This window comes from Streptomyces sp. NPDC002785 (genome assembly GCF_040295565.1).
Taxonomy (GTDB): domain Bacteria; phylum Actinomycetota; class Actinomycetes; order Streptomycetales; family Streptomycetaceae; genus Streptomyces.
Genome location: NZ_JBEOVN010000026.1, coordinates 1 through 54,976, shown reverse-complemented (window position 1 = coordinate 54,976; position 54,976 = coordinate 1). Strand labels below are relative to the sequence as shown.

The following is a 54,976-nucleotide window of genomic DNA, read 5'->3' as shown; positions in this document are numbered from 1 at the left end:
GAGAGCTCGGGGAAGGAGCGTCGTTGACTGACGACAACGCCGCAAGCGGAGTCGCAGGGCGTCGGGAGCCCGCTCCCTATCGTGGGGGAGGTCGTAAGGGCTGGGCACCTTCTCCAGGCCGCCGTCGTGATCCGCGAACAGGAGGCGCAGGTGGTGACGGAAGCCGTCCACGGCGGGAAAGACGGCCCGCAGGGCTTCCGGAGCGCCGCGGAAGGTGGGGCCTCCACGATCACGGTGTCGCGCCTCCGCAATGGCCGGTTTCTTCGGCGCCCCGCCCAGGGAACGGCTCCCCACCGAGCCCGCCATCACCGACCAGGCACGCGCCTTCAAGTCCATCGCGCTCGGCTGACCGAGCCGGCGGGAGCACACTGCGCGGCGAGGAACACCCCTCCACGCGCTCCCCGTGTACCTCAGTGCGCCGCGTACGACGGTCCGGGCCCGGGCATCGACTAAGGAGGACCGGCGTCATACGTCCAGGGGGAGGTGCGCTGTGCACGGACCGGCGATGTCCGGCTGGCTGCTCATGGCGTTGTGCGCAATGACGGGCGCGTACTGCCTGCTGCGCACGCGCAGCGAGACCGGGGAGGGGCGCAGGACGGCACGTGCGGAGGCGTTGATGGGCTTCGGCATGGCCGCCATGGCGGTGCCGGCTGCCGTCGTGACACCACCTGTGTGGGGGTGGGCGGTGTACGCGGTGCTGTTCGGCGCTGCCTCGTTGCGCGCGCTGTGGTTCTCCCGGCACAGCAGGCACCATCTGCACCATCTGGTCGGGTCGTCGGCGATGGTCTACATGGCGCTGGCGATGTCGCCGGGCGCTGGAGGGGCGCACGGCGAGCACGGCGGACACACTGGCCACGCTGTCGTGGCGACGGCCGGAGGCATCCCCCTGCTGACCGGACTGCTGCTGGCTTACTACGCGGTGTATGTGCTGCGTTCGGGGGCCCGGTTGATACCGGTTGCGGCCACGGCGGGCGGTGGTGGGGGGCCGGTCGGGGGCGGCTGGGGCGCATGGCCCGAACTGGCTCTCGCCTGTCGGCTGACGATGGGGATCGCCATGTTCGCGATGCTGCTCACTTTGTGAGACAGGGGGCGGGCAAAACCGTGGCGTGCGTCACTTGCCGTGCGCAGCCATACCCGTGGCTACCGCGCCACTCATAGGCTGACGTCATGTTGGTCTCCCTCGTGCTGCTGCTGCTCGGTGCACTGACCGCCATCGTGACTCCGCGTCTGATGGCGCGGGCTCAGTGGCCGGAGCGCGAGCCGGTCGTTGCGCTGTGGGTCTGGCAGTGTGTGGTGGCCGGGGTGCTGCTCTCCTTCGCGCTCTCCATGACGTTCAGCGCGGCCGCGGCCTGGCAGGCGGTGCGCGGGCATGTGTTCGCGCCGGCGCCGCGCGCCGTGGTGGAGGCGTATGCACTGGGCGGGCACGGGCGGTGGTCCGCGGCCATGGCCGTGCTGCTGGCGCTCGGCGGGGTGTGGACGGCAGCGATGCTGACCCGGGAGATCCACCGCGCCCAGGTGCGTCGCAGGCGACGCCGCGCCGAATTGCTGGTGCGTTCCCCGCTGATGCCCGGGGAGGAGCCCGGCAGCGGCCGGCTCGTCGTACTGGAGGGAGAGCGTCCGGATGCCTGGTGGCTGCCCGGTGCCGCACCTCAACTGGTCATCACCACCACGGCACTTGCCCGCCTGAAGGGTCGCCAGCTCGATGCGGTGCTGGCTCATGAGCAGGGACACGCGAAGGCCCGGCACGACTGGCTGCTGCACTGTTCCGGCGCACTCGCGATCGGGTTTCCGCAGGTGCCGGTGTTCGCGGCCTTCCGCGACGAGATGCACCGGCTGGTCGAACTGGCCGCGGACGATATGGCCTCGAGGCGCTTCGGACGGCTCACGATCGCTCTCGCCCTGGTGGAACTCAACGAGGACCGTGGCGTGTTCGGCCCGTGCCCGACGCCGGACGCTCAGCTGCCGCAGCGGGTGAACCGGCTGCTGACCCCGGTGGAACGGCTCACCGCGGGCCGTCGGCTCCGGCTGACCGCGGCGGCCGCTCTGGTACCGGTGGTTCCGCTTCTGGTGGCATTCATACCGGGACTCAGCGCACTGGGATAGCCGGGTGCGCGGATCGTCCGCGAAGATCACCCCATGCCCTCCCCGCCGCTCGCCCCACCGGCCCGCACCCGCTCCGCCGTCACGCCTTTCGGCACGGCCGTGGTCTGTGCGTCTGCCGCCCTGGTCCTGCTGATCCTGGTCGCCGTGCGCTGGTCGCCGCTCATGACGCTGGACCGTACGGTCGCAAAGGCCCTGCACCGGAGGGCGGTCACCGAACCCGGTCTCGTCCACGCGAACCGGATCCTGACCGACTGGGTGTGGGATCCGTGGACCATGCGCGCCCTGATCGCGATGGCCGTGGTGGCGCTGTGGTGGCGCGGGGCGCGGGCGCTCGCGGTGTGGGTGGCGGTGACGAGCGTGCTGTCGACCCTCCTGCAGCAGGGGCTGAAGTCCGCGGTCGGCCGGGAGCGTCCGCGGTGGCCGGACCCGGTGGATTCCGCCCACTACGCGGCGTTCCCCTCCGGTCACGCGATGACTGCGATGGTGAGCTGTGCTCTGCTGCTCTGGCTGCTGCGACGGCACGGTACGGGCCCCCGGATGTGGCGGACGGCGCTGGCGGTGGCCTGGGTGTCGGTGATCGGGGTCGGCGTCACCCGGCTCTACCTGGGGGTCCACTGGTTGAGCGACGTCCTGGGCGGCTGGCTGCTGGGAGCGGCCCTGGTCGGGTTCTCCATCGCCGGGTTCGCCCGGTACGAAGGGCGTGGCGGACCTGCCTTGCAGCAGCGCTCCTGAACCGGGAAGGATCGCGTCCATGCAGATCAAGGGTGTGCTCTTCGATTTCTCCGGGACCCTCTTTCGTATCGAATCGGTCCGGTCCTGGCTGCGCGCGGTCCTCGCCGAGCGGGAGGTGACAGTGAGCGCGGCCGACTTCGAGCGATACGCGCGGGGGCTCGAGGCCGCCGGGGCGTTGCCGGGCGGCCCGCCTCCCCAGCACGTTCCTGCCCGGCTCGCATCCGTGTGGGCCACCCGCGACGAGAGCGCGGAACTCCACCGGAAGGCGTACACGGGACTGGCCCGGCGGGTGGCTCTGCCGGATCCGGGGCTGTACGACGCGCTGTACGAGCGGCACAGATCACCTGCCGCTTGGCAGCCCTACCCGGACGCGGCGGAGGTGCTCGGCGCGCTGCGCGACAGCGGCATCCGAATCGGCGTGGTCAGCAACATCGGCTGGGACCTGCGGCCCGTCTTCCGGGCACACGGCCTGGACGTCCTGATCGACGCCTACGTCCTGTCGTACGAGCACGGCATCCAGAAGCCGGACGCACGGCTCTTCCACACGGCCTGCACATCCATAGGGCAGGATCCGACGGTTGTGGTGATGGTCGGCGACGACCGGCGCGCCGATGGCGGGGCGGCGGCGCTGGGCTGCGATGTGCGCCTTGTGCAGCATCTGCCGGTGGAGGAGCGGCCCGATGGGCTGCGGATGCTGGGACTGCTGCCGGGCATTGCCTGAGAGACATGTGAGAGATGTCCCCGACACCCAATGGGTCGGATTGTCACATCGGGGCCTTAGCCTGTACGTATGTCCCGTTCTCCGTGCTCCTCCGATTCCGTGCGTACCGCCGCTGTGGTGAACAAAGAGATTCGTGACCTGTGGCAGCGCTCCGGCGGCTGCCTGTCCCCGGAGGACGAGGAGCAGTACCAGCGGCTGCTGGTGGAATGGGCCGCGGCGACCGGCAAAAGCGCCAGGACAGCCGCCTGACGCAACCGCCGGTTGCGGCGTCCCGCCGGGCGGGAGGGTCCGCCCGGCGGGACGCACTCGGTGCGCGGTGGAGCGGGATGGTGTCGGCCTTCGGTTGCGGCGCCCGGAAACCGGGCGAGCCCGCGCGGACCTTGCCCGCCGCGGAGGCCTCGAAGGCGGCCGGGGCCGACACCCCCGACTCGGCCGACTTCCGATATGTGCAGATGATGATCCAACACCACGCCCAGGCACTGGAGTTGACCGGTCTCGCCTCCGCCCGCTCCGACTCCCCCGCGGTCAAGCGGCTCGCCAAGCGCATCACCGCAGGCCAGAAGCCGGAGATCGGCGCCATGGAGGGATGGCTCAAACACAATGGCGGAGAGAAGCGCAAGAGCGGCCACGATCACTCGGCGATACCCAAAATGGCGACCCCTGCGCAACTGGAACAATTCCGGACGGCGGACGGCGCGGCCTTCGACAAGCTCTTCCTGAAGTTGATGATCACCCACCATCGGGGAGCGGTCACGATGGCGACGGAGCTGCTCTCGCGGGGGAACTCCGTGCAGGTCGAGGAGGTGGCCGGGGACGTCGTCGCCCAACGGACGGTGGAGATCGACAGAATGCGCGCGCTGCCGTCCTGACCGCACCCCGGGCGCGCCTCTCCCCCTCCCCGGCCGCCGGTGCCATGCTTGAGGCATCCTGCGGGAAGAGGTGCGCCGTGCTCCGTGTCGCCGTCGTCGGCTCCGGTCCCAGCGGGGTCTACACCGCCCAGGCCCTGGTCGAGCAGGACCGGGTGCCCGATGTCCGGGTCCATGTGCTGGACCGACTCCCCTGCCCGTACGGCCTGGTGCGCTACGGCGTCGCCCCCGACCACGAGAAGATCAAGTCGCTGCAGAACAGTCTGCGGACCGTCCTGGAGCACGAGCGGATCACCTTCCTCGGCAATGTCGAGGTGGGTGGCGACGGGATCCCGCCCGAACGGATCGGCGAGCTCTACCAGGCGGTCGTGTACTGCGTCGGGGCGGCGACCGACCGCGGCCTCGCCGTCCCCGGCGAGGACCTGCCCGGCAGCTGCTCCGCGACCGAGTTCGTCTCCTGGTACAGCGCACACCCCGACGCGGCCGCCAACAGCTTTGCGCTGCAGGCCCGTTCGGTCGTGGTGATCGGGGTCGGCAATGTGGCGGTGGACGTGGCGCGGATTCTCGCCCGGAGCGCGCAGGAGCTGCGCCCCACCGACGTGCCGCACGGGGCGCTCGGCGCGCTGGCCGGAAGCCGGGTGCGCGAGGTCCACATGGCGGGCAGGCGCGGACCCTCCCAGGCCCGGTTCACCACCAAGGAGCTGCGGGAGCTGGGCGCGCTGCCTCGGGCGCGGGTGGTGGTGGACGAGGCGGAGCTGGCCCTCGACCCGGAGTACGTCGATCCGTCCCCCCGGTCGACGCCGGCCCTGTCCTCACCACCGAACGCGCCGCCCTTGACGGCGGCGGCGCGGCGCAATGTCGAGGTCCTGCGCGGATGGGCCGCGGCCGGCATCGCAGGTGCGGGCGCGCAGGGGGACCCACTGCGCACGATCCACCTGCGGTTCTTCCTGCGCCCCGTCGAGCTGCTGGAGCGCGACGGCCGGGTGGCCGGGGTGCGGTTCGCCCGTACCGTGCCGGACGGCAGCGGGGGCGTGCGCGACGCCGGTACGTACGAGGACATCGAGGCCCAGCTCGTGCTGCGGGCCGTCGGCTACCGCGGGCTGCCGCTGCCCGGCCTGCCGTTCGACCCGGCGCGCGGGACGGTGCCGCATCTGGCGGGGCGGGTGCTGCGGGACGGGGTGCCGTCGCCCGGGGAATACGTCGCCGGTTGGATCAAGCGGGGGCCGACCGGAGTGATCGGGTCGAACCGGTCGTGCGCGAAGGAGACGGTGGCATCGTTGCTCGATGACGCCAGGCTGCTCGCCGGGCGCCCGTCGGCACCCGATCCGGTGGTCGCGCTGCGGGCGTGGGGGCTGCGCCCGGTGGAGTGGGACGGCTGGCTGTCCATCGAGCGGGCGGAGACGGCGCTGGGCCGGTCGCTGGGCCGGGGGCCGGTGAAGATCCCGGACTGGGCGGGGCTGCTGAGCGCCGCGGAGGGTGGCGACCGGGGCTGATCGTGAGGCCAGGACCGACCGGCACATGAGAGGCGGCGTCGCGGGGCACCGGTCGCGCACATTCGCGGCGTGGTCGTCAGTCGACAACGCTCCGCGTTGCCTCCCTCCTCCGCCTTGCGACGCACCGCATCTGACGCCGCGCGACGATCCACCAGGGATTACGGGGCAACCCTCAGCGGTCCTCGCCGATGCGCTGCACCTGCCGGTTCGCGGCGTCGAGGACGCTGTCCAGAAGACCGGGGAACAGCGCCTCCAGATCGTCACGGCGCAGCCCGTTCATCTTGGCCGTGCCGCGGTAGATCTGCTGGACGATCCCGCTTTCGCGCAGCACCCGGAAGTGGTGCGTGGTCGTCGACTTGGACACCGGCAGGTCGAAGCGGGAGCAGGTGAGCTCGGCATCGGCGGCGGCCAGCTCGCGGACCACGCGCAGCCTCATCGGGTCGGAGAGTGCGTGGAGCACACCCTCGATGCGGATCTCGTCCCGCGCGGGGTGGTCGAGCGAGCGGCCGCCGACCGCAGCGGCGCTTGCGGCAGGGGCGCCGGCTGGGGTCACGATGGCTCCACTTCCTGGCTTGGTCCGGTCTCTCACCATACGAGACCCATCGTAGTTTGAGATTCATCGTACGACGGATCCGGCCGCGCATCACCCGGGGCAGGCGGCGCGCGATGCCGCTTCACGGGCGTCTGTGAGCTCTTCCATGTGGAGCTCCGCCCAGGCGCGTACCGTGTCCAGCACCTCAAGGTGCTGCGCGAAGCGGGGCTGGTCCGCATCGCCGAGACGCGCCAGATCCGCGGCGGCACCGAGCAGTACTACCGGCGCACGGCCCGCCGCATCGTCGTCGCCGAACCGCAAGGCGCAGGCACCCCGGCGATGTTCGCCGCGGTCGCCCAGGAGCTGAACCACTCCCCCACCGAGACGCATCTGACGCTGCGTCATCTCAAGCTGAGCCCCGCGAAGGCACAACAACTCGGCGAGACCCTCGCCCGGCTGGTCGACGATGCCGAGGAGGACGCCGACGATCAGCCTGTGCTCGGCGTGCTGGTGACGCTTTATCAGCAGGTCGGCCCGACCGCCGGGACCGCATAGCCGCGGGGGCGGCCGCGTCAGCCGCTGAGCAGGTCCGGATTCTCGGCGAGTGAGGCGAGATGTCCGGCCGGATCGGCGATCAGCTTGCGGGACGTCAGGTCGAGCATCCCCGCCACACCCGTGACCTGCGCCGCGACCGTGTCGTCCTCCTTGAGGATCTTCTGCGCGACCTTGAACGTCTTCCCTTCGCCGTATACGAACCGGCAGGTCACCCGTACCCGGTCGCCACCGCGGAGTTCCCGCAGGAACTTCACCGTCGTCTCGAGGGCCACCGGCCCGACGCCGCTGGCCAGCAGCTTCTCCTGCGGCAGGCCGGCAGCGCGCAGCAGCTCCCAGCGTGCGTGCTCGGCGTACTCCAAATAGACGGCCTGGTTCAGATGTCCCTGCGTGTCGAGCTCGTAGCCCCGGACGGTCACGGCGCATTCCGCCATTCCCCCGCACCCGCACAACTGCCCACGTCGCAGCTCTTTACGCACCTGTCGCGCCCAGGCAACTTCCCACCGCAAGAGAGTGCGGCAAAATTCTGACCGCGGCCGATCGCTCTGCTGCGCGACCTCTTCCGCGCCCGGCAGCGCTGACGGCGCTCGACTCGGCACCGGCGCCGCGGGCAGACGCACCGGGCCCCACCGTACGCACGGCGAGGCCCAGGTGCAGTGCCCGGTGCAGCCCCCGGCTGCGGCCGTCCAGTTGTCAGACCGCGCGGAGGTACTGCTCCGGCGTGCGGAGTTCGCCGCCCAGTTCGCGGGCTGCGTGCTGGGCCCACGACGGGCTCCGCAGCAGCTCGCGCCCGAGGAGAACCGCGTCCGCCCGGCCTTCTGCGATGATCTTCTCGGCCTGCTGCGGCTCGGTGATCAGGCCCACGGCCGCCACGGGGAGCGAGGTCTCCGCCCTGACCCGCTCGGCGAAGGGAACCTGGTACCCCGGACCGGCCTCGATGCGGGCGCGCGGGGCGTTCCCGCCACTGGAGACATCCAGCAGGTCGACACCGTGGGCCTGGAGCTCCTTGGCCAGTCGTACGGTCTCGTCGACGGTCCAGCCCTCGCGCTCGTCCTCGTCGTTCTCCGTGAGCCAGTCCGTCGCGGAGATCCGGAAGAGGACGGGCAGTTCCTCCGGCCAGACCTCCCGCACCGCGTCGACGACCTGCAGGGCGAATCGGATGCGGTTCTCGAAGCTGCCGCCGTACTCGTCGTCACGCCGGTTCGTGTGCGGGGAGAGGAACTGTCCGACGAGGTATCCGTGGGCTCCGTGCACCTCGGCGACCTCGAAGCCCGCGTCTAGCGCGCGGCGGGCAGCCTCGCGGAACCGGCCGACGACGCCCTGGATCTCGTCCACCGTCAGTTCGTGCGGCACAGGGTGACCGTCGTCGAACGGCAGCGGGCTGGGGGCGACGGGCGTCCAACCGTACGCGTCCGGCCCGACGGGACCGCCACCCAGCCAGGGGGCAGCCGTCGACGCCTTGCGACCGGCGTGGGCGAGCTGGATGCCAGGAACCGATCCCTGCCCCTTGACGAAGTCCGTGATCCGGCGGAAGGCGGCCACCTGGGTGTCGTTCCAGATGCCGAGGTCTGCCGGGCTGATCCGGCCCTCGGGGCTGACAGCCGTCGCCTCGGTGAGGATGAGTCCGGTTCCACCGACGGCGCGCGCCGCGAGGTGGGCGAAGTGCCAGTCGGTCGCGACGCCCGCGTTCGGCCCCGCAGGTTCGGCGCTGTACTGGCACATGGGCGCCATCCACACCCGGTTGGGAATGACGAGCGACCGCAGGGTGTAGGGCTCGAAAAGGGCACTCACGTCGGACTCCGTTTCGACGGGTACGGAAAAATCGTTAGTACGATACATCTCGTACTACGACACCTGTCAAATTACGACGTGCCTCGTACAAGGGCGCGGCATGAGTGAGGCCCATTCCCGGTCCGTTTCCGGCCAGGAATGCGCCTCACGCGCCGCTGAGCGGCCGTATGCGGCTATCCCCGACGCCTCAGCGTGATCGCGGCGTCCGCGTCGTAACCCTGGGTCCAGCTGCGTCCGGCACCCGACTTCCAGGTGACATGGGCGGTGGCGCCGTCGATCCTGACGCCCTCCACCGTCATGGCCCGGTCGCCGTCCCGCACATCCCCTCGACGCAGTGCGCGCGCCTTGACGGTGACGGGCTCCGCCGACTGCGCGCTCTCGGCCTCGTCCGCCGCGAGGATGAGCGCCGCCGCCAGTTCCCGGGCTCGGGCGGGGGCGCAGATGACAGTGAGCTCTCCCGACGGTGCCACGCCCCGGACCTGGACCCTCGCCCCGATGGGGGTCACCTCCAGGGTCGCTGGGTGTCCGTCGCGGTCCTCGATGCCATTTGTCATCGCTCTGCTCTCCCCTTGCCCGGTGCGCCCTCCGGCTCAGTCCGGCCGGAGGCTCTCCGGCGGGCCCAGACAGCTGGGCTTGAGGCCGCCGGTGTCGACCACCAGGTTCTGCAGCACCACCGCCGGGTCGACCATCCAGAATTTCAGCACATGGACTCCGGACCGGCCGATCCGGTGCACCGTACTGGTGACGTTGACGCTGTCCGAGGCGTTGCGGGCCCACTGGACGTTCATCGTGCCGTCGTCGGAACCCGTCACCGCCGTGACGTTCACCTTCTGTGGTGCGTCGTCGTCATCCCGGAGGACCTGGGCGTCGTCGGGCTCGACGATCCGCCCCTCACCCGCTGGATCGGACCACCGCTCACCAGAGTGCGCCAACCGCTCATCGAGACGGCCGAGACCGCCGCCCGTCTGGTCCTGAACCTCGGCCGGGGCGACCGGCCCGCGACCACCCGCGTCGGCCTCGCCACCAAACCGGTGGTGCGCAGCAGCCCCGCCGCCGCCTTCCTGCCCGCACCCCGTTCACCTTGTCCGACCTGCACTATTGCGTTGCGGGCCGGACCGGACCCGCGTACCGTCCCCCGTCATGACGACACCCACCCTGCGCACCGGGCGGTTGCTCCTGGAGCCGTACACACCTGCGGACGAGGACGGCTTCGTGGCGCTCTTCCAGGACACACGGGTTTCCCGGTGGATGGGTGACGGACCCTCTACCGAGGCCGAGGACCGCGCCCTGTTCGGACGGGTCTTCAGCAAGGTGTACGCACAGGAGCTCTTCGACGTATGGGCCGTGCGACAGGGCGGCCGTCTGGTCGGTCATGCGGAGATAAAGCCTTCCCCGGCACCGGAGGTGGACGGCCACGAGATCGTCTACGCCCTGGCTCCGGACGCATGGGGGCAGGGGTTCGGCACCGAGATCGCGCAGACACTGACCTCGTACGCGTTCGACACCCTCGGGCTCACCGAGGTGCATGCGACGGTGGCCGCCGAGAACGCAGCGTCGTTGGCGCTGCTGGGCCGGATCGGCTTCCGGCACGTCCGGGACACGGTGGAGGACGACGGCAGCACGACCCGGGTCCTGACGCGCTCCGTCGGCGGTGGCATCGCCGGGGTCGGTCAGCCGCGGTAGACGTCCAGGCGGCCGCACATGCCGAACTTTCCGTACGCGGAAGGCTGTTCGGCGTGCACACAGGCGTCGGCGGGGTAGCCGCTCTCGCCACGCGCCAGAGCGTCGAGCTGTCCGCCGGTCGTCGAACGTGGCGGCGGCCCCCTTCCGCTTCCTGGCCCCCGCTGTGCTCCATGAGGACTACGATGCGCAGCCCGTCCTCGTTGACCAGGCGGTGATCGTGCCCGGCGTGAACCGGACCAGGGCACCCGGGGCCAGTGGCGTCTGCCGGAAACCCGACGCGGCGAGGATGCACCGCGCCCGCGAAGGTCGGCACAGCCGCTCCTCGGTCTCTCCGCATTGACGCTGAGCAAGCGCTCTCCATGCCTGCTACGCCGCACCTTCGCCGACCGTGGAAGCAACAGGGTCCTGGGGTCCGGAGCTGCCCTGCGGGTCACTGTCAGTGGTGGGGTGCAGACTGGCCCTTATCCGATACAACGGCGTTTCGGGAGGTTCGGCCATGGCCGACGTATTGCTCACTGTAGGCACCCGCAAGGGACTCTTCATCGGCCGCCGCCGCGGTGGCGCGTGGGAGTTCGACGGCCCGCATTTCAATGCCCAGGCGATCTATTCGATCGCCATCGACACCCGCAGGCAGATCCCTCGACTACTGGTCGGCGGGGACAGTGCGCACTGGGGCCCGTCGGTCTTCCGCTCCGACGACCTGGGCGGCACCTGGGTCGAACCGGAGCAACCGGCCGTGAAGTTCCCGCAGTTCACCGAGGCATCGCTGGAGCGGGTCTGGCAGCTGCACCCGGCGGGCCCCGAGGCACCCGATGTCGTGTACGCGGGGACCGAGCCGGCAGCGCTGTTCCGTTCTGACGACGGCGGGGTGTCCTTCGAGCTGGTCCGCCCGCTGTGGGAGCATCCGACGCGTTCGAAGTGGGTGCCGGGCGGGGGCGGTGAGGGTCTGCACACCATCCTCACGGACCCCAGGGATGCCAGGGCCGTGACGGTCGCGGTCTCCGCGGCCGGGGTGTTCCGTACCAAGGACGGCGGTGCGAGCTGGGCTCCGTCGAACAAGGGAGTGTCGGCGGTCTTCCTCCCCGACCCGAATCCGGAGTTCGGTCAGTGCGTCCACAAGGTGGCCCGGGACGCGGTCGATCCCGACCGGCTCTACCTCCAGAACCACTGGGGAGTGTTCCGGAGCGACGACTCCGGGGACAACTGGACGGACATCGGCCGGAGCCTGCCCTCCGATTTCGGTTTCGCCGCAGCCGCGCACCCGCACCGCGCGGACACGGTGTACATCTTCCCGATCAACGCCGATGCCGACCGCGTGCCGGCCGAGCACCGCTGCCGGGTCTTCCGCACCGGCGACGCGGGAAGCACCTGGGAGCCGCTGTCGGCGGGCCTGCCCCAGGAGACGCATTACGGCACGGTGCTGCGCGATGCGCTCTGTACGGACGACGCCGATCCTGCGGGCGTCTACTTCGGCAATCGCAATGGTGAGGTGTACGCGAGCGCGGACGACGGGGACAGCTGGCAGCAGCTCGCCTCGCACCTGCCGGATGTCCTCTGCGTCCGGGCGGCGGCCATCGGTCCGTGACCGCCGGCGGACACGTGACGTGACACGCAGGTGATCCGAGGACGTGACACCGGCCCCGAGAGGGAGCCGGTGTCACTCCGGGGCCGGCGGAACGCCGGGGCGATTGCCCTGTCTACGGCAGCTGCCAGTCCACCGGCTGGGCCCCCTGGCGGAGCAGAAGTTCATTGGTACGGCTGAACGGGCGCGACCCGAAGAAGCCGCGGTCCGCCGACATGGGCGAGGGGTGCGCAGACTCGATCGCCGGGAAGTCGTCGAGGAACGGCCGCAGATTCCGGGCGTCGCGCCCCCACAGCACGGACACCAGGGGCTTGCCACGCGCGGCCAGGGCCCGGATGGCCTGCTCGGTCACTTCCTCCCAGCCCTTGCCACGGTGCGCACCGGGTTTACGGGGCGCCGTGGTGAGCGCCCTGTTCAGCAGCAGCACACCCTGGCGCGTCCACGGCGTCAGATCGCCGTTGGACGGTCGCGGGAGCCCCAGGTCCGTGTGCAGCTCCCGGAAGATGTTCTCCAGACTGCCGGGCAGCTGACGCACCTCGGGGGCCACGGAGAAGCTCAGTCCCATGGCCATCCCTGGTGTCGGATAGGGGTCCTGACCGACGATCAGGACGCGTACCTCGTCAAAGGGTTGCTGGAATGCGCGCAGAACGTTCGCGCCGGCCGGCAGATAGGTGCGGCCGGCTGCGACCTCCGCACGCAGGAAATCTCCCATCGCGGCGACGCTTCCGGCCACAGGGGCCAGCGCCTCGGCCCACCCGGGCTCAACTACTTCATTCAACGGTCGTGGTGCCACGAAACATCACTCTACCGGCGTATCGAACCCGTTCCCCGCCCGGGTGTTGGCTTCCGCGGCCGGTGGTCCCGTGCACCCCGATTCCCGCGTCCGGGACTCAGGATAGGCTGCCGCCGTCATTCCTCGATTCTTTCCTGGAGTCGGTCCATGAGCTCACGCAAGCGTTCGCCGGAGAGCAGTGGTGCTCGCCCGCGTCCCGGCGGGGCGACGCGCACGCGGGGGCCGTTGGTGCTCGGTGTGGACTCGGGCGGTTCCGGGCTGCGGGTGGCGCTGGGCACCGTCGGCATGTCCGCCCCGGTGGGCACAACGGTCTGCGCCGAGCCGGTACGCACGGGACCTGCGGGGATCGATGCGGGCCATCTGCTGGAGCAACTGCTGCCCGCCGCCCGCCGGCTGCTGGAGCAGCACGGCGGCGGTGACGGCTCCCAGATCGCCGCCGCGGCGATCGGCGCCGCCGGTATGGCGACGCTCGGCGGACAGCTGCGCGCCGAACTGCCTTCGGCCCTGGAGAGCGCGCTCGGGGTGTGCCGGCTGGCTCTCGCCGCCGACGCGGTGACTGCTTACGCGGGGGCGGTCGGTCAGCGCCCGGGGGCGGTCGTCGCGGGTGGCACGGGCCTGATCGCGCTGGGTACGGATCTGACGAGCTGGCGACGGGCCGACGGCTGGGGTCATCTGCTGGGTGACAGCGGCGGCGGCGCCTGGATCGGGCGGGCCGGGCTCGATGCGGGCATGCGCGCCCACGACGGGCGGCGCGGTGGGTCCGCCGCGTTGCTGGCCCGGCTGGAGGCGGTGTTCGGCCCGGCGCCGCAACTGCCGGGACTGCTGTATCCGCGTGCCGACCGGCCTGCCGTGCTGGCCTCGTTCGCGCCCGAGGTCGCCGCGTGCGCCGGGCATGATCCGGTCGCCGCGGGCATTCTGCGCGAGGCCGCCGGACATATCGCGGAGGCTGCCGCAGCGGTGTACCCGAAGGCCGGGGCCGACGACGAACCGTGCGAAGTGGCCCTGACAGGCGGCTTGTTCCGGATGGGCGATCCGCTGCTCGTACCGCTACGAGAGGAACTGTCCCGGCAGCTCCCGCAGGCACGGCCGGTCCCCGGTTCGGGTGATCCGCTGACCGGTGCGCTGGCCATCGCTCAGGCGTTGGCCGCCGGGGACCTGCGACTGCCCCACCATTCGACGCTGCTCTGCGTACCCGGTTACGGGCCTGGGCAGGAGCACGGGTAGGTGCCGACAGAGCAGGACAGTCAGCCAGTAAGCCTCCCATCGGATAAAAGCGGACATATGACGCCTGACTGGGCCCTCCCCGAACAGAGGGGCATCCAAAACCAGTAGCATGCGGCGCCATGAGCACCCCCACTGGGCCCGCTTCCGGCCTGCCTGTACGAATGCCGCGACCTCGCCAGTCCGGACGGCACCGCCGCCCGGAGCCCGTGGTCGCACCCGAGGGCGCTGCCGCGCTCGTTCTCGCCGTTCCCGGTACCCCCTCTTCGGCCACGCGCAGCCTGGCCGAAGAGGTGATCAGCATCGCCCGTTCCGAGCTGCCCGGCCTCAATGCCCGGATCGGCTACCTCGACGGCGACGATGCCGAGTACCCGAAGCTCTCGTCCGTACTCAATCACAGCGCCGCCGAGCGCATCGCGCGCTTCGAGCAGGCGCAGGCCGCGGGCCGCGAGGTCGCCGAGCCCGAGGGTCCGTCCGCCGTCGTGGTGCCGCTGCTCGCGGGGCCGGACAGCGCCCTGATCCGGCGGATACGGCAGGCCGTGATGGACAGCGGCACGCAGGTCGAGCTGACCGATGCGCTCGGCCCGCACCCGCTGCTCGCCGAGGCGCTGCACGTACGCCTCTCCGAGGCCGGTCTGGCCCGCGCCGACCGTGCCCGGCTCTTCACGGTGGCCACGGCCGCCGACGGCATCGTGCTGGCCACGGTGGGTGGCGAGGAGGCCGTGCAGGCCGCCGGGATCACCGGCATGCTGCTGGCCGCCCGGCTCGCCGTACCGGTGATGGCCGCCGCACTCGATGTGGAGGGTTCCGTCGCGTCGATCGCCGAGCAGCTCACGGGCTCGGGCTCGGTGCAGCTCGCGCTGGCTCCGTACCTCGTCGGGCCCGAGGTGGCCGAGGGGCTGCTGGATGCCGCCGCGAAGGAGGCGGGCTGCGCGACGGCCGAGCCGCTCGGCGCGTATCCGGCGATCGGCAAGCTCGTGCTGTCGATGTACATGACGGCGCTCGGTATCACGCCGACGACGCCGCAGGGTGCTCAGGCGCGCTGATCCGGTGCCGGGTGCGCCCGGCAGCCGCTTGTCGTCGATCGCCGGGCGGGCTTGATCCTTCCGGCCCGCCCGGCGATTCGGCTGTGCGTGTCCTGGTGTCAGGCGAAGATCACGCAGGACGCGGCAGGGGCCTCCAGCGAGCCCGCGCGGCGCGGGATACCGGTCGCCCGGTCGACGGCGAACCAGCTGACGTCCCCGGACCGCTCATTGGCCGCGTACAGCCATCGGCCGGTGGGATCGAGCGCGAGATCGCGCGGCCAGTGCCCGCCGCAGCCCACGGTCGTGACCAGGGTCGCCTTCTCGCCCGTTCCGTCGAGCGCGAGAACGGAGATGCTGTCGTGCCCCCGGTTGGCCGTCCAGAGGAACCGTCCGTCGTGCGAGACGACCACCTCGGACGGGTAGGTCGCCGTGTCCCCGCCACGCGCCGATTCCTCGGGCAGCACGGACGTCTCAGCGACCGGCTCCAGGACTCCCGCGGCAGCGTCCCACCTGCATGTGGTGACGGTCGGTTCGAGTTCGTTCAGGATGTAGGCGTGGCTGCCCGCAGGATGGAAGGCCAGGTGGCGCGGGCCCGTGCCCGGCCGCAGGGCCGTCTCGCCGTGCAACCGCAACGCTCCGGTGGCCGTGTCGAGCGCGCAGATCCGTACGGAGTCGGTCCCAAGGTCCACGCTGAGCACCCAGTTCCCCGACGGGTCCGGCAGCACCTGGTGGGCGTGCGGGCCCCGCTGACGGTCGGCGTCCGGACCGCTGCCCTCGTGCCTGAGCACGGCGGTGACGGCGCCGAGAGAACCGTCCTTCCGCACGGACAGAGCGGTGACGCTGCCGGAGCCGTAGTTGGCGGTGAGCAGATGACCGCCCGCGAGCGCGAGATGAGTCGGACCGTTGCCTTCCACCGGCCGGATCTCACCGATCGGCTGCGGCACATCGCCGGTGATGTCGAGTGCGGCGGCCGCACCGTGCTCGGTCTCGCTGACCGTGTAGAGCACCCTGCCGCCCGGACCCGGGTGGCCCAGGACAAGATACGAAGGATCGGGCACGGTGTCCGTCGAGCCGAGGACGGTCAGGGCCCCGGTCTCCTGATCCACGGCGGCGGCGGTGATTCCCCGCCCGCCCGCCGAGGTGAACGACCCGATGAATGCCCGTCCTGCGCCGTTGTCGCTGCCCGCCGCGCTGCTCGTCACCGCACTACCCCTCTCCGCCGACTGACCACGACCGTTCGTACCTCGTGATCTTCCCGGGCGACGGTAGCAGTCGACCCACCGAGGTCTAGACCAAGACCGCTGCCGGCCGGCTCTGCGCGGGCGATTCACACACCGATCAACGGGGCGCGCGGATCGCTGTGCAGCGGTGCGGCGAGTTCGGCGAGTGCCCGCTCCAGACCGTGCAGGTGGGCGAGCGCGGGTTCTGCGGCGGCCGGGTGCGGCGGGATGCTCGGCATGCCCGCCCTGTACGGCAGATCCGGGGCCGTCAGCGCCTCCACGGAGGCTTCGACACGCCAGCAGGCGGCAGCGAGGCGGGCGTCGTGGGACGCTTCCGGGTCCGCGGCGACAAGGGCCAGTCCCCGCACCTCCCGTGCACATGTGTCCAGCAGAGCGAGTACCTGTCCTGCGCGGGCCTTGCGGGCGCGCAGTGGGCTCAGCGGGTGCACCAGCGGGGCCAGGGACAGCCGCACCCGCCCGAGGAGTGCCTCCAGCTCGGCGATTCGGGGCGCCGGGTCGGCGGTCGTCGAACCGGAGAGCCGCGCTGCGGCTTCGGCCGTGCAGGCGTGCACACAGCGCAAGGCCCGCTGGATCCATGCGTCGGTCGTGGCGTGTGTGGTGACCGGCAGCACGAGGAGCACCGCGAGCATCGCACCGAGCGCTCCAGCACCGGTCTCGGTGAGCCGCAGCATGAGCAGGGCCGGGTCGAGCACATCGAGGAGTCCGTAGAGAGTCCCGGCCATCACCGTCACCGAGAACACCATCCAGGTGTACGAGACCGCAGCGGTGTAGAAGATCCCGAAGACGCTGATCGCGACGACGAACGCGCTGGGCACGGCAGCACCGTGCAGCGGGACGACGACGGCCAGGCCGATGGGGATGCCGATCAGTGTTCCCAGGACCCTGCGGAAGCCACGCACCAGCGTCTCGCCACGCGAGGCGGTGTTCACGAAGACCCACCATGTCGCGCCCACGGCCCAGTACCAGCGTTGCTCGGAGAGGAGCAGCCCCGCGGTGAGTGCGAGGGCTCCGCCGACGGTCACCTGAATCGCCTGGCGCGTCGTCGCGCGGGCCAGCCCCTTGCCGGTCACCGGGGTGGCTACGACGGCGGCGGGCAGCCGACGCTCGTAGCACCACAGCCCGAAGCGGACGGCCGACGATGCCAGCAGGGAGAGGGCGACCGCGGTGTACAGCTCGGGCAACTGCCCGGGCAGCGTGTGGAGGAACTGCGTGGTGAAGAAGGCCATGAACGCGAACACGCCCAGTGAGTGGCCGCGCGGCCCCCATCGCCGGGCGTACACGCCCAGGCCCATGACCGCGAGAAAGGCCACGTCCCGTGCCAACGGATAGTCGTGCAGCCCCGCGGCGAGGGCGAGCACAGGGAAACCGACGGCAGGCAGCAGGGCGGTGGTGATCGCCTGATCGCGCACCGTGGCGTCCAGCACCGTGAACAGGGCCAGCAGCGCGGCAAGGCCGCCGGTGATGGCCGCGAAGAGCGAATGACCGGCCAGGCCGCACACCACGACGGCCAGACCGATGCCGAGGACGGCCCGGACACCGCTGCGCAGCCGCAGTCGGCCCGGGTCCGGGGAAACGAACATCCTCTTCAGCACGGCATGCTCCCGCTTCTGCACACCGGCCCTGCGCACCGGCATGAAAAAGGCGCCGCGGGGATCCGCAGCGCCATCGACGGGGTACATCACAGCACCTCTGCGACCTGTGGCTCAAACGAGCGACGAATCACTGGGCCATTGGCTCAATCATTGGCCGCTGATATGCGCCACGGGTAGGCCAACGGACCTGAACGGGGGTCGAACGCTGCCCGCGGAGCCCCGGCACACGCGTGGCCGTGTCAGCGCGGCGCGAGGGCGTGGTGATGTCGGGGGCGGCCCGACCCGGCTCCTGGAGCGGCCGCGTTGGCTGGACCGACGGCCGGCGTTCGTGGTGCCGCCGGTGCTGTTCACGGTGGGCCTGTTCCGCTTTCCACGCGGGCGAGTACGCCTTCGGCCACGGAATGGGCGTACGACTCGGCATCCAGTCGGCGGCGGTCATCGCCCGCAAGGTGCGGCGCAGTGCCCGCAGGGCCTCCGTCGACCGCTTCACCACGTCGTCCCGCTCCACGGGTCGCACCTCAAACCCGACGCGCCGCCGCTGACCCCGCGGAACGCCCCTTGCGGACGACCACGCTCTTCTTTCGCGGCCGCCCCTGCTCGTAACCACGGAACGCCGCCCAGCACACCAGCAGCGCCATGGCGAACACGGGCAGCCAGGCGAGTCGGGCGAGTACCCAGCCGGGGGTGTCGGGGACGGTGTGCAGGCCGGTCAGGGTCCCGCCCAGCAGCAGGCCGGTCGCGGTGACCGCGATCATCGCGGTCTGGTGCCACAGGAAGATCGTCATCGCGGAGAGGCTCACCGTCGCCACCGCCGCCCAGGCGGCCGGGCGCTGCAGCACCCGGCGCAGCGGGCCGAGCAGCAGCAGTGCCGCTCCGCACTGGGTGAGGCCGAAGGTGACCACGGCCAGGGTCGGCGGGTCGAGGTTGGAGATCTCCAGGCCGGGCACACCGACCATGGCTGCGGGGTAGCCGGCCCAAAGGACGAGTCCGGTGGTGGCGGCGGCTCCGCCGAGCAGCAGTGTCCAGCCGGTCCTGCGGCTGTGCAGGTCGCCCCGGGCCCAGGCCGCGCCCAGGCAGTACGGGACCAGCCAGCCGGCCACTACGTTGACCGAGGCGAAGTCGCCGGGCGCGTCCAGGCCGAACCGGTAGAGGTCGGTGATCAGCACGACGGCGAACGGCCACAGCGGATGCAGCTTCGCCACGAGCGGGGTCACCGCCGTCAGCGCCGCGAAGACGACCAGGAACCAGAGCGGGGACCACACGAGCTTGCACAGCGCGCGCACGGTGTCCTGGTCCGCTCCGGAGGCGAACATCGTGCACGCCGCCACGGTCCATACGACCAGCACGACGACAACCGGCCGCAGCAGCCGGGTAATGCGCGCACGGAGCCAGCGGCCGTAGTTCTCGCCACGCGCGCGAGCGGAGGCATAGCTCTTCGCGCCCACCTGTCCGCCGACCAGGAAGAAGACGGCAAGGGTCTGGAACACCCAGGAGACCGGGGTGAATTGGGGCATGTACTGCAGCGGGCTCGAGCCGTGCATGGTGCCGCTGTCGACGACCTGTGCGGTCACCAGCCAGTGGCCGAGAACCACGCCGAGGATGGCGATGGCGCGCAGGGCGTCTATCGCGCGGTCACGGTCGGCAGGAGTGGCGGAGTCGATCCGCCGGACGAAGTCACGCATGGCGCTCTCCCGAGGGTTCTGCGGGCATGGCCGTTCCGGCCACGATCCGGGCGATACTCTTCAGCGGTAAGGAACCGGGCTTCAGGTAGTCGCTGTGGCCGCCGTCGCCTGCCGCGAAGATCTCGGCGCCGAACCCGGGCGAGACCGGGTCCGTGCCGAACCCGATGTCCGCAAAGGGAAGTCGGAGCTTCATGTGCGGAACGTCGGCGACCCAGTCGTCGCTGCCACGGCCCGCCCAGACGGTGGCCGGGGTGTGCAGGTCTGCGGCGTTTCCGTAGCCGGTGCCGGGGCTCCCGTACAGGACCATGTCCGCGACCCGCAGTCCGTGCGCGGCGCGGGCGCAGACGACGGAGCCGTAGGAATGACAGACGAGGGAGGTCCGGGCCGCAGGCCTCAGGCTCAGTAACTCCCCCATGAAGTGGCGTAGTTCGGGGGCCGCCTCGTCGGCCCGCTGAGAGGTCACCGAGGCCGGACCCGGCATCGTCGGCGGTTTGTATCCGAGCCAGGCGACGACGGCCGACCGGTCGCCCAACTCGCTGTGGAGTGCGAGCGCACCGTTTCGCAGACGCCAGTAGTGGTCGATGCCGATGCCCGCGCCGGGGACCAGAACGGCGATCCGTTCGGCGTGGGACAGGTCGCCGAAGACCTCGACGCTGCGGCCCCCGTCACGGCCGTCGAAGGAGAGGAAACGGCGGGCGGGATCGGCCATGACGTGCAGCGCGGCAGCCCGCTTGCGGTCGCCGTGGTCGGCCGCTGCCCGCTCGGCCGCCCCTATGTCGGCGCGGGTCGCGCCATACCGCGCGGTGAGGGCCTCGGGTGCAGCGGTACGCAACGGACCCTGGACGGTCGGAGCCGGTGCCGGTACGGCCTCGGGGTCGACGGCTCCCACTATCGGCACGGCCACCGAGGCGGCCGCCAGTGCGGTGAGCAGGCCGCGACGCAGGCGGCTGCTGTGCGGATGGGACGACATGGCGGGCTGTTCCTTCCGTACCGGATGGCTGCAGTGCTTCGGGTACAGAAGCTATGGACAAGGCCTTGTAATCCGCGTCCCACCGGGGAGTGAGCCTTTTTTGTAGCTCTGCAGGACTACGGGTATGAGACGGGAGCCGAGGCGGCGTCGGATCGGTCCTACGGGGCCGCTGCCGGGCCATTGGTACAGTCGCAGCCCGGCTCGGCCTACCAGGAAGAGACCAACGGACCATGGCGGTGGACGCCCTCGACACTCGCATCCTGCGGTTGCTCATCGAGCAGCCGCGTACCAGCGTGCGTGAGTACGCACGCATTCTCTCCGTTGCCCGGGGCACCCTGCAGGCCCGTATCGACCGGCTGGAGCGGGACGGTGTGGTCACCGGAACGGGCCCGGTCCTGTCCCCCGCCGCGCTGGGTCACCCGGTGCTGGCCTTCGTTCATCTGGAAGTCACCCAGGGGCATCTGGACGAGGTCGGTGAGGCGCTCGCCTCGGTGCCGGAGATCGTCGAGGCCTTCTCGACCACGGGCGGCGGCGATCTGCTGGCCCGGGTGGTGGCCCGCGACAACGGGCATCTGGAGGATGTGATCCAGCGGCTGATCCAACTGCCCGGTGTGGTCAGGACGCGTACCGAAGTGGCGCTGCGCGAGCGGGTGCCGCACCGGCTCCTGCCGCTGGTCGAATCGGTGGGCCGCACGGCCGCCGGCAGCCCGAAGTGATCAGCGTCTCGGCCTGCTGGATGCCATGAACTCCCGGCGCATCCCCGTCCTCACTCTCGCCTTCGGCCTCGACGCCACGCTGGTGGACAGCGAGCCGAACCTTTACGAGGCGACGCGCCGCCTTCTGGAACGACTGTGTGGTCGTGGAGGACGCGGCGCCCGGCGCGGCCGCAGCGCATGCGGCGGGCATGCGCTGCATCGCGATTCCCTATGCGGCGGCAACGGCCTCCGATCCGGCGTTCACGGCAGCCGGTCTGCTCTTCGCGGAGGCTTCTGACCCAGCCTTCGCTCCCGGCAGGCGCAGTCCGTTCGTCGATACCTGGTGAGGAATCCGCGGCGCTACCACCCGGCTCAGCCCCTTCGGACAGCTGAGCGGCTGCTCGGCGTGTCGTCGAGGTCCGGCGGCCCGATATCCTGATCATGCCGCGCGCCCCCCACCCCGCCCCGATCCCGGTCGGGTCGCCGCCGTGGCAGTCGAAGCGGCCCACAATTCGAGATTGGTGCACAGGTGCTGGTAGCTGGTCGGTACCGCTTGTTGTCCCCCATAGGCCGCGGCGGCATGGGTGAGGTGTGGCGCGCCGCCGACGAAGTGCTCGGCAGGGCGGTGGCCGTGAAGCTGCTGCTGGGCGGCCACGCGGACGAGTCGGCCACCGCCCGATTCCGTCTGGAGGCGCAGACCGCGGCCCGCCTGAGCCACCCTCATCTGGTGGCCGTGTTCGACTTCGGGGCCTGGGAGGACCGCTTCTACCTCGTGATGGAGCTCGTCGAGGGCAGAAGCCTGGGCGATCTGCTCGCGACCGAGGAGCGGCTCGGCGCCGAGCAGGTCGCCCGGATCGCGGGCCAGGCGGCCGCGGGGCTCGCCGCCGCTCATCGGCAAGGCATCGTGCACCGTGACATCAAGCCCGGAAACCTGATGCTGGACGCCGAAGGGGCTGTCAAGATCGGCGACTTCGGCATCGCCCAGTTCGTCGACGATCCTTCGGCCGCGCTGACCACCACGGGGCAGATCGTCGGCACCAGTCTCTATCTCGCCCCGGAGCGCGCCCTGGGTCGTACGGCCGGTGCGGCGTCCGACATGTACTCCCTCGGCTGTGTGATCTACCAACTCCTGCTGGGCGAGCCACCGTTCCGTTCCGACACTGCGACCGCGACGCTCTATCAGCATGTCGACACGGCCCCCGTGCCGCTCAGACAGCGGGGCGTCGCCCTGTCCCCCGCCTTCGACTCCTATCTGCTGGGGCTGCTCGCGAAGCAGCCCGAGAACCGGCCCAGCGCCGAGCAGGTCGCCGACTGGTTCCAGAACGATGCGTGGCGTGGACAGGCGGCGCCCATGCCCATGTACGCACCCACGGCCCCTCCGGCAGCGCCGAGCGTTCCTTATGCCTCGGCACCCGCCCCTGCTTTCAGGCCCTCCCCGACGCCTGCCTCCGCTCAGCAGGCCGACGGCATGACGACGTATCGCCTGCCGCAGGCCGGCGGCCACAGACGGCGTCCGGCGGACCGGTCCGCGCCTGTCCGGCGGCGCACCGGCGCCCGCGAGGCGATCAGGCGTCGGCCCAGGGTGGCCAGCGCCATTGCCGGTACGGTCGCCTTCCTCGCGGCCGTATACCTGGGGATGAGCCTGTTCTCCCCGGATTCCGGCTCGGCCGACACCCCGGGCACCGAGCCCCCCGCATCCACCGGACCCCAATCACCGGCCCCCGACCAGCCGGCGCAGAACAGCGAGGACGACGGGGACGACGAGCAGGACTGAGCCGCTCTCCGCTGCCGCCCCCGACCGCGGCACCGCCCGTCAAGCAGCCGTCAGGACCGGCGGCTGCGGCGTCAGTGGTTCATCAACGGACGGCGTCGGGCCGGCCGGCTTCCATAACGTCGCTGCCATGAGACGACGTGACATCCGAGCCGTGCCCGGCCCGCGCACCGGCCGGGCACACCCTCCGCCCGATACGACCGCCCGCGACCACGGCTGGCCGCAGGACCTGCGGTTCGCGGTCCGCTGCGCCGTGACGCTCCTCGGGCTGCTCCTTGCCGTCGATGTGACCGCCGGTCACCTCACCTGGCTGCGGGCATTGTTGTGGACGGGCCTGGCCGCCCTGCTGTTCATGGTCCTGGTGCCGCCTCGGGTCCGCGCGGGTGCCGGATGGCTTTCGTGCCGCGGTCTGGTGTGCGAACGGATCGTGCACACCGACCGATTGGTGTCGGTTCGCTGGTCGGACGGAGTCTCCCAGCGCCTGGTGCTCCGTGACGCGGACGGCGGCCGGGTCGAGGTCGACCCCCAGGTGTTCCTCGCCAATCCGGCGCTGTGGCACCGGCTGGACAACGACGCCCGCGGCTGTGTGGAGCGCGGGACGCTGCGGTGCGGGGTGACGGTGCTGCGTCAACTGGCCGACCGTATCGACCGTCGGACCGCGCGTACGGTGTTCACGATCTCCGGCCTGGAATAGCCGCCCCGCACGGGTTGTTGTGCGATCCCACCACCGCGGCTTGACCAGACTTGCCAAGTCCCTCGGCAGCCTTCGCAGTTCATTGACGAGGCCATGACGACATGTGAGTGTTCGCTCGCTCGATCAGGGACGACGGCGACACGGGCGACAGGGGCCGGCTTTCGAAGCAAGTACCTCACCGTACGCCGCTGCCCGTGATCGAGGCCCCCCGACTCAAGGAGCCTCGATGAAACGCAGCCCGATGACGGCCGGGACAACCCTGGCCGTCCTCGCCGGAATGCTGGTCGCCGCCAGCGGCCAGTCAGCATCTGCCGAACCGTCTCCGCCCGCCCGGACCGCGCTCTCGGCCGCGGTGTCGGCAGCCGACCGGGCCGCCGCCAGTGGTCTCGACACTCTGGCGAAGGGGCCCGACGAGCAATACGAGCGGCAGATGGTGACCCCCCGGGTCAGGGGTAGCGCGCCCGACATCAGTGTCGCCAATGTGCAGGCTCATCTGGCGCAGCTGAACACCATCGCTTCGCAGAACGGCGGCAACCGCCGGGCCGGCAGCGCCGGTTACACAGCCTCGGTCGCCTATGTGAAGGGCAAGCTGCAGGCGGCCGGTTACACGGTCAGCGAGCAGACCTGCACCAGCTGCACGTACCGCGGCAACAACCTGATCGCCGACTGGCCGGGCGGCCCGTCCGACCAGACCGTCATGTTCGGAGCCCACCTGGACGGCGTCGCGGCCGGCCCCGGGATCAATGACAACGGCTCGGGCTCTGCCACCCTGCTGGAGAACGCGCTCGCCCTGGCGGAGCAGAACCCGACAATGACCAAGCATGTCCGCTTCGCCTGGTGGAACGGCGAGGAGCAGGGTCTGCAGGGTTCCAAGTACTACGTCGGCCAGCTCACCGCCGCCCAGCGCAGCACCATCAAGGCGTACTACAACTTCGACATGGTCGCCTCGACCAACGCCGGCTACTTCATCAACAACGTCGACTCGGCCGCCTCGGCCCCGATGAAGGAGTACTGGGACTCGCTGAACCTCGCGCCGGAGGAGAACGTCGAGGGCCAGGGCCGTTCCGACGACTACTCCTTCCAGCAGGGCGGCATTCCCACCTCCGGTTACGCGACGGGCGCAAGCTACACCAAGTCGTCGGCGCAGGCCGCCAAGTGGGGCGGCACGGCGGGCAGGCCCTACGACTCCTGCTACCACCAGTCCTGCGACACCACGAGCAACATCAACGCGACCGCGCTCGACCGCAGCGCCGACGGGATCGCCCACACGGTGTGGAAGACCTCCGTCGGCACCACCGCGCCGGCCGATGACTTCTCCGTCGTGGTGAAGCCGGTCTCCGGCAATGTCCAGCCGGGCGGCTCGGTCAGCGCGAGTGTGTCGACGGCGACCACCAGTGGCTCCGCGCAGACCGTGAAGCTGACGGCCTCCGGGGCGCCGAGCGGGGTCACGGTCGCGTTCGCCCCGGCCTCCGTACAGTCGGGTTCGTCGTCGGCCATGACCGTCTCCGCCGGGGACCTGACCGCGCCGGGTACGTACACCATCACGGTGACCGGGACCGGTACGGCCACACACGCCGCCACGTACTCGCTCGTCGTCGGTGGCGGCGGCACCTGCCAGGCACGGCAGGTCGTCGCCAACGGCGGATTCGAGGAGGGCGTCGCGCCGTGGACCCAGACGGGCGGCGTGATCAGCAACCGGACGGCGGAGAAGCCCGCGCACAGCGGCGCGTACATGGCCTGGCTCGGCGGCTGGGGCTCCACGCACTCCGACGCCGCCTCGCAGTCGCTGACCATTCCATCGGGCTGCTCGGCTTACAAGCTGTCGTTCCATCTGCGCACCGACACCGATGAGTCTGCGGGCGACCCGACCGCATACGACACGCTCACCGTGAAGCTGGGCACCAAGACGCTTGCGACGTACTCCAACACGGACGCCGCAGGCTCCTACGTCCAGAAGACCTTCGACGTCGACGCCTTCGCAGGTCAGACGGTCACGCTCGGGTTCACCAGCAGTGAGGACGCCTATCTGCAGACCAGCTTCGTCGTGGACGACGTGACGCTGAATGTGAGTTGATTCACCGCCAGGAAGCTGCCAGGGCGGGGCGTGTACGCACACGCCCCGCCCTCGGTGTCTCAGCGGACGGCGGCGGCCAGTCGGCGGATGAAGTCGTCAATCTCCGCCCAGTTGCCGTGCCAAGCCGCCAACCGGCTGTGCAGACCGCGTAGTTCCTGGCCGAGCAGCGTGGATGCGGTCACCTCGGTGGTGTCCAGTACGGGTTCGGCGATGGCGATCGCCGCGTGCGGGTCCTGGGCGCAGGCATGGGCGTCGGCCATCCGTACCAGGAACAGCATCCGCGTCGAGCGCATCCCCGGAAGGAGCAGACCCAGCGCGATACGGGTCGCCGCGACCGCGCGCATCGCCAGTCGACGGTCCCCGGTCACCGCGGCGAGGTCCCGCAGGGCCCCGGCGGCGCCGGACTCCACCCGCAGACGCACGGAGGCGACCGACAGCCAGGGTGCCTCCGTCTCATCCTGCTCGCCGACCCGGTCCAGCTGTGACAAGGCACGGTCGATATGGCCCAGGGACTGCCGCGCGTCGCCCCGCACCGCATGCCCGCGCGCCTCGTACAGATCGCTCATGGCGCCCGCCCAGTGCCGGCCCGCGGCCGCCTGCCGGATCGCACCGCCGTAGGCCAGGGCGGAGGGTCCGTCGCCCTCCAGCCGTGCCAGGGTGCTCATGTCGCTGAGCGCGGCCACCTGCGTTCCGACACGACCGGCCAGGCCGGCCCAGCCCAGCGACCGGTCGAGCCAGGCCATCGCTGTCGCGTTCCGGCCCCACAACAGCCGCAGACTTCCGGCCGACTGTGCGTACTCGGCTGCCAGTGGGGCGAGTTGGCGTTGGTACGGCGCTGCGGGCAGGGCCATCCAGCGGAGCATCGCGTGCAGGGTGCGCTCGACCACGACGGCCGCTCCCGGCCAGGCGCGCTCCTCGTCGGCCCGCTGGCAGACGGCGAGCAGTGCCGTCAGGGCGTGCACGGTGTCGATGTCCAGCGGCGGACACGAGACGGTGGCCGGGCCCAGGAGGCAGAAGGCCGAATGCAGAGCGATGACGTCGGCGAGCGCGGGAACGGTGCAGCCGTCGCGGCCGTGGACCGGACACACCAGCCCGTAGGTGGGCAGGCTCATGGGCATGACGGTGTCCGGCGGCAGCATCGAGAGCAGGGCGCCGCCTGCGGGCTCGCCGGGCAGGGGGCCCGTCCGTACGGCGGCCGCAGCCGGAGGTACTCCCCCGCTCTCCTCGCCTGCACCACCCGGCCCTTCGGCCGCCGCCTCGCAGGCGTCGAGGAGGTCGCCGTCGGCCGTCAGCAGGTCGTCCAGCCTGCGCGCCAGCGGCAGTGGTGTCTTCCGGGTGCCGTGCTCCAGCTTGCTGATGGCGGTGTGGTCGTAGCCGACGCGGGCGCCCACCTGGGCCTGGGTGAGCCCGGCGCGCCTGCGCCACAGACGCAACCGGGTTCCGAAGGCTCTCCACGCCTCTGCGGTACGGACATCCGGCAGAGGGCCCACGCCCTCGGTCACCCGGAACTCCGCGAAGCCCCGCCGGATTTCCCACCCGTGCCACGCTCATGGGTCATAGCCGGGAGGATAGCGAGCGCGTGTGCGCGGTGTCCCGGTGCGGCAGGAAGATGGCGCCTTCCCACGCCTTCCCGGCACCTTTCTCTCATCACCCTGGCCGACTACGTAACGCTCGTGCGCAGCAGGCCAGTTGAGCGGGAGGGAGCCGCATGAAAGGGCAACCCGCCGGGCATATGACCGCTGACCGACAGGAGTTGGTGGCAATGGGCCGCATCAAGATCGTCCGACGTCCGCAGCTGCCGTCGCGGCCGCCGCCACTCGATCTGCGGACCCCGTCCGGCCGCCCGCTGCCCTACTGAGCACGCCCCCGCCGCGGCCGACGGCCCGCCCGCCCTGCCCGTGGGAACCCTTGGGGCGACCCTTCGGCGTGATGAGGGACAGGGAGCCGTCGCAGCGAACGGCAGAAGCCGGGACTGGTGCGTCGGCCGGCTCGGAAGGGGCGGCAGCCATGCACGCATCCCGGACGAAGAAGTCAGCCGCGGCACCACCGGCCACGCTGTCGCTGCTCATCGCGGCAGCGGCAGGCTGCCAGGGCGGCGACGGGCGGGACAGCCCTTAGCGTTGCCGGTGAGGCGCGACGGACTTCTCGCGCCTGTCACCACCGGGGCGCTACTTGGAGTCGTAGGCGCAGGGCCGTCGGCAGGTTCAGCCCGGCTCAGTTCCGCAGTGCCGCGGCGTACCGGCGCAGGAAGAGGGCCTCGACATGGGCCATGTGTATCAACCCGTGCTGCGACCGCCTGTTGCCACTCCGGATACCTGTTGTCCGGGTTGAGCGCTCGGTCGCCGTCGATCCGTCCGGCGTGGCGAGGAGCGCGACGGTGTCAGGTTCCCGGCGAGCGGCACCAGCAGGGCTGCACTGCTTCCATGATCGAAGCTGCTCACACAGTGGTTGACGCCGCATCAGGCGGGTGCCGGACATCCGGGCCGGGTTCCGCACCGGCCCTCCTTGATCGATGATGATGCACAGGGATGCCGTCCTCGGTACGGCACCGGCCGTCCCAGGAACAGGAAGGGGTTCCCCATGCGGGAAACGACGCCAGAGCAGTCCTCGTCGGACGATCGGTCCGCCCACGGCTCGGACGAGGAAGCCCGGGTGATCGTAGTGGGGGCGGGTCCGGCGGGCTCGGCCGCGGCCTTCCACCTCGCCAGGGCGGGCGTCGATGTCCTGCTCCTGGAGAAGTCTCACTTTCCCCGGGAGAAGGTGTGCGGGGACGGCTTGACACCACGAGCGGTGCACCAGCTCATCAGGATGGGCGTCGACATCAAGGCTCCGGGGTGGACGCGTTCACGCGGGATGCGATGGGTGGCCGGGGACCATCAGGTGCACATCGACTGGCCCGCGCTCGGGCGTTACCCGGATTTCGGGCTCTCGCGCAGCCGACACGACTTCGACGACATCCTGGCCCGGCATGCCGTCGCCGCCGGAGCCCGGTTGCGCAGCGGTGTGAAGGTGACCCAGCCGCTGACCGACCGCGTCGGCCGTATCACCGGTGTCACCGCCACGACCTCGGCGAAGGAGCCATTGGTCTTCCACGCACCGATCGTCATCGCCGCCGACGGCGCCTCCGCCCGCCTCGCTCTCGCCATGGGCCTGCAGCGGGACAGGAGCAGGCAGATCGCGACAGCCGCCCGCCGCTACTACCGGAGTCCGGAGCGTTCCCAGGAGGAGTACCTGGAGCTGTGGGCCGATCTCCGCTTCCCGGGGAGTGATCACTTCCTGCCCGGATACGGCTGGATCTTCCCCATGGGCGACGGCCGCGTCAATGTCGGTCTCGGTGCGCTGCCGCATCGACGGCACGGCAAGGCGGACCTGCGCGCCACGTTGGACGAGTGGCTGGCGCGTACCCCGCACTCGTGGGGACTGCGCGAGGAGAACGCGCAGGGCCCTGTCAGGAGCGCGGCCCTTCCGCTGGGCTTCAACCGTCACCCCCTCTACACCCGTGGGCTCCTCCTCGTCGGCGACTCCGGAGGCATGATCAGCCCCTGGAACGGCGAGGGCATCGGCCAGGCCATGGAAGCCGGCGAAGTCGCAGCCGAGACCGCCGCGCTCGCCCTGGCTCTCCCCCGGGGGCCCAGGAGGGAGCAGGTGCTGCGTGGCTACCCCGTCGAGATGAACCGCCGCTGGGGGCGCTACTACCGTCTCGGGAACACGGCCGCGGACCTCGTCTTCAGCCGTTCGGGTTTCCAGCCGGTCCTCAACCGTTACGTCATGGGGTCGCCGTTTCTGCTCAGCACCCTGGCCCGGCTGCTGACCAACCTCACGGACAAACCCTCGCACGACCTGATCGACCATCTGCTCAACGGCGTCGTGCGTCTCGTGCCGGAACCGAAGGTGCGCAGGCGCTGAACCCTGAGGCCGAGCCGCCCAGGTGCCTTCAGCGGGGGCACGAACAGCGCGCCGGGGAAGCCTGCCGGCAAGCCCCGGTGCGCCGCCTCCCGTACTACTCGTCGATCGTGGCCCTGTACGCCGCGTCCAGTGGCGGAGCCCTGAGCGAGCCGCTGCCGTACGTCCACGAGCCGGTGGCCGGCCCCCTGCCGAAGCCGTCGCCCGGCACGGCCCTGCTGCTCTCGGAGGACTTACGACCTCCCCCACGAGAGGGAGCGGATCAGCGAGCGGCGTCGTGCGGCTTCGATTGCAAGGCGGAGGAAGGAAGCGGATGGGGTCTCCCCTGGTCGAGCGAAGCCGAGAGCTCGGGGAAGGCGCGTCGTTGACTGACGACAACGCCGCGAGCGGAGTCGCAGGGCGTCGGGAGCCCGCTCCCTATCGTGGGGGAGGTCGTTACCCACCCCCGCGTAGCCGTCTGCGTACGGACGGTGCGGGGGCGGTGGCCAGGTCCTGCCGCGCGGCAGACGTCAGTTTGACGACAGGACCTAGGACCGGCGGCGAGGCTTTCCTCGTTTGCCGCCCTTGGCGCCGCCGGAACCGCTCCGCGCGCTCTTCCCGGCCGCCTTGCCGGCCGCAGGCTTGCGCCGCGCACCGCCTGTGTCGGGACGCTTGCCCTTCGGCTGTGCCGGGGCCTTGGGGCGGCCCCGAGAGCTGTTGACGGTCCGCCCGCGGACGATCCCGATGAAGTCCTCCACCAGGTCCGTCGTCTCGTCCTCCAGCCACGACAGTGCGACGCGCGACTCGGGGGCGTCCGACACCGGCCGGTACGTGAGGTCCTTGCGGTGGTGCAGTCGGGCGAGCGATTGAGGGACGACGAGAAGGCCCACTCCTGCCGCCACGAGCTCGATCGCGTCCGCCGTCGTAGCGGGGCGCTCGATCGCGGGCCGTCCCGGCCGGTGCTCCCATTCGAGGGTGTCGTCGAGCGGATGCAGCACGACGTCGTCGGCGAGGTCCTCGGCGGAGACCTCTTCGACCGCCGCCACGACGTGGTCCTTCGGGATCACGACCACTGTCGTCTCGGTGTAGAGGGGGATCGCGCTGAGGCCCGTCCGGTCGATGGGCAACCGCACGAGACCCGCGTCGGCGCCACCGCCCCGCAATACGTCGGACGCCTCGGCGGCCGACACCCCGATGAGGGTCAGTGGGACGTCGGGCAGCCGCTCGTTCCAGATCCGCACCCACTTGGTGGGCGTCACCCCCGGGACATACGCGAGCCGGAACGAAGGGGTTTCTTCCGAACTTGTCACTCCGCCAGGTTACCGGCCCTGGTCAGAGGTAGCGCACATGCTCGATACCCTTGACACCATGACGTCGCACAAGACCACCCAGACAATGAAGCCCGCAACCGCGGCAAAGAAGCTGGGTGTGTACCTCGAGGCCACCCCCGCCGAGTTCCAGGAGGGTGTCGTCTCGCGCACCGAGCTGAACGCTCTGCTGTCCGATCCGCCCGAGTGGCTGCAGGAGCTGCGACGCAACGGCCCGCACCCCCGGCCGGTGGTCGCGGCAAAGCTGGGCATCTCCATCTCGGGTCTCACCCGAGGCGGAATCACGCAGGCCCTCACCACGGAGGAGATCGAGGCGCTGAAGAAGGACAGCCCCGACTGGCTCCAGCGGGAACGCGCAACCCAGGCCGACGTCCGGAAGGAAGCGGTGCGCATCAAGGAGAAGAACGCAGCGCGCGCCGATCAATCCAGCGGTCCGCGTTCCTGACCTTCGTCCCTCGGCTGTCCCTGACAGCCCAGCGTCGGCTCGCGCTTCGTTCGGCGGTGCTGCGCCGGCGGTGGACGGCGCGGCCGAGACGACACAGGGGCTCGCCGCACGGTCACGGACCTGGTCACGGCGGTCGCCGCCGAAGACGGCGAAACGCAGTGATGGTGAGCCGCTGGTGGGGTCGCGCGCCCAGGTGTCGACAAGTGTGAAATCGCTGCGGAACACGGTCTGGGCCGCGGTGCCGTCGAATTCCTTGTGGACGCCGTCCAGTCGCCCGACGAGCCACTGGGAAACGGCGGGTTCAGTATTCATGCCCAAGAGGCGCACGGCCCGGACTTCCCGCCTGGTGGGACGCCCGGGCCCGACGCGTCGTTCTCGCGGTTCCCCTACTCCTGCCCAGGCACGACCGCCGGGATGCCCTCGGGGTTCAGCAGCTGTGTCAAATGGCGGGCCGATGCGTCCCATGACCAGGACTCCTGGGCCCACTTGCGGCCTGCGGCGCCCATCTCGGCGGCTTGGTCCTCATCGAGAAGTATCCGGGTCAGCGCACCGGCGATCGCCGCGGTGTCGGTGCCGTCCACGACCCGGCCGGTCCTGCCGTCGAGCACCGTGTCCGGGGCGCCGCCCGAGTCGCCGACGACCACCGGCAGACCGCTCGCCGCCGCCTCCAGGAACACGATCCCGAGCCCTTCCGCCTCCAGACCGGCCTTCCGGGTACGGCACGGCATGGCGAAGACATCCGCCGCCGCGTAGTACTGCGGCGTCTCGGTGTGCGACTTTCCGCCCACGAAACGGACCGAGCCCTCGGCGTGGCGGTGCGCCAGCTTGCGCAGCCGTGCCTCGTCCGGCCCCCGGCCGACCACCACGAGCACCGCGTCGGGCACCTCCCGCCGGATCAGCGGCAGGGCCCGGATCAGCATGTCCTGGCCCTTGCGCGGAACCAGGCGTGCCACACAAAGGATCACGCGCTTGCCGTCCAGGCCGAGTTCCGTACGCAGGTCGAATCCGGCGCCGGCGTCGGGCCGGTACACCTCCGCGTCGACGCCCGGCACCAACCGGCTCATGCGCGCACTCGGGCCCAGGGACGGCCCGATCCGGGCACGCGTGTACTGACCGAGATAGGTGACGACGTCCACGCCGTCGCCGATGCGGCGCATCATCTGACGCGGGCCCGGGGTCCTGGCCCACCAGATCTCATGGCCATGGGTGGTCGCCACCATGCGCTGGATGCCACTGCGGCGCAGGGCCGGCGCCATCAGGGCCAGCGGCGCAGCAGCCCCGAACCAGACCCGGTCGCAGCCATGGGCCCTGGCTATCTCGACGGCCCTCCGGGTGACCCTTCCGGTCGGCAGGAGCATGCCGCTGGAGTCCCGTACGACAGGAAACGGAAGGGCCGCGTCGTACGAGGTGTCGCCCGGCTCGCGCGACGTGTACACGACCACGTCGTCGTCCGGTATGCGCGTGGCCATGGCGTGCACGAAGGTCTCTATGCCTCCCTGGCGCGGCGGGAAGTCATTGGTGATGACAAGGGTGGAGCCCATGAATGTGTTGGATCCTTCAGCTGGATGGGGTCGAGCGAGCCGAGAAGAGGTAGTTGCGGCAGTCGTCGGTCACGTCGGCCACACGTTCCCAACCCCGGTTCCGCCAGCGGTACATGTCGTAGTCGAGCTCGCCGAGCCGGCTGACGAGGTCGCCTGACTTCATGTCGTACTTCTCGAGGTGGCGGTCCTCGATCTCGAGCAGGAGTGCGGGCCGGTGGCGCAGCAGCGTGCGCCGGGCCCCCGACAGTACGGCCGCCTCCGCCCCTTCGACATCGGCCTTGATGAAGTCGACGCGGTCGAGGCCCATGTGGTTGCACAGGCCGTCCACCGTCCGCACCGGTGTGGTCACGGGACGGGAGGTGGGGAACTCGACGTTGGGTCCGGGTCCCGAAGCGCCATCGGTGAGATAGGCGCGTCCGTGGACGGGCAGCAGACGGCGCCGGGGCAGGCTCATCGTTCCTTCGTGCGCCCGCGCGCCGAGAGCCATGCGGTGCACGGTGACGTTGTCACAGCCGAGGACGGCTGCCGCGGCCCTCAGCCATTTCGCGGGGCCGTGCAGCGGTTCGACGCTGTGCACCTTCCCCGACGGTCCGGCCAGCGCGGACAGGCTCCAGGTGTAGAGGCCGTACTCGGCCCCGATGTCGAGGCAGACGGCGCCGGGCCGCACCAGCGGCCGCAGGCCCGCCACTTCCTCTTCCACGAAGGACCACCGCGACGATGCCCAGCCAAGCACGAGAGCGACCGATAACACACGCAGCCCCGCGTGCGGGCGACCGCCGGGATCCGGCCGCCGTGTCAACTTGCCGCTCATCAAAAGCCTTTCAGTCTGCCGGGGCGTACGGATCCTGCTGCCGGAGCGACGCCGCACTCGGTCGCGTTCCATCCAATCAGCAGATGCGGAGCGATCCCACCCTTCTCCGGAAGCAGATTGGCCGACACATCAGACCTGAGATGTACGTCTCAGGTCTGGGCCGACAGGTACTGAACGCACCGCGCACGGAGGGCGGTTGTGCGTCGGTTGCGGTACGCCGGTCCGGCAAGTGAGCGGATATGGCACAGTCGTGCCGGTGGAAGAGCTGCGACCTCAGGACCCCGCGCAAATAGGCGCGTACCGGATTCTCGCCCGGCTGGGCGCGGGCGGCATGGGACAGGTGTATCTCGGCCGGTCGCCCGGCGGACGGCTGGTGGCCGTGAAGGTGATCCGCGACGAGATCGACGATCATCCCGAGGCACTGGCCCGGTTCCGGCGGGAGGCCGCGACCGTGGAGGCCGTACGCAGCGCCTACACCGCCCAGTTGATCGAGGCGTCGCTCGACACGTCCCCGTACTGGCTGGCCACCGAGTACGTGCCGGGGCCCACGCTGCGCGGCGCCGTGGGCGCGGGCGGCCCGTTCCCGCCGGACAGTGCCCTGCGGCTGTTCGCCGCGCTCGCCGAGGGGCTGGCCGCGGTCCATGTCCACGGGGTCACGCACCGGGACCTGAAACCGCACAACGTCATCCTCGCGCCGCAGGGACCACAACTGATCGACTTCGGCATCGCCCGGGGACTTGAGCAGACGATTCTCACCCGGGACGGAATGGCACCGGGAACGCCCGGGTACGCGGCGCCCGAGGTCGTCCTGCGCAACGAGGTCGGCCCGGCGGCGGACGTCTTCGCGCTTGGGGCGACGATCGCCTACACGGCGACCGGTCGGCCCCCGTATGGTACGGGCGACGCGGCGGCAGTGAGCTATCGGACGGTGCACGAGGACATCGACCTGGCGGGGGTACGGCCCACGCTGGCCGCACTGATCCGGCAGTGTGTCGCCAAGGACCCGGCGGAGCGGCCCGAGCTGGCCGCCGTGATCGCCGGATGCGCGGTGGACTCGGCGCTGGCTACGGACGCCCACTACCGCTCGGTGACCCGCGACACCGAACCCGCGCCCGTGCCCGTGCATTTGAGCACGCCGGCTTCGGAGACGGAACCGGAGACCGAGGCCCTGACACAGCCGACGGATCGCGTGCCGGAGAATCACGTCGCAAAGCGGGCGGCCGAGACCGTACCTCCGGGGACGCCCGACACCACACCGCACGACGGGCCGGACCATCAGCGGCAACCCGCCCGCACCGCACGTCGCAGGGGCTGGCTCGCGGCATGTGCGGTGGCGCTCGTCGTACCGGTGACGTTCTGGCTGCTCCCCGAACAGGACAGCCAAACCCCCGCAGACGCACCCACGACCGATGTCACCGCGTCCCGGTCGGCCACCAAGGGTCCGGCGGGCCGGCCACCGGACCACATCGTGAACAACCGTGTCTCGCAGGACCGCTGGACGCTGTCGGACGTTCCGAAGGAGGCCGCCCGGGGCATCGGCTCCTGCGACCTGGCCAGTTTCGCCGAGTTCTCACCGCCGATAAACCTGCTGTCCTCCGTTTCGCACACCACCGGCTCGGACACCGCCTCGGTGGCGCTGCGTCCCAAGACTGCCGGACAGGGAAAGCGGCCCGCGCCGTACTACATCTCTGTGGGGGTGCGGCCCCCGCACGAGACCGACCGCGCCACCGGTCGGCCCCTTCGGTCCGTCAGCAAGGGCATCGGCTTCACCAGCAAGCCCATCGACATCTACTCCCGGTGGTCCTCGGGCGGAACCATCAAACTCAAGTATCCCGATGACTTCCGGGCCCACTTCGGCAATCGGACCGTCGACGCGATCCCGGTCGGCGACGACAGGGGCGACTGGACCGTGGTGCTGTACCACGTCGAGGGCGGGCCCACGAAGTACACATCCGTCGTGTGCAACGGCTTCCACGCCTAGATGCAATACCGGTGTTTTAGGGCTTCGTCCGTGGGGTTGGGGCTGTTTTGGTGGGCTTGGCAAGGACGACGACGGGGGTGTCCGGGCGAGGCGGATTGTTGTGAGCGCCCAGTTGGACATTTTTGCGTTTGATCACTCGCGGGTTGGACCGTAACCGTCGTGGTTCCAGGAGACGTTCGGTGATTTCATGCAGGGTCTGCGTTAGCGCCCGGGTGAGCCGGGAGGGGGGAAAGTCCCGCCTGGCTGGTGGTCTGCCGGCGGACGACGCGCAAGGTGCGGGTGAAGGACATCCGGCCCGGGTCCTCTCTTTCCAGCTGGGCGGCCTGGTGCATGAGGTCGCGCAGGGCGTGGTGCACGAGGAGGAACGCGAAGATCTCCTGCTCGGCCCCGTCCGGATGCTGGGAGCGCAGGACGAAGCGGGGACCGCCCAGGTGGGTTTTGATCTCATCGAGGGTGGTCTCGATCTCCCAGCGCTCGGCATAAAGGGTGGCCAGTTCCGTGGCCGGTGCGGTGGCCGGGTCCAGGAGCGTGGTGACCAGCCGGTAGACGGTGCCCTCTCCGGGAGGGCCCAGGGTGTATTCGATGACGCGGACCGGTGCCGGGTCGGCCCGCCGGTTCTTGTCCCGGGCGGCAACGATCTCCGACAGGTACGAACCATCGGGCAGCGCGGTCACCACGGGCAGGACCGCGTTGCTCCTGACTCGCCACAGCAGGTCCGCGCCGGTCGCCGTGGCGGCCCGCCACAGGTCGAAGCCGAGGAAGCCCCGATCTGCCAGGAGCAGCATTCCCCTGGTCAGCGAGGGGAACAGGCGGCGGGCGAGGACCGTTTCGTGCACTGCCAGCGGCGCGACGTCGGCGGCGAACACGGCGTGGGTACCGCACTCGACCAGGGCCACGGCCCTGGCCTGCGGATACGCGCTCCTGCCCTGACCACGCCCCGTTGCCGGCCGCCCGAAGAAGGCGGCGTTCGCCTCCGTATCGGGAAGGTCGAAGGTCGTCCCGTCCACCGACACCAACCGCAGACCCCGAAACCAGGCTCCCGGCGTCGCCGGGACCGCCACGGGCCGGCAGACCCGGGCGAACAACGCCTTCATCGGTTCCGCCCCCAGCCGGAGCCGAGCCCGTCCGATCGCACCGCTGGTGGGTACCCGCCACGTCTTCGACCAGCGACGTTCCCGTTCCAGGCCCTGTGTGAGAAGCCGTCCGACTTCCTCATATCCCTGCCCCGAGAACAGGCACATCGCCAGCACGAAATACATCACCACCCGTGCGGGAAGCAGGCGTCGACGTTCCTCAGTGCGTCCGCACTCCGCCACCACCTCATCCAACAGCTCCGGCGGAAACGCACGCGTGAGCACTCCGAGGGCGATGCGATCCGAAAACCGATCACCCTGAACTTCCTTCAACTGTCCAGGTCTTGGCACACCAACTCAACGAGCCAGCACCAGCAAAGTCACCGGTATTGCATCTAGGACACCGTCTACGGCGGTGCCGACGTGTTCCTCCCCACTCACGCAGAACAGGGCCGGATCCGCGACCGGCACACCGACCGGCCTTCCCAGCCATCCGCTCAGTTGCTAGGCGTGTCGGCATCCGTACGTTCGCGGCCCTGGGACAGCCGGCCGACGAGCTCCGCGGACCGGGTCCTGTACCGAGCCACGGATGCCATCTTGATCTCCTCGTAACCGCGCACGATGTCGGGCAGTGAGGCGATCTCGACGGCGAGGCCGTGGGCGTCCTTGTCGAGGTTCCGGCAGACGTCGCTGATCGTGGCCTCGTACTCGACGACCAGGGCCCGTTCCGTGCGCCGCACGCGCGCCGCTCCGAAGGGGTCCAGGCGTGTGCCACGGAGCCTGCGCATCGCGGCAAGGGCTTGGAAGGCGGGCTTGAACCAGGGACCGAGTTCGATCTTGCGGTTCATCCCGAGTGCCCGCAGGACGGGCGGGTGGAGACGGTAGGACATCCGTGCGCCGTCCCCGAAGCGGGCCCTGACCTCCCGCTCGACCTCGGGGTCGAGGGAGAGCCGAGCCACCTCGTACTCGTCCTTGTACGCCATCAGCTTGTGCAGGTACCTGGCCACTGCCTCGGACAGTGCGGTCGAGCCGGGGACGCGCTCGCACTCGGTCCGGCGTACCAGTTCGACGAAGCGCGCGTACCTCGTCGCATAGGCGGCGTTCTGGTACGCGATGAGATCCGGTACGCGGACTTCCAGGAGCCGGGCGAGCTCCGACCCCGCAACGGCCCCGACCAGTTCGAGTGTGTGCCGGGCCGCGGCGGACAGGCTGCGCCCCGACTTCGCCGGGGTGACACGCCCCTTTAGGAGGCCGGCGAAGGCGTCGGGATCGGCGACGGCCTGGCGGCCGAGGCGGAACGCCTTGATGTTGGCTTCGACCTTCACCCCATTGAGGGTGATCGCCTCCTCGATGGCGTGGGCCGGCAGCGGCAGCCCGCCGGTCTGGTAGGCCGCGCCCGTGAGCAGGAGATTGGCGAACTGGTCCTCGCCCAGCAGGTCGTTCGCGAGTTGGCGCGCGTCGAGGAAGACCGCGCACTTGGCCTCTGCCTCAATCCGCTCCTTGAGAGGTTCGGCAGGCGGGAACGACACCTCCGGGTCGATCACCATCTGTCCGGTCGGGACCTCTGCCGTAGAGACGACCGCCACCGTTCGCGCCGGAGCGGCCGCGGTGAGATGTCCGGGTTCGGCGGCTACGAGCAGGTCACAGCCGAGGTAGAGATCGCACTCGTCCTGGGCCGCCTTGCCGGCCTGTTCCGTCGCTTCCTTGGTGATTTTGATGTCGGAGACGACCGCGCCGCCCTTCTGGGCCATGCCGGTCTGGTCGAGGGCCCGGACGTGCAGGCCCGCGAGCGAGGCCGCGGTACTGAGGATCTGCGCGAGGGTGACCACCCCGGAGCCTCCCACGCCTGTGATCCGGGTGGTGTGGGAGGCCGGTACGACGGGGTCGGGATCGGGCAGGGCTGCGCCGTCCGGCATCGGTGCGGGAGTGAAGTCGGCCTTTCCCTCGGCGGGGACGACGGTGAGGAAGGAGGGGCAGTCCCCCACCAGACAGGCGTAGTCCTTGTTGCAGGAGGACTGATCGATCCGGGTCTTGCGGCCGTACTCGGTGTCGAAGGGCTGCACGGAGAGGCAGTTGGACTGCTGTCCGCAATCGCCGCACCCCTCGCACACCCGCTCGTTGATCATCACGCACTCGGTGGGTTCGGGCACAAGGCCGCGCTTGCGCTTGCGCCGGAGTTCCGTCGCGCATTCCTGGTCGTGGATGAGCAGGGTGACGCCGGGGGTCCGGGCGAGCGCCTGCTGGGCCTCGGTCAAGCGGTCGCGGTGCCAGACGACGACGCCCTTCGGAAGCGTGACCTTCCGGTAGCGCTTGACGTCCTCGGTCGTGACGATGATGCGCTCGACACCTTCGGCCAGCAGCCCTTGGGCGATTGCGGGCACGGTCATGACGCCAACGGGCTGCTGTCCGCCCGTCATCGCCACCGCCGAGTTGTAGAGCAGCTTGTATGTGACGTTCACCCCGGCCGAAACCGCCGCCCGGACGGCGAGGCTGCCGGAGTGGTGGAAGGTGCCGTCGCCGAGATTCTGGATCAGGTGGTCACGTTCGAGGAACGGCTGCATGCCGATCCACTGGGCGCCCTCACCTCCCATCTGGGTCATGCCGATCACGTCCCCGGCCTGGGAAGGGTCCATGAGTGTGACCATGGCATGGCAGCCGATCCCGGCTCCGACGGCGGCGCCCTCGGGTGCCTTGGTCGAAAGGTTGTGGGGGCAGCCGGAACAGAAGTAGGGGGTGCGAGTCAGCACAGGCAGAAGTGTCAGCGTCCTGCGCCGGTCCGTTGCCCGTTTAGTGTCCAACCATCTCTGTACGGAAGGCAGTTCACCCAATTCGTTCAGGCAGGGCGCGAGCCGTGCGGCTACGGTGTCGGGATCGAGTTCTCCGTGGAGCGGGAACAGGACCGAACCGTCGGGTGCACGCTTGCCGGAGACGGACGGCTGGTCGCCGCGCCCATAGAGCTGGTCCTTGAGGGCGGTCTCGATGAGTGGCCGCTTCTCCTCCACGACGACGATGTGGCGCAGCCCTCTCGCGAACCGTTCGACGACCGTGGGTTCCAGCGGATGGATCATGCCGAGGTGCAGCAGGCTCACACCGCGGCGCTCCAGTTCGGCGTCGTCGAGTCCGAGGATGCGCAGGCCCTGGCGGAGATCGAGGAAGGTCTTGCCTGCCGCGACGATACCGATGCGGTCGTCGGGGCCCTTCCTGGTGATCCGGTTGAGGTTGTTGGCGACGGCGTAGCGACGGGCGATCTCAAGGCGGGCGCCGTCCCGGCTGCGTTCCAGTTCACCGAGGGCCGGTTGCAGCATCCGGGTGCCGACGGTGTGGCGGTACGGCACTCCGTCGACCGTGAGGTCAGGGACGACCGGTGCGGTCCGTCCGGCGCTCACGTCGACGGTGCCGGAGCCGTCCGCGACCGCCGTCGCGATCTTCAGCGCCACCCACAGGCCGGCTGCCCGGGACATCGCCACGCCGTGCAGTCCGAAGTCGAGCGCTTCCTGCGGGTCGGACGGGTAGAGCGTGGGCAGGCCCAGATCGGCGAGGAGCAGTTCGGAGGCGCCGGGCACGGTCGACGACTTGGCGGCGGGGTCGTCGCCGACCAGTGCGAGCGCACCGCCGTCGGGGTGGGTGCCCATCAGGTTGTTGTGCCGGATGGCGTCCGAGGCGCGGTCGAGGCCCGGGGACTTGCCGTACCAGATGGCCGTGATGCCGTCGACGCGCTTGTCCGGCTGAGCTGCGGCAAGTTGGGTGCCTTGGACGGCCGTCGCCGCGAGTTCCTCGTTGACGCCGGGGCGGAAGACGATGTCGTACTCGTCGAGGAGGGAGCGGCAGCGGGCGAGTTCCATGTCGTATCCGGCGAGCGGCGAACCTTCGTATCCGGAGATGAATCCCGCGGCGCTGCGGCCCTCGCGACGGTCGGCGCGACGGATGTCGAGCGGCAGGCGGGCGAGCGCCTGAATGCCGGTGAGGTGAAGGGTGCCCTCCTCGCGCACATATCGGTCCTGAAGCGTGGGGCGGGGGACGGTTGCTTTCTGAGGGGTCACCACTGTGTTCCTCCGGGTGGGGCTTCTGCGGTCGCCGGGCGGGCGAGGAGTCGGCCCCGGCGACAGGGGCGGGCGCCCGGGACGGCCGTGTCGGCGGGGCGGGTGGCCGCGGTGCGCCGGTCGGCGTGGGTCGGGGCGATGGGCGTCGGCCGGCACCCGTCGGCTTTGATCGAAACCGATCGAAAACGTTCGGTGTCGGCCGACACTGCGGCATCCGTGGGGCAGGCGCGGCAGGCCGGGGCGACCGAACTCGGCCTTCCGAGCCGGAAGGCCGGAGTGAAGAAGACTCCGGGCGAGGGCCAGGAGCGCCTGGCTCGGGGCCCTGCGCTCGGCTCGCGATCCGCGCCGGAACAGGGCCTGTCCTTCAGGTCAGGCCGAACAGGCCCTACGCGGACTACTCGACCGCGTCGAGCAGCGCGGCGAGCGCGGACTCAGGGGATGCCCCCTCGGCGCTGTGCCACGCGATGTGGCCGTCCGGCCGGACGAGGATGGCTCCGTCCTCACCGATCCTGAGCAGCTCCGGACAGCGGCCGTCCGAGCTGGTGACATCCCGGCCGATCACGACAGTCCGTTTCGCCACGCCTTCCCCGGTCTCCGCGAAGACATCGGCCCAGGCGGCTCCCCCGGGCCCTGTAATGAGGGTGAAGCCCGGGATGAGGAGGTCGTGCGTCGACACCCGTTCCCCGTCACGTTCGACCCAGGCGTGCGGAAGTCGCGCTCCGGGGACGGCAGTCGGTGTGTAGTCGGTGGCGGCGAGCGGGGCTCCGCCGACGCCTCCGGCGTGCCGGCTCGCCCCGTAGATGTATCCGATCTCCTGGTTGAGCGCGTCGAAGTGCGGGCGCTGCAGAGGGACGGCTTCCGCGATCCGCCGGCGTTCCGCAGCGGCAACTGACGGGTCCGGGCTTTCGAGGCGTGCGGCGATCCTGGCCGTCTCGGGCCCTATGCCGACCTCGGCCATTCTGATGGCGTTGAGCACGCTGTGGCGGGCGTTGTCGACGGCGACGGGGCGACGTTCGCGCTCGTAACTGTCGAGCAGGGCGTCGGAAGCGCAGCCCGCCAGCACGGCGGCGAGTTTCCAGCCGAGGTTGTCCGCGTCGGCGAGGCCGCTGTTCATGCCCAGGCCGCCTGTCGGCGGGAACTGGTGCGCCGCGTCACCGACGAGGAGGACACGGCCGCTGCGGTAGGTCTTGGCGGTCCGGGCCGTCATGGTCCACGGCCCCACGGAGCGGATGTCCACGTCGAGTTCGGTGGCTCCGACCGCGTCCCGGATGATCTGGGCGCACCGTTCGGGCGGGTAGTCCTGCGGCGATTCGACAGCCGGGTCGAAGCTGCGCTGGAAGGTCCACCGGCGAGCGCCGTCCATGCCGATGAGGAGTCCCGGGGAGGCACTGTTGATCAGCCAGATCAGTAGGGCGGGATCCTGCCCCATCCACGGGGACAGGTCGGCGTGGAAATAGATATTCAGCTGGTGCCCGAGGACCGGAGAGCCGTCCATCGCAATGCCGAGCATGTCGCGCAGACCCCCGGTCGCCCCGTCCGCCGCCACGACGTAACAGGTGTGCAGGATCTGCCGCTTGCCCGCGCCTTCCACGGTGACGTCGACCGACGAGTTCGCCGAGCCGCTCGACCTGCGGCTGCGCACCCTGGTCAACGGTGACGTACGCCAGGACGACCGCACCAGCGGCTTCATCCACAGCGCGGCCGAGCTGATCTCCTACCTCTCCCGCTACCAGACCCTCGAACCCGGAGACGTGATCCTCACCGGAACACCGCGCGGCGCGGGCGTATTCTCCGGTCGCCACCTGCGCCCCGGCGACGTCGTCGAGGTCGAGGTCGAGAACATCGGCAAGCTCCGCAACCACGTGACGGCCGCCCCCGAGGACGGGAGCGCGGGCGCATGACCGGCAGCGCGCACCGTTCGAGCCACTCCGCCCCGACGGCCGCGCCGGGCTGATACCGCCGAATACGGGCAGCACTGGGCCGGGCGGTGCGCGGAGGTGAACCGCGTACCGCCCGGCCGGGAAATGGAGCCCGGAATCAGGAGTAGAAGTTGCGCTGCCACCGGTGCTTGGCCAGCACGGCGAGCCGGTCGACGGTGAGCGGACGCCCGTCGCTCAGGGCTGTGTTGCGTTCGACGTTGCGCACGGTGCGCATGCCGGGGATGACGGTGGAAACCGCCGGCGAACTCAGTACGAACCGCAACGCGTTCTCAGCGATCTCATCGGGTTCGATGCCAAGGTCGGCGACGATCGCGGCAACCCGCTGTTCGACCTGTGCCGGGCGGTCGTCGCGGAAGTAGCGGTTGCGCCAGTCGCCCTCGGGGAACGTCGTACCGGCGGTGATCCGACCGGTGAGGCCGCCCTCGTCCAGCGCCACCCGCACGATGACACCGACGCCGTGCTCCTCACAGGCCGGCAGCAGCACGTCGGCGGGCGCCTGGTCGAAGAGGTTGTAGATGACCTGCACGCTGTCCACGGCGCCGCTGCGTACGAGTGAGAGTGCGTTCTCGGGCTGGTGGTCGTTGATGGAGACGCCGAACAGGCGGACCTTGCCCTCCTGCTTCAGTGCGGCAATCGTCTCCAGCCAGTCGCCACGGCCGACCCAGTCGTCGCTCCAGACATGGAACTGCAGTACGTCGAAGTGGTCCAGGCCGCTGGTGCGCAGACTGGTCTCCAGGCTTTTGCGGATGTGCTCGCCCGGGAACGTCTCAGCCGGGTCCAGGCCGTCGGGCGCCGGCCAAATGTCGTTCTTCGGCGGCACTTTGGTGGCGACGAGCACCTCGTCGCCGGCCCGCTCGCGGACGACGCGGCCGACTATTCGCTCACTCTCGCCGTAGCCGCGTGCGGTATCGATGAAGTTCACGCCGAGGTCGATGGCCCGGTGCAGGGCGCGTACGGATTCGTCCTCCGTGGCACCGACCCAGGCGGACTCGCCGATGCCCCAGGCGCCGTATCCGATCTCGGACACGGACAGTCCACTGCGTCCCAGCTCGCGGTAGCGCACAATTATCCTCCACGTCATGGTCCTTGCCCTGGCCGCGCCGGTGCTTTTGCCAGGAATCACGTCGACGATAAGCGACTGGGACGGCGGAGTCAGGCGGGTTTTTACGTCGCCGCGGGCTCCGGAGGCCACCACGGCGACGGCCCCGCTCGACCCACGTCTGCGGATCCGGGGCATCCGCGGCCCGCAGGTGGCGGATGGCTCCGCGATGCCGGTTCTCATCACCGTCATCCCGTCAGCCCGTGCATCACCACATGGTGATCGGCGAGAAGTGCGCCGACATGATAGAGGAGGACGCGAAGGGGTAGGCCTTCGCTCACGAAGTGCCCGGCGCAACCGCACGCCGCGGGCACTCCCTTCACAGGACCTCCCCGCGAGGTGCCCTGAGCGGCTCTCATCGCCGTCCACGGCGGCAGCGCTCAGCGGGCGGCGAGGTCATGGGCTGTTCGGATGATGTGGGTGCGTGAGATGCCTGCGGTGTCCAGGAGTTCAAAGGGGGTTCCGGAACCCGGCAGGTTGCGCACGGCAAGGTGGACGACTGCGGGGGTCAGTCGCTGGGCGGCGAGTGCGGACAGCACGGCCTCGCCGATGCCGCCTTCCGGGTGGTGGTCCTCGACGACGACCAGTGCGCCGGTTTGCTGGGCGGCGCGGGCGAGCGTGTCGAGGTCCAGGGGCTTGACGGAGTACAGGTCGACAACCCGGACGGGGATGTTCTCGGCAGCGAGCTGGTCGGCGGCGGCGAGGCATTCGTGGAGGGTGACGCCGGCACCGATGAGGGTGACCTGGTCGCTGTCGCTCGCGCGCAGGGTCTTGGATCCGCCGACGGGGAAGGTTTCGTCGGCGGCATAGAGGACGGGGTAGGCGCCCCGGGTGGTGCGCAGGTAGGAAATGCCGTCCAGGTAGGCCATTGCGGCGGTCAGAGCGGCAGCGGATGTGGCGTCGCTGGGGTAGAGCACGGTGGAGCCGTGGACGGCGCGCATCATGGCGAGGTCTTCCAGGCCCATCTGGGAGGGGCCGTCCGCACCGATCTCGACACCACAGTGGGTCCCGCACAGGCTCATGGAGATCTGGGAGACGGCCGCCATACGGATGAAGTCATGAGCTCGGGTGAGGAAGGCGGCGAAGGTGGTGGCGTAGGGGCGGTAGCCGCGTACGGCCATACCGACCGCGCCGGCGATCATCTGCTGTTCAGCGATGTACATCTGGAAGTACCGCTCGGGGTGTGCCTTGCCGAAGTCCTCCGCGTGGGTGGAGTTGCCCACCTCGGCGTCCAGAGCCACGATGTCGGGCCTGGCGCCGATCGCGGCGAGCGCCTTGCCGAACGCTACGCGGGTGGCGACGGCTTCACCGACCTCGAAGTGCGGCAGCGTCACCTCCACGGGAGCGGCCGGGGTACTGGGGGCGGCGGCGGGCGGCTGGGGGCCGCGGACGGTGAGGTGGCGTACGCCGCCCAGTTCGGTGACGGCGCGTGCGGCGAGATCGTCGGGCAGTGGTTTGCCGTGCCAGCCCTCGGCGTCTGCGACCTCGAAGACGCCCTGACCCTTGACGGTCTGGGCGACGATGACAGTGGGGGCCTGCCCGTCGTCCGCGGCGGCCAGGGCTTGTTCGACGGCCACGAGGTCGTGGCCGTCGATGACGAGGGCGCGGCAGCCGAAGGCTTCGGCGCGGCGGGCGTAGGCGCCGGTGTCCCAGCCCAGCTCCGTGGGGCCGCTCTGGCCGAGGCGGTTGACGTCGATGATCACGACGAAGTTGGCCAACCGGTGGCGGCCTGCCTTGTCCAGGGCTTCCCACACCGACCCTTCGGTCATTTCGCTGTCGCCGCACAGCACCCACACCCGGTACGGCTGGTGCTCCAGGTCCCGTCCGGCGAGCGCGATGCCGACGCCGTAGGCGATGCCCTGGCCCAGGGAGCCGGTGGCAGCATCCACCCAGGGCAGGACCGGAGTGGGGTGGCCCTGCAGCCGAGCGCCGTTGCGGCGGTAGGTGGTCATCAGTTCCTCTTCGTCGATCGCACCGGCGGCGAGGAACATCGCGTACAGCAGGGGGGAGGCATGCCCCTTGGAGAAGATCAGGTGGTCGTTGGCCGGGTTCTTCGGGTTCAGCCAGTCGTAGCGCAGTTGGCGTGTCATGAGGACGGCCATCAGATCCGCGGCGGACAGGCTGGAGGTGGGGTGGCCGGAGCCGGCGGCGGTGCTGGCGCGAACGGAGTCCACGCGCAGCTGCTGAGCCAGCTGAAAGACCTGGTCCAGGCCGCTGTCGGGCCCGAGGGAGACAGTGGGGGTGTTCTCGACCGACATCGCGGCTTCCTCTCGTGTCCTGCGTTCTTGTCCGGTCGTCGACGGCTGCCGGCTCGCGGGCCGCCCCCAGGGGCTGCGTGGGGCGCCTGTGCCCTTGCCGACCGTATGTCCGTGGTGCGGTGACCGCGATCTGAACGCGTACCGGTCAGAGGGTGCGGTCCAGGAGTGCCATCAGTGCTTTCCAGTAGCGTTCGTCCGCTGTGCTGTCGTATGCGGCGGTGTCGGCCTGGGTGAAGCCGTGGTGCGCTCCTGTGTAGACCTCGCTGCGGTGGCGCACGCCGGCTGAGTCGAGGGCCTCGTCGAGGCGCTTGATCTGCTCGGAGGGCAGCGAGGGGTCCTGGTCGGCGTGGCCGAAGTACAGCTCCGCGGTGATCCGGTCGGCGAGCAGGTGCGGACTGTCGGCAGCGTCTGTGGCCAGGCGCCCGCCGTGGAAGCCCGCCATGGCCGCGACCCGCTCCGGGTAGGTGCCGGCGGTACGCAGGGCAAGGCCGGCGCCCATGCAGTAGCCCGTGATACCGACCGGTCCGTCAGTGGTGAGGGGGCAGTCTGTCAGCCAGGTCAGGTAGGCATCGGCGTCGCACATCGCCGGACCGGGTGTCAGTGACTGGATGACCGGGCCGATACGCTCGAAGATCTCCGGGCGTCGGGCCGGGTCGATGAAGTCCGGCAGCTCGACCACCGGCGCCCGCCCATGGCGGTAGAAGACATTGGGGACCAGCACGGTGTAGCCGGCTTCGGCGAGACGATCGGCCATCTTCTTCAGGTGGGGTCGGATTCCGAAGGCGTCCATGTAGAACAGCACCCCGGGGTGGGGACTTCCGTCGTCGGGATGGGCCAGGTAGGCGTCGGCGGTGCTGTCTTGTGTGGGGATGTCCATGGATGTTCCGCGCACGGTGGTCATGGGCGGTTCTCTTCTCCTGTCCGGCGCCCCTGCGTGCTCGGAATCAGGAGGGGCGCGTGTGCTCTCAGGCCGGCGGGATGGGTGTCAGGACGAAGGGTTGCGGTTGCAGTCAGTGATCGTAAGCGGTCAGTGATCGCTTGACCGGTTGCCCGGTCCTGCCGTTGAGCCGGATCGCTGCAGTGGGTGCCAGGATCCGGGACAGCACCCGCATTGTCACGGCGGCGGGACCTCCCCCCCCCTCCCCCCCCACCGAGCGTGCAGACCAGGGGCTCCGTCTCGGATCATCTCGGCACCCGGATACGCCCACGACAGGTGGTGTCCCCGGGGCACTGGACTTCAACTCGGTATCGTCGTCCGACATCCTCGGTGAACGAACAGAACTGGCCAAGGCAGTGGGTGCGGCTTCCGGCAGGGAGCCATGACGGTTAAGGATTCGAAAGCCCGATGACAGACAACTCCGACATGATCGATTTCGTTCGGGCGCGTCTTGCCGAGGAGGAACAGATTGCGCAGGCGGCGGGCGGGGACAGCTGGCGGTGCCCGGCCGGTGTGCCCGGCGAGGTCCACGACCGGACCGGCGCCATCGCGTTCAGCGTGCGGAATCTCGGCTTCGATCAGCACATCGCCTTTCAGGACCCCGCGCGCACACGTCGTCGCATCGAGACGAGCAGAGTTCTCCTCAATGAGTACGCGGAGGTCGCCGACAAGGACGTCGACCGCCCCGAACACGACTTCTCGTCCGGCCGTGCGGTCGGGCTCGGTTTCGCCGTCCGGCAGATGGCCGCAGAGCATGCCGGCCACCGCGACTACCGGGCGAAATGGCTGCCGCGGTTCATCCTTTGACGTCCGGCGGCAGCCACCCGGCCGCCATCGAGGGCGAGGGGCCTCTTCCCCGATGCGGGGGATCAGGCGACGAGCGTGGTTGCTCCGGCCCGGGTGAGGGCGGTGCGCAGTTCGGTGTCGGCGGCCTGGTCGGTGATGAGGGTGTCGAAGCCGTCGAGCCCGCAGACACGGTGTGCCGCCGTGCGGCCGAACTTGCTGGAGTCGGCCAGGACGTAACTGGTGGTGGTGCCGACGAGGATGGCGCGCTTGGTGGCGACTTCGTCGAGGTGGTAGTCGGTCAGTCCATAGGGGGCGACCCCACCGGAGCCGATAAAGGCCACGTCGGCGCGCAGGTTGTTGAAGAACTCCATGGCTTGGGCGTTGGAGCAGGCGAGATCGCCGGCGCGCAGACGACCGCCGCTGACGAGTACCTCGGTTCCGGGGCGGGTGCTGGCCTCGGCCGCCACGAGCAGCGAGGGTGTGGCGATGACTCCGGTGTGGTCGGCAGGCAGCGCACGGGCCACCTCGAGTGCGGTGGTGCCCACGTCGATGATGACGGTCTGATGCGGCTTGATCAGTGCGGCTGCAGCGCGCCCGATGGCCTCTTTCTGTGCGGCCTGAGCACCGCTTCGTTCGGTGAAGGGTGCTTCTTCTCCGACGGAAGCCTGGCGGGTGGTGGCGCCTCCGTGGACGCGGGCGAGCTCGCCGCGCTGCTCGAGCAGTGCGAGGTCGCGGCGCACGGTCTCGTGTGAGACACCCAGGAGTGTCGTGAGGTCGTCGGTGGTGACGAAGGTGAGCCGCGCGAGCTCGGCGACGATCCTGCGGTGCCGTTCTGCAGCGAGCACGCTCGCACCCCCATGACTGTTTCTGTGGTTCTGTGACCGCATTCTACCGTTACTCGGCGCTTCTCAGCGATCCCGCCCGGGGGCGGGGTCGGGAGGCACCTGACGGGGCGCGTCGGAAACTGCGCGGTCCTGCAGGTCTGCACCGACACGGGAACCGTTCCCGTTCTCAGAGGAGAGAAGCCCAACCTCTTGACGAGACACAGGCAAAGGTCCACACTTTCGGGTACCTGCAGTCAACTTTCCACAATTTCGGTCAATGCGTGAATGATGCAGCCGCTGGCGCAACCTACCGCGCGCCGCGCTCGGCGGGCCAGGTCCGCCGAGCGGCAGACCGCAGCACCCGCACAACCGTGGCGGGGCCGCTCACCGCCTCGGCCCGCCCACGTCCGCCGATCCCGCACCCGCGGCGGGACACCTTGAAAGAGGGGAACGCGAGCTATGACTCATCCGGACACACGCACGCAGGGTTCGAAACCCGTCGGCGAGCGCCGAGAAGGGATGTCCCGGGAACTGGGCTGGTACGCCTCGTTCTCCGTGGCCTTCGGGTTCGTGTCGATCGCCACGGGCATCTTCACGACCTACGGAGCGGTCCTGGAAACGTCGGGCCCGAGGGGCATCTGGGCCTGGCCGATCACGGTGATCGGCCAGCTCTCCATCGCGCTGGTCTTCGGGGCCCTCGCCGCGCGCATTCCGATCAGCGGCTACTCCTACCAATGGGTGTCACGCATCGTGGGGCCGGTGTGGGGCTGGATCATGGGCTGGATCTCGTTCGCGTTCCTGGGCGTCGTCCTGGTCGCCGTGGACTACACCATCGCGTCCACGATCCTGCCGGAGCTGTTCCAGTACGTGGGGACCGCACAGAACGCGTGGGTGATCACCGCCGTGGTGGTGCTCCTGCAAGCGGTGCTGGTGGCCCTGTCGACGCGGACCACCCACAAGGTCAACAACGTGGCGGTGACCATGCAACTGATCGGCATGATCGCGTTGACCATCCTGCTCTTCGTGGTTGGCGCCGCCACTGGCAAGCTCGACTTCGGGCACCTGTTTGACACCGGAACCGTTCCCACCGACGGCTACTACGGCATGGGCGGGGGCACCCACGCCGGGCCGTTCGCGCTGGCGTTCCTGCTGGGCGCCTTCACCATCGTGGGGTTCGAGTCGGCGGCAAACCTGGCCGAGGAGACCCGTGAGCCGGCCCGTGTCATCCCCAAGGCGATGGTCCAGGCAGTGCTCTCGCTGGGCGTGCTCGGATTCCTGTTCCTGGTCGCGGTGACGGCCGCGGCGGGCCGAGTGGACGCGGTGGGCGAGTCGGCCACCCCGGTGGCCACAGTGATCACCGCCGTGCTGGGCTCGGTCGTCGGCAAGGTGCTTCTCGTCCTCGTCGTGACCTCGATCTTCTCCTGCGGCCTGGTGATCACCCTCAGCGGGACCCGGCTGGTGTACGCCATGTCGCGCGACGAGCGGTTCCCCGGCTGGCGGCTGCTGCGCCGTGTGGACCGGCGTACCGCAACGCCGCTGAACGCCTCGGTGTTCATGATGCTCGTCGCCCAGGTGATCCTGGCGCTGTTCTCCCGCTCCACGGACGCACTGTTCCAGCTGTTCTCGGCCGGCACGCTGCTGCCCGCACTCATCTACGCCGGCACCGTCGCCATGTACATCGCCAAGCGCAAGTCGCTTCCGCCGTCCCAGGGCTTCTCCCTGGGACGCTGGGAAGTACCGGTCCTGACCATCGCCACCGTCTGGCTCGTCTACGAACTGCTGATCTTCCGCGACGCCTCCTTCCGGGCACCCTGGACCTATGTGCTGGTGCTGTTCGGACTCGGCGCCCTCTACTTCGCAGGGCTGCTGTACCGCCGCGGAAGGAGCGGGCTGACCATGCCCGACATGGCTGACGTCGACCGGGCACTGGACGCCGCGGACACCACCACGCCGCAGGCGCAGCAGGGGCCCCTCGCTGCGGAAGGCACCACCCGATGACCACGATCCTCGCCATCGACCAGGGCACCTCTGGGACGAAAGCGATCGTCGTCGACTCCGCGGACGGCACCCTCGCCATCGCCGAGGAGACAGTGCGCCCGACCTACCTGCCGGGCGGCGGCGTCGAGCAGAATCCGCACGAACTCCTCGACTCCGTCCTGAACACCGGACGGCGCGCGGTCAACACGGCAAACCGCCCCATCGACTGTGTCGCCCTGGCCAACCAGGGCGAGACCGTGCTGGCCTGGGACCCGGCCACCGGCACCCCCCTGTCCCCCGCCATCGTGTGGCAGGACCGCCGCTCGGAGAGCGTCTGCCACGAACTGGCCCAGCACGCCGACCACATCGCCCGGCGCACCGGTCTCGTCCTCGACCCGTATTTCTCCGCCCCGAAGATGGCCTGGCTGCGCCGTAACCTCACCCGGGACGGCGTGGTCACGACCACCGACACCTGGCTGGTCCACCACCTCACCGGCGAGTTCGTCACCGACGCCTCCACCGCGAGCCGCTCCCTGCTCCTGAACCTGGACACGGCGACCTGGGACACCGGCCTCATCGACCTCTTCGACCTCGGCAACGAGAAGCTTCCCCGCATCGCCGCCTGCGACGAGATCATCGGCACCACACGGGCCTTCGGCGGCAGCATCCCGGTGGCCGGGCTGATCGTCGACCAACAGGCCGCCCTGGTCGCCGAGAGCTGTCTGGAACAAGGCACCGCGAAATGTACCTACGGCACGGGAGCTTTCCTGCTGGCCAACACCGGCCTGAACCCGGTGCGCTCCAGTGCCGGGCTGACGACATCGGTCGCGTGGCAGGCCGGCGGGCAGACGCCGTACTGCGTCGACGGACAGGTCTACACCGTCGCCTCGGCGGTGCGATGGCTTCAGGATCTGGGGCTCGTCCAGAACGCCACCGACCTCGACACGCTGGCCGCCGCGGACGCCGAAGGCGTGCTGTGCGTGCCCGCCTTCGCCGGGCTCGCCGCCCCCTGGTGGGCACCGGACGCGACCGCCTCGCTCACCGGCATGACGCTCGCCACTCGCCGCGAACACCTGGTCCTTGCCGTCCTGCAAGGCATCGCCGCGCAAGTCGCCGAACTGATCAGCCTCGTGCAGACGGACCTCGGGCGGCCACTGACCCGGCTGCGCGCCGACGGCGGCCTGACCAACAGCGCCGCCCTCATGCAGGCCCAGGCCGACATCGCCCAGATACCGGTGGACATCTACCCCTCCGCGCACGCAACGCCGCTCGGCGCGGCCGCTCTGGCCCGCTGCGCCCTGGACCCACGGCTCAGCCTCAAGGAAGCCGTCGGCGCATGGCAGCCGAGAACCGTCTACGAACCCCTCTGGTCCGGGGACCGGGCAGAGGAGTTCCGCACCACATGGACGCAGGCCGCCGCGGCCTGCGTCGGCAAGGGAGAACACACATGACCGCCACCACGCAGGCCCCCCGCGCCGACGTCTACGACGTCGCCGTCATCGGAGGCGGCATCGTCGGCGCGGCCATCGCACGGGAACTGTCCGGCTACGAGCTCACCGTCGCCCTGGTCGAAGCCCGCGACGACGTCGGCGACGGCACCAGCAAGGCCAACACCGCCATCCTGCACACCGGCTTCGACGCCAAACCCGGCACCCTCGAATCCCGCCTGGTCGCACGCGGCTACCACCTGCTGTCCGCCTACGCCAAGGCCACGGGCATCCCCGTCGAGCACACCGGCGCCCTGCTGGTGGCCTGGAACCGGGAAGAGCTCGACGCCCTGCCCGGCCTGAAGGAAAAGGCCGAGGCCAACGGCTACGAACACTGCCGCATCGTCGACGCCGGCGAGGTCTACCGCGCCCTCCCCGATCTCGGCGACGGCGCCCTCGGCGGCCTGGCTGTGCCCGATGAGTCCATCATCTGCACCTGGACCACCAACCTCGCCCTGGCCACCGACGCACGGCAGCGCGGCACCGACATCCTGCTGCAACACGCCGTCACCGGCATCCAGGACAACGACGACCACACCGCCCTGAACACCACGGCCGGCGACATCCGCGCCCGCTGGGTCGTCAACGCCGCAGGCCTCGGCGCCGACCACATCGACCGGCTCTTCGGCCACGACCGCTTCACCGTCACCCCTCGCCGCGGCGAACTGTTCGTCTTCGACAAGCTCGCCCGCCCCCTGGTCGACAAGATCGTCCTCCCCGTGCCCACATCCCGCGGCAAGGGCGTCCTGATCTCGCCGACCATCTACGGAAACGTCATGCTCGGCCCCACCGCCGAAGACCTCACCGACCGCACCGACACCGCAACCTCGGAAGAGGGCTACGACTTCCTGCTCAGCAAGGGCGAGCGGCTCATGCCCCGCCTGCTGGCCGAAGAAGTCACCGCCAGCTACGCAGGCCTGCGCGCTGCCATCGACCGCGGCGACTACCTCATCGAAGCCACCCCCCAGCAGCGCTATCTCCTCGTCGGCGGGATCCGCTCCACCGGCCTGACGGCAGGCATCGCGATCGCCGAACACGTACGCACCCTCCTGGAAGACGCCGGCCTGACCCTGCGCACCCGCAGTCGGCTGCCCGACCCCCCGCGCATGCCCAACATCGGCGAAGCCGCCGGTCGCCCCTACCAGGACGCCGACCTCATCGCCCAGGACCCCGCCTACGGCACCATCGCCTGTTTCTGCGAACGCGTCACCGAAGGCGAGATCCGCGACGCCTGCCACGCCACGATCCCCGCGCGCAGCCTCGAAGGCCTGCGCCGCCGCACCCGCGCCATGAATGGCCGCTGCCAAGGATTCTTCTGCGGCGCAGCCGTCGACGCCCTCCGAAACCAGCACCACGCCCACGACGGCTGCGGCCAGGCCTGAAGGACAATCGATGAACCACCAGCCCACTCCGCTCACCCCCGACGTCCTCATCATCGGCGCGGGACCCGCCGGCCTCACCGCCGCCGCCGAACTCGCCCACCGCGGTGCCGGCCACATCCTCGTCGTCGACCGCGAGCACCAGGCCGGAGGCATCCCCCGCCACAGCGACCACACCGGATACGGACTGCGTGACCTGCGCCGCGTCATGTCCGGCCCCGCCTACGCACGCCACCTCGTCGAGCGGGCGACCACCGCCGGAGCCGAGATCCGCACCCGCACCATGGTCACCGGCTGGGCCGACGACAACACCGTCGACGTCACCAGCCCCGACGGCCGCTACCGGATCCGCCCCAAGGCGCTCGTTCTCGCCACCGGCGCCCGCGAACGCCCCCGCACCGCACGCCGCATCCCCGGGGACCGCCCCCACGGCGTCTACACCACCGGCCAACTGCAAAACCTCGTCCACCTCCACCACCAGCCGGTCGGCAAGCGGGCCGTCATCGTCGGCGGCGAACTCGTCAGCTGGTCCGCAGCCGTCACCCTGCGCGAAGCCGGCTGCACTCCCGCCCTCATGATCAGCCAATACCCCAGGGCCGAGTCCTACTCAGCCTTCAACACAGCCGGACGCACCGTGCTGCGCGTCCCCGTCGCCACCCGCACCCGCGTCACCCGCGTCATCGGCAAGGGCCGCTGCCAGGCCGTCGAGATCGAACACCTCGACACCGGAAAGCGCCGCACCATCGAATGCGACACCGTTGTCTTCACCGGCGACTGGATTCCCGACCACGAGCTTGTCCGCAGCGCCGGCATCACCCTCGACACCGGCACACTCGGCCCCCTCACCGACACTGCCCTGCGCACCAGCCGCCCCGGCACCTTCGCGGTCGGCAACCTGCTGCACCCCGTCGACACCGCCGACGTCGCCGCACTCGACGGCAAGCACGTCGCCCAACAGGTCATCGATCACCTGCACGGGCGGCCACAGCCGACCGGGGGCGTTCGTCTGCTCGCCGAGGCACCGTTCCGCTGGGTCGCCCCGCAGATCCTGCGCCCGAACGACCCCGCGCCCGCGCGAGGCCGCCTGCTGCTGTGGACCGACGAATTCGTCCGCTTCCCCAAGGTGACCGTCCGCCAGGACGGACGAACCGTCACACGCCGTACCCTCGCCTGGCCCGCCGCCCCCGGGCGGGTCTTCCGCATCCCCTCCACCGTGCTCGACGGAGTCTCGGACACCGGCGGCCCCGTCCACATCGGCCTGGACTAAGACCGACCGGCAAATGGGGGGTGGGAGAAGGAGCGGGGCTGGGTGCGTGCAGCTGCAAGGCGGAGGATTGAGGCAGATGGGGTCTCCCCTGCTCGAGCGCAGCCGAGA

General features: G+C 70.2%; 45 protein-coding genes and 6 pseudogenes. 28 read left to right on the top strand and 23 right to left on the bottom strand.

Annotated features, from left to right (window positions below; genetic code table 11):
- Nucleotides 1-490: 490 nt before the first annotated feature.
- The 7 genes from ABTZ94_RS10000 (at nucleotide 491) to ABTZ94_RS09970 (ending at nucleotide 5,915) form a co-directional block, all read left to right on the top strand.
- The gene (locus ABTZ94_RS10000) at nucleotides 491-1,081 is read left to right on the top strand and encodes a DUF5134 domain-containing protein (RefSeq protein WP_351199324.1); all 591 of its coding nucleotides are present in this window, start codon (nucleotides 491-493) and stop codon (nucleotides 1,079-1,081) included.
- A gap of 86 nt (nucleotides 1,082-1,167) precedes the next feature.
- On the top strand, nucleotides 1,168-2,103 hold the full coding sequence (locus ABTZ94_RS09995; protein WP_351199322.1) for a M56 family metallopeptidase: 936 nt from the start codon (nucleotides 1,168-1,170) through the stop codon (nucleotides 2,101-2,103).
- 33 nt (nucleotides 2,104-2,136) lie between these two features.
- Nucleotides 2,137-2,835 (top strand): phosphatase PAP2 family protein, encoded by a 699-nt coding sequence (locus ABTZ94_RS09990; protein WP_351199320.1) that lies wholly within the window; start codon nucleotides 2,137-2,139, stop codon nucleotides 2,833-2,835.
- A 19-nt stretch (nucleotides 2,836-2,854) separates the two neighbouring features.
- Nucleotides 2,855-3,556 (top strand): HAD family hydrolase, encoded by a 702-nt coding sequence (locus ABTZ94_RS09985; RefSeq protein ID WP_351199318.1) that lies wholly within the window; start codon nucleotides 2,855-2,857, stop codon nucleotides 3,554-3,556.
- 69 nt (nucleotides 3,557-3,625) lie between these two features.
- Nucleotides 3,626-3,805, top strand: a complete 180-nt coding sequence (locus ABTZ94_RS09980; RefSeq protein WP_351199316.1) for a hypothetical protein — start codon at nucleotides 3,626-3,628, stop codon at nucleotides 3,803-3,805.
- Nucleotides 3,806-3,882: 77 nt separating this feature from the next.
- Entirely contained in the window at nucleotides 3,883-4,425 is a 543-nt protein-coding gene (locus tag ABTZ94_RS09975; RefSeq protein ID WP_351199314.1) for a DUF305 domain-containing protein, read from the top strand.
- A 77-nt stretch (nucleotides 4,426-4,502) separates the two neighbouring features.
- Complete coding sequence (locus tag ABTZ94_RS09970; RefSeq protein ID WP_351199312.1) at nucleotides 4,503-5,915, top strand: FAD-dependent oxidoreductase; 1,413 nt, start codon at nucleotides 4,503-4,505, stop codon at nucleotides 5,913-5,915.
- A gap of 172 nt (nucleotides 5,916-6,087) precedes the next feature.
- Here the strand turns inward: ABTZ94_RS09970 and ABTZ94_RS09965 are convergent, their stop codons facing one another.
- Nucleotides 6,088-6,468 (bottom strand): ArsR/SmtB family transcription factor, encoded by a 381-nt coding sequence (locus tag ABTZ94_RS09965; RefSeq protein ID WP_351199310.1) that lies wholly within the window; start codon nucleotides 6,466-6,468, stop codon nucleotides 6,088-6,090.
- A 147-nt stretch (nucleotides 6,469-6,615) separates the two neighbouring features.
- On the opposite strand from ABTZ94_RS09965, the gene ABTZ94_RS09960 reads away from it, so the two are divergent.
- Nucleotides 6,616-7,002 (top strand): transcriptional regulator, encoded by a 387-nt coding sequence (locus ABTZ94_RS09960; protein WP_351199308.1) that lies wholly within the window; start codon nucleotides 6,616-6,618, stop codon nucleotides 7,000-7,002.
- Nucleotides 7,003-7,019: 17 nt separating this feature from the next.
- On the opposite strand, the gene ABTZ94_RS09955 is transcribed toward ABTZ94_RS09960, so the two are convergent.
- The 4 genes and pseudogenes from ABTZ94_RS09955 to ABTZ94_RS09940 form a co-directional block, all read right to left on the bottom strand.
- Nucleotides 7,020-7,433 (bottom strand): acyl-CoA thioesterase, encoded by a 414-nt coding sequence (locus ABTZ94_RS09955; RefSeq protein WP_351199306.1) that lies wholly within the window; start codon nucleotides 7,431-7,433, stop codon nucleotides 7,020-7,022.
- 259 nt (nucleotides 7,434-7,692) lie between these two features.
- Entirely contained in the window at nucleotides 7,693-8,790 is a 1,098-nt protein-coding gene (locus tag ABTZ94_RS09950; RefSeq protein WP_351199304.1) for an NADH:flavin oxidoreductase/NADH oxidase, read from the bottom strand.
- Between the two features lie 173 nt (nucleotides 8,791-8,963).
- Nucleotides 8,964-9,344, bottom strand: coding sequence for a hypothetical protein (locus ABTZ94_RS09945; protein WP_351199302.1), 381 nt, complete (start codon nucleotides 9,342-9,344; stop codon nucleotides 8,964-8,966).
- 36 nt (nucleotides 9,345-9,380) lie between these two features.
- A pseudogene (locus tag ABTZ94_RS09940) lies at nucleotides 9,381-9,638 on the bottom strand (hypothetical protein); the annotation flags it as partial.
- Here ABTZ94_RS09940 and ABTZ94_RS09935 point away from each other — a divergent pair.
- Nucleotides 9,639-9,842, top strand: a pseudogene (locus ABTZ94_RS09935) (substrate-binding domain-containing protein); the annotation flags it as partial. It lies immediately after the preceding pseudogene.
- A gap of 88 nt (nucleotides 9,843-9,930) precedes the next feature.
- The gene (locus tag ABTZ94_RS09930) at nucleotides 9,931-10,473 is read left to right on the top strand and encodes a GNAT family N-acetyltransferase (RefSeq protein WP_351199300.1); all 543 of its coding nucleotides are present in this window, start codon (nucleotides 9,931-9,933) and stop codon (nucleotides 10,471-10,473) included.
- On the opposite strand, the pseudogene ABTZ94_RS09925 reads toward ABTZ94_RS09930, so the two are convergent.
- Nucleotides 10,461-10,758 (bottom strand): annotated as a pseudogene (locus ABTZ94_RS09925) (hypothetical protein); the annotation flags it as partial. The gene ABTZ94_RS09930 and the pseudogene ABTZ94_RS09925 overlap by 13 nt on opposite strands.
- A gap of 211 nt (nucleotides 10,759-10,969) precedes the next feature.
- On the opposite strand from ABTZ94_RS09925, the gene ABTZ94_RS09920 reads away from it, so the two are divergent.
- The gene (locus ABTZ94_RS09920) at nucleotides 10,970-12,058 is read left to right on the top strand and encodes a WD40/YVTN/BNR-like repeat-containing protein (protein ID WP_351199298.1); all 1,089 of its coding nucleotides are present in this window, start codon (nucleotides 10,970-10,972) and stop codon (nucleotides 12,056-12,058) included.
- Nucleotides 12,059-12,170: 112 nt separating this feature from the next.
- On the opposite strand, the gene ABTZ94_RS09915 is transcribed toward ABTZ94_RS09920, so the two are convergent.
- Nucleotides 12,171-12,848: a uracil-DNA glycosylase gene (locus tag ABTZ94_RS09915; RefSeq protein ID WP_351199296.1), complete on the bottom strand. Its 678-nt coding sequence runs from the start codon at nucleotides 12,846-12,848 to the stop codon at nucleotides 12,171-12,173.
- A 147-nt stretch (nucleotides 12,849-12,995) separates the two neighbouring features.
- Here ABTZ94_RS09915 and ABTZ94_RS09910 point away from each other — a divergent pair, with 147 nt between their 5' ends.
- Both ABTZ94_RS09910 and ABTZ94_RS09905 read left to right on the top strand, forming a co-directional pair.
- Complete coding sequence (locus ABTZ94_RS09910) at nucleotides 12,996-14,072, top strand: N-acetylglucosamine kinase (RefSeq protein ID WP_351199294.1); 1,077 nt, start codon at nucleotides 12,996-12,998, stop codon at nucleotides 14,070-14,072.
- A 119-nt stretch (nucleotides 14,073-14,191) separates the two neighbouring features.
- On the top strand, nucleotides 14,192-15,115 hold the full coding sequence (locus ABTZ94_RS09905; RefSeq protein WP_351199292.1) for a sirohydrochlorin chelatase: 924 nt from the start codon (nucleotides 14,192-14,194) through the stop codon (nucleotides 15,113-15,115).
- Nucleotides 15,116-15,213: 98 nt separating this feature from the next.
- On the opposite strand, the gene ABTZ94_RS09900 is transcribed toward ABTZ94_RS09905, so the two are convergent.
- The 4 genes from ABTZ94_RS09900 to ABTZ94_RS09885 all read right to left on the bottom strand — a co-directional run bounded on the left by ABTZ94_RS09900 (nucleotide 15,214) and on the right by ABTZ94_RS09885 (nucleotide 20,579).
- The gene (locus ABTZ94_RS09900) at nucleotides 15,214-16,296 is read right to left on the bottom strand and encodes a lactonase family protein (RefSeq protein WP_351199290.1); all 1,083 of its coding nucleotides are present in this window, start codon (nucleotides 16,294-16,296) and stop codon (nucleotides 15,214-15,216) included.
- Between the two features lie 125 nt (nucleotides 16,297-16,421).
- Entirely contained in the window at nucleotides 16,422-17,927 is a 1,506-nt protein-coding gene (locus ABTZ94_RS09895; protein ID WP_351199328.1) for an FUSC family protein, read from the bottom strand.
- Between the two features lie 518 nt (nucleotides 17,928-18,445).
- Entirely contained in the window at nucleotides 18,446-19,609 is a 1,164-nt protein-coding gene (locus ABTZ94_RS09890; protein ID WP_351199288.1) for an acyltransferase family protein, read from the bottom strand.
- Nucleotides 19,602-20,579: an alpha/beta hydrolase gene (locus ABTZ94_RS09885; protein ID WP_351199286.1), complete on the bottom strand. Its 978-nt coding sequence runs from the start codon at nucleotides 20,577-20,579 to the stop codon at nucleotides 19,602-19,604. Before ABTZ94_RS09885 ends, ABTZ94_RS09890 begins: the two co-directional genes overlap by 8 nt.
- A 230-nt stretch (nucleotides 20,580-20,809) precedes the next feature.
- On the opposite strand from ABTZ94_RS09885, the gene ABTZ94_RS09880 reads away from it, so the two are divergent.
- The 5 genes and pseudogenes from ABTZ94_RS09880 to ABTZ94_RS09860 form a co-directional block, all read left to right on the top strand.
- Nucleotides 20,810-21,295, top strand: a complete 486-nt coding sequence (locus ABTZ94_RS09880) for an Lrp/AsnC family transcriptional regulator (RefSeq protein WP_351199284.1) — start codon at nucleotides 20,810-20,812, stop codon at nucleotides 21,293-21,295.
- 128 nt (nucleotides 21,296-21,423) lie between these two features.
- Nucleotides 21,424-21,621, top strand: a pseudogene (locus ABTZ94_RS09875) (hypothetical protein); the annotation flags it as partial.
- 233 nt (nucleotides 21,622-21,854) lie between these two features.
- On the top strand, nucleotides 21,855-23,048 hold the full coding sequence (locus tag ABTZ94_RS09870) for a serine/threonine-protein kinase (protein WP_351199282.1): 1,194 nt from the start codon (nucleotides 21,855-21,857) through the stop codon (nucleotides 23,046-23,048).
- 127 nt (nucleotides 23,049-23,175) lie between these two features.
- The gene (locus ABTZ94_RS09865; protein ID WP_351199280.1) at nucleotides 23,176-23,739 is read left to right on the top strand and encodes a hypothetical protein; all 564 of its coding nucleotides are present in this window, start codon (nucleotides 23,176-23,178) and stop codon (nucleotides 23,737-23,739) included.
- A 451-nt stretch (nucleotides 23,740-24,190) separates the two neighbouring features.
- Nucleotides 24,191-25,813: pseudogene (locus ABTZ94_RS09860) on the top strand (M28 family peptidase); the annotation flags it as partial.
- Between the two features lie 59 nt (nucleotides 25,814-25,872).
- Here the strand turns inward: ABTZ94_RS09860 and ABTZ94_RS09855 are convergent.
- Nucleotides 25,873-27,315, bottom strand: coding sequence for a helix-turn-helix domain-containing protein (locus ABTZ94_RS09855; RefSeq protein ID WP_351199276.1), 1,443 nt, complete (start codon nucleotides 27,313-27,315; stop codon nucleotides 25,873-25,875).
- A 206-nt stretch (nucleotides 27,316-27,521) separates the two neighbouring features.
- Here ABTZ94_RS09855 and ABTZ94_RS09850 point away from each other — a divergent pair, with 206 nt between their 5' ends.
- A complete protein-coding gene (locus ABTZ94_RS09850; protein ID WP_351199274.1) occupies nucleotides 27,522-27,671 on the top strand; it encodes a hypothetical protein in 150 nt (49 codons plus the stop codon).
- Between the two features lie 722 nt (nucleotides 27,672-28,393).
- Nucleotides 28,394-29,719: a geranylgeranyl reductase family protein gene (locus ABTZ94_RS09845; protein ID WP_351199272.1), complete on the top strand. Its 1,326-nt coding sequence runs from the start codon at nucleotides 28,394-28,396 to the stop codon at nucleotides 29,717-29,719.
- A 524-nt stretch (nucleotides 29,720-30,243) separates the two neighbouring features.
- Here the strand turns inward: ABTZ94_RS09845 and ABTZ94_RS09840 are convergent.
- Entirely contained in the window at nucleotides 30,244-31,005 is a 762-nt protein-coding gene (locus ABTZ94_RS09840; protein WP_351199270.1) for a LysR family substrate-binding domain-containing protein, read from the bottom strand.
- A 58-nt stretch (nucleotides 31,006-31,063) separates the two neighbouring features.
- On the opposite strand from ABTZ94_RS09840, the gene ABTZ94_RS09835 reads away from it, so the two are divergent.
- The gene (locus ABTZ94_RS09835; RefSeq protein WP_351199268.1) at nucleotides 31,064-31,468 is read left to right on the top strand and encodes a DUF5997 family protein; all 405 of its coding nucleotides are present in this window, start codon (nucleotides 31,064-31,066) and stop codon (nucleotides 31,466-31,468) included.
- Nucleotides 31,469-31,854: 386 nt separating this feature from the next.
- Here the strand turns inward: ABTZ94_RS09835 and ABTZ94_RS09830 are convergent, their stop codons facing one another.
- Nucleotides 31,855-33,009: a glycosyltransferase family 4 protein gene (locus ABTZ94_RS09830; RefSeq protein WP_351199266.1), complete on the bottom strand. Its 1,155-nt coding sequence runs from the start codon at nucleotides 33,007-33,009 to the stop codon at nucleotides 31,855-31,857.
- Between the two features lie 16 nt (nucleotides 33,010-33,025).
- Entirely contained in the window at nucleotides 33,026-33,709 is a 684-nt protein-coding gene (locus tag ABTZ94_RS09825) for an FkbM family methyltransferase (RefSeq protein ID WP_351199264.1), read from the bottom strand.
- 367 nt (nucleotides 33,710-34,076) lie between these two features.
- Here ABTZ94_RS09825 and ABTZ94_RS09820 point away from each other — a divergent pair, with 367 nt between their 5' ends.
- Nucleotides 34,077-35,801, top strand: a complete 1,725-nt coding sequence (locus ABTZ94_RS09820) for a serine/threonine-protein kinase (protein ID WP_351199262.1) — start codon at nucleotides 34,077-34,079, stop codon at nucleotides 35,799-35,801.
- A 185-nt stretch (nucleotides 35,802-35,986) separates the two neighbouring features.
- Here the strand turns inward: ABTZ94_RS09820 and ABTZ94_RS09815 are convergent, their stop codons facing one another.
- The 3 genes from ABTZ94_RS09815 to ABTZ94_RS09805 all read right to left on the bottom strand — a co-directional run bounded on the left by ABTZ94_RS09815 (nucleotide 35,987) and on the right by ABTZ94_RS09805 (nucleotide 42,505).
- Nucleotides 35,987-37,225, bottom strand: a complete 1,239-nt coding sequence (locus ABTZ94_RS09815; RefSeq protein WP_351199260.1) for an IS4 family transposase — start codon at nucleotides 37,223-37,225, stop codon at nucleotides 35,987-35,989.
- Between the two features lie 146 nt (nucleotides 37,226-37,371).
- A complete protein-coding gene (locus tag ABTZ94_RS09810) occupies nucleotides 37,372-40,914 on the bottom strand; it encodes an indolepyruvate ferredoxin oxidoreductase family protein (protein ID WP_351199258.1) in 3,543 nt (1,180 codons plus the stop codon).
- A gap of 394 nt (nucleotides 40,915-41,308) precedes the next feature.
- Nucleotides 41,309-42,505 (bottom strand): FAD-dependent monooxygenase, encoded by a 1,197-nt coding sequence (locus ABTZ94_RS09805; RefSeq protein WP_351199256.1) that lies wholly within the window; start codon nucleotides 42,503-42,505, stop codon nucleotides 41,309-41,311.
- Here ABTZ94_RS09805 and ABTZ94_RS09800 point away from each other — a divergent pair.
- Nucleotides 42,489-42,815: a fumarylacetoacetate hydrolase family protein gene (locus tag ABTZ94_RS09800; RefSeq protein WP_351199254.1), complete on the top strand. Its 327-nt coding sequence runs from the start codon at nucleotides 42,489-42,491 to the stop codon at nucleotides 42,813-42,815. The genes ABTZ94_RS09805 and ABTZ94_RS09800 overlap by 17 nt on opposite strands.
- A 136-nt stretch (nucleotides 42,816-42,951) precedes the next feature.
- On the opposite strand, the gene ABTZ94_RS09795 is transcribed toward ABTZ94_RS09800, so the two are convergent.
- From ABTZ94_RS09795 to ABTZ94_RS09780, 4 genes and pseudogenes are all read right to left on the bottom strand, one after another.
- On the bottom strand, nucleotides 42,952-43,917 hold the full coding sequence (locus ABTZ94_RS09795; protein ID WP_351199326.1) for an aldo/keto reductase: 966 nt from the start codon (nucleotides 43,915-43,917) through the stop codon (nucleotides 42,952-42,954).
- A gap of 416 nt (nucleotides 43,918-44,333) precedes the next feature.
- Complete coding sequence (locus ABTZ94_RS09790; RefSeq protein WP_351199252.1) at nucleotides 44,334-46,211, bottom strand: transketolase; 1,878 nt, start codon at nucleotides 46,209-46,211, stop codon at nucleotides 44,334-44,336.
- Between the two features lie 145 nt (nucleotides 46,212-46,356).
- Nucleotides 46,357-47,112 carry a dienelactone hydrolase family protein gene (locus ABTZ94_RS09785; RefSeq protein ID WP_351199250.1) on the bottom strand — a complete coding sequence of 252 codons (756 nt, stop codon included), beginning with the start codon at nucleotides 47,110-47,112 and terminating at the stop codon, nucleotides 46,357-46,359.
- A gap of 109 nt (nucleotides 47,113-47,221) precedes the next feature.
- Nucleotides 47,222-47,350 (bottom strand): annotated as a pseudogene (locus ABTZ94_RS09780) (IS982 family transposase); the annotation flags it as partial.
- 206 nt (nucleotides 47,351-47,556) lie between these two features.
- Here ABTZ94_RS09780 and ABTZ94_RS09775 point away from each other — a divergent pair.
- Entirely contained in the window at nucleotides 47,557-47,955 is a 399-nt protein-coding gene (locus ABTZ94_RS09775; RefSeq protein ID WP_351199249.1) for a DUF6221 family protein, read from the top strand.
- A gap of 62 nt (nucleotides 47,956-48,017) precedes the next feature.
- Here ABTZ94_RS09775 and ABTZ94_RS09770 read toward each other — a convergent pair whose 3' ends face one another.
- Complete coding sequence (locus ABTZ94_RS09770) at nucleotides 48,018-48,779, bottom strand: DeoR/GlpR family DNA-binding transcription regulator (protein WP_351199247.1); 762 nt, start codon at nucleotides 48,777-48,779, stop codon at nucleotides 48,018-48,020.
- Between the two features lie 498 nt (nucleotides 48,780-49,277).
- On the opposite strand from ABTZ94_RS09770, the gene ABTZ94_RS09765 reads away from it, so the two are divergent.
- The 4 genes from ABTZ94_RS09765 to ABTZ94_RS09750 are packed head-to-tail and all read left to right on the top strand — an operon-like array spanning nucleotide 49,278 to nucleotide 54,868.
- Nucleotides 49,278-50,756 carry an APC family permease gene (locus ABTZ94_RS09765; protein WP_351199245.1) on the top strand — a complete coding sequence of 493 codons (1,479 nt, stop codon included), beginning with the start codon at nucleotides 49,278-49,280 and terminating at the stop codon, nucleotides 50,754-50,756.
- Nucleotides 50,753-52,186, top strand: a complete 1,434-nt coding sequence (locus ABTZ94_RS09760) for an FGGY family carbohydrate kinase (RefSeq protein WP_351199243.1) — start codon at nucleotides 50,753-50,755, stop codon at nucleotides 52,184-52,186. The genes ABTZ94_RS09765 and ABTZ94_RS09760 overlap by 4 nt, the downstream gene beginning before the upstream one ends.
- Nucleotides 52,183-53,604 (top strand): NAD(P)/FAD-dependent oxidoreductase, encoded by a 1,422-nt coding sequence (locus ABTZ94_RS09755; RefSeq protein ID WP_351199241.1) that lies wholly within the window; start codon nucleotides 52,183-52,185, stop codon nucleotides 53,602-53,604. Before ABTZ94_RS09760 ends, ABTZ94_RS09755 begins: the two co-directional genes overlap by 4 nt.
- A 10-nt stretch (nucleotides 53,605-53,614) precedes the next feature.
- Nucleotides 53,615-54,868, top strand: a complete 1,254-nt coding sequence (locus ABTZ94_RS09750; protein ID WP_351199239.1) for an NAD(P)/FAD-dependent oxidoreductase — start codon at nucleotides 53,615-53,617, stop codon at nucleotides 54,866-54,868.
- The last annotated feature ends 108 nt before the right edge of the window (nucleotides 54,869-54,976 follow it).

Coding starts and splice junctions, on each gene's coding strand:
- ABTZ94_RS09930 (WP_351199300.1), top strand. CDS start 9,931: ATGACGACACCCACCCTGCGCACCGGGCGGTTGCTCCTGGAGCCGTAC.
- ABTZ94_RS09870 (WP_351199282.1), top strand. CDS start 21,855: ATGGGTGAGGTGTGGCGCGCCGCCGACGAAGTGCTCGGCAGGGCGGTG.
- ABTZ94_RS09995 (WP_351199322.1), top strand. CDS start 1,168: ATGTTGGTCTCCCTCGTGCTGCTGCTGCTCGGTGCACTGACCGCCATC.
- ABTZ94_RS09765 (WP_351199245.1), top strand. CDS start 49,278: ATGTCCCGGGAACTGGGCTGGTACGCCTCGTTCTCCGTGGCCTTCGGG.
- ABTZ94_RS09890 (WP_351199288.1), bottom strand. CDS start 19,609: ATGCGTGACTTCGTCCGGCGGATCGACTCCGCCACTCCTGCCGACCGT.
- ABTZ94_RS09850 (WP_351199274.1), top strand. CDS start 27,522: ATGAAAGGGCAACCCGCCGGGCATATGACCGCTGACCGACAGGAGTTG.
- ABTZ94_RS09790 (WP_351199252.1), bottom strand. CDS start 46,211: ATGTCGGTCGAGAACACCCCCACTGTCTCCCTCGGGCCCGACAGCGGC.
- ABTZ94_RS09775 (WP_351199249.1), top strand. CDS start 47,557: ATGACAGACAACTCCGACATGATCGATTTCGTTCGGGCGCGTCTTGCC.
- ABTZ94_RS09880 (WP_351199284.1), top strand. CDS start 20,810: ATGGCGGTGGACGCCCTCGACACTCGCATCCTGCGGTTGCTCATCGAG.
- ABTZ94_RS09910 (WP_351199294.1), top strand. CDS start 12,996: ATGAGCTCACGCAAGCGTTCGCCGGAGAGCAGTGGTGCTCGCCCGCGT.
- ABTZ94_RS09990 (WP_351199320.1), top strand. CDS start 2,137: ATGCCCTCCCCGCCGCTCGCCCCACCGGCCCGCACCCGCTCCGCCGTC.
- ABTZ94_RS09760 (WP_351199243.1), top strand. CDS start 50,753: ATGACCACGATCCTCGCCATCGACCAGGGCACCTCTGGGACGAAAGCG.
- ABTZ94_RS09750 (WP_351199239.1), top strand. CDS start 53,615: ATGAACCACCAGCCCACTCCGCTCACCCCCGACGTCCTCATCATCGGC.
- ABTZ94_RS09975 (WP_351199314.1), top strand. CDS start 3,883: ATGGTGTCGGCCTTCGGTTGCGGCGCCCGGAAACCGGGCGAGCCCGCG.
- ABTZ94_RS09830 (WP_351199266.1), bottom strand. CDS start 33,009: ATGGGCTCCACCCTTGTCATCACCAATGACTTCCCGCCGCGCCAGGGA.
- ABTZ94_RS09920 (WP_351199298.1), top strand. CDS start 10,970: ATGGCCGACGTATTGCTCACTGTAGGCACCCGCAAGGGACTCTTCATC.
- ABTZ94_RS09980 (WP_351199316.1), top strand. CDS start 3,626: ATGTCCCGTTCTCCGTGCTCCTCCGATTCCGTGCGTACCGCCGCTGTG.
- ABTZ94_RS09755 (WP_351199241.1), top strand. CDS start 52,183: ATGACCGCCACCACGCAGGCCCCCCGCGCCGACGTCTACGACGTCGCC.
- ABTZ94_RS09835 (WP_351199268.1), top strand. CDS start 31,064: ATGACGTCGCACAAGACCACCCAGACAATGAAGCCCGCAACCGCGGCA.
- ABTZ94_RS09785 (WP_351199250.1), bottom strand. CDS start 47,112: ATGACCACCGTGCGCGGAACATCCATGGACATCCCCACACAAGACAGC.
- ABTZ94_RS09905 (WP_351199292.1), top strand. CDS start 14,192: ATGAGCACCCCCACTGGGCCCGCTTCCGGCCTGCCTGTACGAATGCCG.
- ABTZ94_RS09945 (WP_351199302.1), bottom strand. CDS start 9,344: ATGACAAATGGCATCGAGGACCGCGACGGACACCCAGCGACCCTGGAG.
- ABTZ94_RS09865 (WP_351199280.1), top strand. CDS start 23,176: ATGAGACGACGTGACATCCGAGCCGTGCCCGGCCCGCGCACCGGCCGG.
- ABTZ94_RS09845 (WP_351199272.1), top strand. CDS start 28,394: ATGCGGGAAACGACGCCAGAGCAGTCCTCGTCGGACGATCGGTCCGCC.
- ABTZ94_RS09885 (WP_351199286.1), bottom strand. CDS start 20,579: ATGTCGTCCCATCCGCACAGCAGCCGCCTGCGTCGCGGCCTGCTCACC.
- ABTZ94_RS09955 (WP_351199306.1), bottom strand. CDS start 7,433: ATGGCGGAATGCGCCGTGACCGTCCGGGGCTACGAGCTCGACACGCAG.
- ABTZ94_RS09985 (WP_351199318.1), top strand. CDS start 2,855: ATGCAGATCAAGGGTGTGCTCTTCGATTTCTCCGGGACCCTCTTTCGT.